Origin of the sequence: Phaeovulum veldkampii DSM 11550, assembly GCF_003034995.1 — a bacterium.
GTDB lineage: Bacteria > Pseudomonadota > Alphaproteobacteria > Rhodobacterales > Rhodobacteraceae > Phaeovulum > Phaeovulum veldkampii.
The window spans coordinates 1-55,811 of the sequence record NZ_PZKF01000014.1; the positions used below are offsets into that span (position 1 = coordinate 1).

Genomic DNA, 55,811 nt, shown 5'->3' on the forward strand with positions numbered 1-55,811 from the left:
TTTACCGTAGGTCGGCCGGCCGTTCGGTTCGGGCCGGTTCCCGTTTCCGGTCCGGTTTCCCTTTACCGTACCGGTCCGTCGTAAAGTAAACGTCCGGGGTCGGGGGTCGGGCCCGGGCCCGGTCGTCGGGTCCGGTACCCTACCCGTCCCGGGGGCCGGGGGGCCGGGGGGACGGGGCGACGGGAGGGGGGTGCCGGCCGGTGAAATGGGCGATTGCCTCGGCCAACGTGGCGGGGGCAAGCACCGGGGTTGCGCCGACCCAGGCCGCCTCGGCGCCCGAGGCGGCGGGGCAGATCAGCGCGCGATCCTCCTCGGCGGCGGCCAGCGCGGCGGGCAGGGCGCCCGCCACCGCGATCAGCCGCCCGTCCAGCGCCAGTTCCCCCAGCGCCACGCAGCCCTCGACCTCTTCGCGCGGTAAAATGTCGATGGCCGCCAGCAGGGCCAGAGCAATCGGCAGATCGAAATGCGAGCCCTCCTTGGGCATGTCGGCGGGCGAGAGGTTGACGGTGATCTTGCGCGCGGGCAGCGCGATCGACAGTGCCCCCAGCGCCGCGCGGACCCGTTCGCGCGCCTCTGATACTGCCTTGTCGGGCAGGCCCACGATGGCAAAGCCCGGCAGGCCCTGCGTTACGGCGCATTGCACCTCGACCAGACGGGCCTCGATCCCCTCGAAGGCCACGGTATAGGCTTTGGCCAGCATCGCCCCTCCTGCACCCCGGATCAGGGTTCTGGATCAGGGCTAGGCGATCATGGTTTACGAAAGGTTAATTCGCCCCCGGCCAAGGCCGTGTTGGCCAGTCGCGGCGGTAAAACGGCTGATCGGGGCCCTCTGCCAGCCCCTCGGCGCGCCAGCGGCAGAATGCGGGGCAGGCCAGATGCGTGGCGACATAGGCCGCCGCCGCAGCCCCCACCGGCAGATTGTAGCCCGCGATCCGGGCCGCGACCGGGGCGAAAAACGCATCTGCCGCCGACCAATCCCCGAACAGCCACGGGCCGCCCGCGCCGAAATCGCACCGGGCCAGCGCCCAGAGTTCCTCCAGCCGGGCCAGGTCGGCCAGAACGGTGTCGGGCGGGGCGCAATCGGCATAGCTGACGCGCAGGTTCATCGGACAATGGCTGCGCAGGGCGGAAAAGCCCGCGTGCATCTCGGCCGCCGACCAGCGCGCCACCGCCCGCGCCTCGGGGTTGGCGGGCCATAGTCTGGCGTCGGGGTGGCGCTCGGCCAGGGTTTCGGCGATGGCCAGCGTCTCGCCGATCACCCGGCCCGAGGGCAGCCGCAGCGCGGGCACCATCCGCGCCGGCGCAAAGCCCGCCATCAAGCGCGCGAAATCGTCGGAATAAAGCCGCCCGGTTTCCACCGTCACCGGCAGCCCCGGTTTGGCAAACAAAAGCCAACCGCGCAGCGACCAGCTGGAATAGCTGCGATCCCCGATTGCCAGAACATATGTCATCGCCGCGTTACCCTGATTGCCGACCCTTGGGTGCAGTGTCGGTGGCCCGGTGATCAGCCGCAAGCGGCGAATGGAGCAAGCCACACGAAACCGTGACGAACAAAAGAAAATTTGCGTGATCCGGCAGACAGGCGCCCTCGTATCCGCCATAGTGAACAGGCTGAGAGCCGCTACCAGTGGGTGGGAGACCCGGGAGACTGATCATGGCACTCGACGGAATGACCGACGACACCTTGCCGCGTCAGGCGATGCGCGCAGAATTGCTGGATGCCGAGACCGAACTGGCCTTGGCCCGCGCTTGGCGCGATCACCGCGACGAGGCTGCGCTGCACCGGCTGGTCACGGCCTATATGCGGCTGGCAATCTCGATGGCGTCGAAGTTTCGCCGCTACGGCGCGCCGATGAACGACTTGATTCAAGAGGCAAGCCTGGGCCTGATGAAGGCCGCCGAAAAGTTCGACCCCGAACGCGGTGTGCGGTTTTCAACCTATGCGGTCTGGTGGATCAAGGCCAGTATCCAGGATTTCGTGATGCGCAACTGGTCGATGGTGCGAACCGGCTCCACCTCGGCGCAGAAGTCGCTTTTTTTCAACATGCGCCGGGTTCAGGCCCAGATCGAGCGCGAGGCCGCGGCGGCGGGCGAGCATCTGGACGGGCATCAGTTGCGCCAGCGCATCGCCACCGAAATCGGTGTGCCGATGGCCGATGTCGAGATGATGGAGGGGCGCCTTTCCGGCTCGGATTTTTCGCTCAATACGCCACAATCGGCGGGCGAGGAGGGGCGTGAATGGATCGAGGCGTTGGAGGATGACGGGCCGGGGGCCGCGGAAACCGTGGCGCTGGCCCATGATTCGGCGCGGCTGCATGGCTGGATCGGCGCAGCCATGGGCGCGCTGACTGCGCGCGAGCGGTTCATCGTGACCGAGCGCAAACTGCGCGAAGAGCCGCGCACGCTGGAACAACTGGGGGCCGAACTGGGCCTGTCAAAAGAACGCATCCGCCAGCTGGAGGCGCAGGCTTTTGCCAAGATGCGCCGCAGCCTTGAGGCGCAAAGCGGGGAAGTGCATCTGTTTTTGCAATGAGGATGGTTGCAGCGATACTGGCCGCTCTGGCCCTTCCAGCCGGGGCGGCCCAGATCGCGCCCGATGCGCTGGGCAGCATTTCCGCCCCCATCGTGGTGTTGGGCGAGGTGCATGACAACCCGGTTCATCACCTCAATCAGGCCCGCGTGGTGTTGGCGCTGAAACCCCGCGCGCTGGTGTTCGAGATGCTGACGCCCGAACAGGCCGCCCGTGCCCTGCCCGGCGCCGATGCCGCGAGCCTGGGCAAGGCGTTGGGCTGGGAGGCCGGGGGCTGGCCCGATTTTGCGATCTATTATCCGATCTTTGCCGCCGCGCCCGGTGCCGCGATTTACGGGGCAGCGCTGCCACGCGCCGATGTGCGCCGCGCGATGACCGAGGGGCCGGCGGCGGTGTTTGGTGCCGATGCGGCGCGGTTTGGTCTTGGCGCCGATCTGCCGCCCGCCGATCAGGCCGCGATGGAGGCTGAACAGATGCGCGCCCATTGCGATGCCCTGCCGCCCGCAATGCTGCCCGGCATGGTTGCGGCGCAGCGGTTGCGCGATGCGGCCTTTGCGCGGGCCACGCTGGCCGCGCTGGAGGAAACCGGCGGGCCGGTCGCGCTGATCACCGGCTCGGGCCATGCCCGGACTGACCGTGGTGTGCCCGCCGTGCTGCGCGCCGCGGCGCCCGATGTGGCCGTTGTCGCGCTGGGTCAGGTGGAGGCACCCGCCGAGGCCGATCAACCCTTTGATCTGTGGATCGTGACCGACCCCAGCCCGCGCCCAGACCCCTGCGCCGCGTTTCGCTAGCTTGCCCTGCGCCGCGCCCGCGCCTAATGCTGGGTTAGGCAGGGGTGGGGGCGCAGATGCTGGCAGACAAGAAGATACTTCTGATCATCTCGGGCGGAATCGCGGCTTACAAGGTGCTTGACCTGATCCGACGTCTGCGCGACCGCGGCGCCGCCGTGGTGCCGGTGCTGACCCGCGCCGCCGAGGAATTCGTGACGCCCTTGTCGGTGTCGGCGCTGGCCGGGTCGAAATGCTACCGCGATCTGTTCGATCTGACGGACGAGGCCGAGATGGGCCATATCCAGCTCAGCCGCGCTGCCGATCTGGTTGTGGTGGCGCCCGCCACCGCGGATCTGATAGCCAAGATGGCCACCGGGCTGGCGGGGGATCTGGCTTCCACGCTGCTGCTGGCCACCGACAAGCCGGTGCTGATCGCGCCTGCCATGAATGTGCGGATGTGGCAGCACCCGGCAACGCAGCGCAATGTTGCGCAATTGCGCGCCGATGGGGTGCGTGTCGTCGGCCCCGAGGCGGGCCCGATGGCCTGCGGCGAACATGGGCCGGGCCGGATGGCCGAGCCTGCCGATATTCTGGCCGAAATCGGCGACATGCTGGCAGCGGGGCCGCTGGCGGGGCGGCATGTGATCGTGACCTCGGGCCCCACGCATGAGCCGATCGACCCGGTGCGTTACATCGCCAACCGCTCGTCGGGGGCGCAGGGGGCGGCATTGGCCGCCGCGCTGCGCGATCTGGGCGCGCGGGTTACCTTTGTCACCGGCCCCGCCACCGTGCCCCCGCCCGAGCGGGTGACGGTGGAGCGGGTGGAAACCGCCGCCGAGATGCTGGCCGCGGTCATGGCCGCATTGCCCGCCGATGCCGCCGTGCTGGCTGCGGCAGTGGCAGACTGGCGCGTGGCCAATGCCGCCGGGCAAAAGCTGAAGAAGGATGGCTCGGGCCGCCCGCCGGTGCTGGAATTTGCCGAAAACCCCGACATTCTGGCGACGCTGTCGGTGCTTGGCGCCGACCGGCCCGCGCTGGTCGTGGGCTTTGCCGCCGAAACTGCCGAAGTTCTGGCCCATGCGCAGGCCAAGCGCGCGCGCAAGGGCTGCGACTGGATCGTGGCCAATGATGTCAGTCCCGGATCGGGGGTCATGGGCGGGGCCGACAACACCGTGATCGTGATCGACGATCACGGGGCAGAGCACTGGCCGCGGCTGAACAAGGCCGAGGTTGCGCGCCGTCTGGCCCATCGCATCGCCGCAGCGCTGGCCGCGCGTCAGGGCTGATCGGGGACGGGGCACCGCCGATTCAGCGATACCGCCTGCCAGCGCCCGTCAGGCGCGCGTGACCAACGCAACGCTTCGGCATTGCCCAGCCGCGGCAGGGTGGTATCGGGTGCCAGCAGATCGGCCAGAACGCGGGCGGTGCCCGAATGTGCCACGATCAGCACTGGCAGTGGCGGGGTGATGCGCGCCAGCCCCGCACGGGTGCGGGCGGCAAAGACCTCGGGGTTTTCGCCGCCGGGCGGGGTGGCCTCGCGCCGCAGGATCGCGCGGGGCTGGCCCTGCCAGTCGCCCCAGCAGCGTTCGGCCAGGTCGGGCACGATCTGCACCTTGTGACCGGTTCGGGCCGCCACCGCAGCGGCAGTCTGACGCGCGCGCAGGAGCGGTGAACACCAGATCGCGGCGAAATCCTGCGCCGCCAGCACAACTGCCGCCGTCTCGGCCTCGGCCCGGCCGGTGGCATCCAGCCCCACGTCGAGCGAGCCTGCGATCCGGTCGCTGGCGTTCATTGGGGTGCGGCCATGCCGCAGGATCAGGAACGACGATGTCAGAAGCGGGATCACCGGCCCCTCCGTTCGCGGCTGGCTGCGCTGCGCCGATCGCGCCACAGTCGCGCGCCGATGGCAAGACCCCGTGGGACCAGACCGCGATCAAGGATTGATCAGGCCGGCGCAATCGGCCACCTTCGCGCAAGGCTCGGCCTTGGCGCCGGGGCGGGGATCATCAGGCAAAAGGGGCGGCGATGACACCGGTGGTGAAAATTCTGCGCGAGGATTGGGCCGATCCCGATGTGGCGCTGCCCGACTATGCCACCTCTGGCTCGGCCGGGGCCGATATCCGCGCCAACCTGCGCCCCGAAGACCGGCTGACCGGCTTTACGCTGGACCCGATGCACCGCGCGGTGGTGCCCACCGGGCTGCGGGTGGAAATTCCTGACGGGTTCGAAATCCAGATTCGCCCACGGTCTGGGCTGGCGTTGCAGCACGGGATCACGCTGCCCAACACGCCAGGCACGATCGACAGCGACTATCGCGGCCCGCTGGGGGTTGTGTTGGTGAACCTTGGCGGGGTGCCCTACACGCTGCATCACGGCGACCGGATCGCGCAACTGGTCGTGGCGCCGGTGGTGCAGGTGCGGTTTGAACTGGCGCCGGTTTTGGGTGAAACCGGGCGCGGCGCGGGGGGCTTTGGCTCCACCGGCAGGGGCTAGGCGCGATGCTGGTTCTGGCCATGGCGGGGGCGCTGGTGCTGTTGGGGCGGCTGTTGCGGCTGCCCTGGGGCGGCATCTGGGCGATGCTGGGTGTTTTGTGGGGGGCGGTGATGCTGGCGCATCTGGTGCTGCCCGCAGGCCATCCGCTGCCGCGCGCCACTGGGGGTGACTGGCGGGTCTGGGCCGTGGTCGGGGGGCTGGCCGCGCTGGCGCTGGCCTATCGCGCGGCGCTGGTGGCCCTGCGGCGCCGGGCACGGCCCGTGGCGCGGCGTGCGCCCGCCGCCGCCAACACGCTCAGCGAGACCGAACTGGACCGCTACGCCCGCCATATCATCCTGCGCGAGATCGGCGGGCCGGGGCAACGGCGGCTGCGCGCCGCGCGGGTGCTGGTGGTGGGGGCGGGCGGCCTTGGCTCGCCTGCGCTGTTGTATCTGGCGGCGGCGGGGGTGGGCACGATCGGGGTGATCGACGACGACACCGTGGCCAATTCCAACCTGCAACGTCAGGTGATCCATGCCGATGTCCGCATCGGGCTGCCAAAGGTGTTTTCCGCCGAGGCCAGCCTGCGCGCGCTGAACCCCTTTGTCGATATTCGCCCCTATAACCGCCGGCTGACCGCCGATCTCGCGCCCGGGCTGTTTGCCGACTATGACCTGATCCTTGACGGGTCAGACAATTTCGACACCCGCGCGCTGGTAAATGCCGCGGCTGTGGCCGCGGGCAAGCCGCTGATCGCGGGCGCCGTGTCGCAATGGGAGGGGCAGTTGACCCTGTATGACCCGGCCCGCGGCGCACCCTGCATGGCTTGCCTGTTCCCCGAACCGCCCGCACCGGGCCTTGCCCCTGCCTGCGCCGAGGCAGGGGTGATGGCGGCGCTGCCCGGCATCGTGGGCGCGATGATGGCGGCCGAGGCGATCAAGGAGATCACCGGCGCGGGGCAATCGCTGCGCGGGCGGCTGATCCTGCATGATGCGCTGTGGGGCGAAAGCCGCCAGATCGCGGTGAAACCGCGCCCCGGCTGCCCGGTCTGCGGAGGGGGCGCGCCGTCAGTCACAGTCTGATCGGCTCCATCACTTCGGGTTCGATCACCCGCACGCCGGGCGGCAGGCCGATCCTCAGCGCCTCGGCGCTTTGTTCCAGCAGCGGAAAGGTGCGGTAGTGACACGGGATCACGGTGCGGAAGTTGAAATACTTTCGCGCAGCCCAGGCGGCGCGCTTCATGTCCATGGTGAAATGCCCGCCGCAGGACAGGATGCCAATGTCGGGCGCGTGATATTCGCCCATCCAGCCCATGTCGGCCATGATGTCGGTATCGCCCGACACATAGATCGTATGGCCCTCGCCCGCGATCATGTAACCCGATTCGTGGCCCGCATAGACCGGCCCGTCCGTGCCCTGAAGCGACGAGGAATGGCAGGCGTTCACCATCGTCACCTTTGCCCCGCCCAGATCGACGGTGCCGCCCTTGTTGAAGCCCAGCCCCTGAATGTTGTGATGTTCGCTCCACCAGCTGACCAGATCATAGATGCCTACCACGGGAATGTTTTGCGCGTGTGCGATAGCCAGCGCATCGCCGGTGTGATCGCCGTGGCCATGGGTGATCAGAATGTGGGTTGCGCCGCGGGTCGCCTCGGCGCGGCGATCTTCGGGGAACATCGGGTTGCCGGAAAGCCATGGGTCGATCAGGATCACCGCCTGTTCGATTTCCAGCCGAAAGCCGGAATGGCCAAGCCATGTCAGGTTCATTGCATCCTCCTGCCGTGGTTTCTGCGCCAAGCCTAACGCAAACGCTGCTACGGGGAAACGCCCGGTGTTCGGGCCGGTGCTTGCGGGGGGCGGCCTCGGGCGCTAAACCCGAACCCGAAACAGGACGGAGTGAACCCCATGTCCATTGACATCGACACCGCCCGCAAGGTGGCGCATCTGGCGCGCATTGCGGTGCCCGAGGAAAACCTGCCCGCGCTGGCCGACCAGCTTTCGGGCATCCTGACCTTTATGGAACAGTTGAACGAGGTCGATGTGACAGGGGTGGAGCCGATGACCTCGGTCACGCCGATGCGGCTGAAGCGGCGCGCCGATGTGGTCACGGACGGTGGCTATCCCGAAAAGATCCTGTCCAACGCCCCCGATGCCCGCGAGGGCTTCTTTGCCGTGCCGAAGGTGGTGGAATGAGCCTGAACGAACTGACGATTTCTGCCGCCCGCGACGCGCTGCGCAAGGGTGACACGACGGCGGTCGAGCTGACCGAAGCCTGCCTTGGCGCGATCGAGGGGGCGGGCGCGCTGAACGCCTTTGTGCATCACACGCCCGAGATTGCGCTGGAACAGGCTCGCGGGGCAGATGCCCGGATCAAGGCGGGCGATGCGCCTGCGATGTGTGGCATCCCGGTGGGCATCAAGGATCTGTTCTGCACGCGGGGCGTGGCCAGCCAGGCCGCAAGCCGGATTCTGGAAGGGTTCAGGCCGGAATACGAATCTACCGTCACGCAAAACCTGTGGGATGCGGGCGCGGTGATGCTGGGCAAGCTGAACATGGACGAATTCGCCATGGGCAGTTCCAACGAAACCGCCTGCTACGGGCCGGTGGTCAACCCCTGGAAGGTCGATGACCGGCGGCTGACGCCGGGCGGGTCGTCGGGCGGGTCGGCTGCGGCGGTGGCCGCCGACCTGTGCCTTGCGGCCACAGGGACCGATACCGGCGGTTCGATCCGGCAACCCGCGGCCTTTGCCGGCATCGTGGGCATCAAGCCGACCTACGGGCGCGTGTCGCGCTGGGGCGTGGTGGCCTTTGCCTCCAGCCTCGATCAGGCCGGGCCGATGACGAAATCGGTGCGCGATGCGGCGATCATGCTGGGCGCCATGGCCAGCCACGACCCCAAGGATTCGACCAGCGCCGATCTGCCCGTGCCCGATTTCGAGGCGGCGCTGACCGGCGACATCCGCGGCAAGAAGATTGGCATTCCGCGTGAATACCGGATGGAGGGCATGCCCGCCGAGATCGAGGCATTGTGGCACAAGGGCGCCGAGATGCTGAAGGATGCGGGCGCCGAGATTGTCGAGATCAGCCTGCCGCATACCAAATACGCGTTGCCCGCCTATTATGTCATCGCGCCGGCCGAGGCCTCCAGCAACCTCGCGCGCTATGACGGGGTGCGCTATGGCCACCGTGCCCGTCTGGGCCAGGGCGACGGCATCACCGAGATGTATGAGAAAACCCGCGCCGAAGGCTTTGGCCCCGAGGTGCAGCGGCGCATCATGATCGGCACCTATGTGCTGTCGGCGGGCTTTTATGACGCCTATTACAACCGCGCCCGCAAGGTGCGCGCGCTGATCAAGCGCGATTTCGACACGGTGTTTGCCGCGGGCATCGACGCGATCCTGACGCCCGCCACGCCGTCCTCGGCCTTTGGTCTGGGCGAGATGGCCAATGCCGACCCGGTCGAGATGTATCTGAACGACGTGTTCACCGTGACGGTCAACCTGGCCGGGTTGCCGGGGGTTTCGGTTCCGGTGGGGCTGGATGCCAGGGGGCTGCCCTTGGGGCTGCAACTGATCGGGCGCCCTTGGGCCGAGGGCGATCTGCTGAATCACGCTCATGTGCTGGAACAGGCGGCGGGCTTCGTGGCAAAACCGGCGCGGTGGTGGTAATCGGGCCTTGATCGGCAACGGAGGCGGGGCAATGCGGGCAGGTTTGGGGATCGCGGCGGCGCTGATGCTGGCGGGCTGTATGGGGTCGGACGGCACGCAGCAGGGCGTGGGGTTCAACGACTACCAAGGCTATCTGGCCGAGCGTGAGGCCGCGCTGCGCGGGGCGCCCGCCGCAGCCCGGCCCATTGCCCCTGCGACAGCGCAGGCCATTGCGCCGCCGCCTGTCGCCTCGGCCCCGCTCAGCGCGCTTGCCCCGGCGGCGTCCGTGCCGGCTGCGACGCCCATGGTAAACCCTATGACGGCGCCCACGTCTATTGCCCCGTCGTCCATCGCGCCCTTCCCCGATGTGCCGATGCCCGCCCCCGAAGCCACAGTGTCGGATGACCCCGCGGCAATCGGGGCAGCCGCGCTGGCCGCGATCGGCGCCAGCCCCGTGGCCGTACCGCCCCCGGCTCTCGCTGCGGCGCCCGCGCCCATGGCCGTGCCGGTGCCTGCCGCCCCCACATCGGCAAGCCGCGCCGGTCTTGGGCCGAACCTTGCCGCCTATGCGCTGGCCGCGCAGAACCGGCTGGGGCAGCCAGTCTGGACGCGCGGCGGCCTGACGCTGGCCAACCATGAACGCGCCTGCGCCAAATTTACCACGACCGACCAGGCGCAGACCGAGTTTTTACGCCGCGGAGGCCCCGAACGCGACCCCGGCAACCTTGACCCTGATGGCGACGGCTTTGCCTGTTCCTGGGACCCGACGCCATTTCAGGCGGTGCGGGACCAGTAGGTGCCCTTTCCCTCGCCCAATTTCGGCGAAAGGCGGGGCGGCGCGCGGCCTGATCTGATCGTGATTCACTATACCGCAATGGCCAGTTGCGCCGCCGCGCGCGACCGGCTGTGCGACCCCGCCGCCGAGGTTTCGGCGCATTGGCTGATTTCCGAACAGGGCATGGTCGAGCAACTGGTGGACGAGGCAGCGCGGGCCTGGCACGCCGGGGCAGGGGCCTGGGGCGCGGTGGGCGATGTGAACTCACGCTCGATCGGGATCGAACTGGCCAATACCGGGGATGCGCCTTTCCCCGAGCCGCAGATGCGCGCGCTGGAACGCCTTTTGCCGCAGATCATGGCGCGCTGGGCGATCCCGCCGCAGCGGGTGATCGGCCATTCCGACATGGCGCCGGGGCGCAAGGGTGACCCCGGCCCGCGGTTCGACTGGCGCAGGCTGGCGGTGCAGGGGCTTGCGGTCTGGCCCAGACCAGGCGGCGACGGGGCGCGCCCGCTGGCCGATAGCCTGACCCGGATCGGCTATCCCGAGGCCGCGCCCGAGGTGCGGCTGGCGGCCTTTCGGATGCGCTTTCGCCCTTGGGCCGGAGGCCCGGAGGAAGAGGCCGACCGCGCGCTGGCCGCCGATCTGGCCGACCGGTTCGGGCATGGTCAGGGTTTCGGGCAGGGTCAGGGTGGGCGGTGACGCCCACCCTGAGGAGTATCAGAACTTGATGATGTAGGACACGCCCGCCACGATCGGGTCGATCTCGGCGGTGCCGACGCTGGCACCGTCCACCGTCACATCGGCGTCGATATCCATCCAGCGCACCTCGCTGCGCAGGGCGGTGCGGTCGCTCAGCGCATAGTCAAGGCCCAGCGTCGCGGCCAGGCCCCAGGAATCGTCGATCTTGACACTCGTGCCCGCCAACGCGCCGACGCCCTTTTCCTCGAAGAAGGCGGTGTAATTCACACCAAGGCCGACAAAGGGTTTCCACGCGCTGCCGGTGTCAAAGTGATAGTTCAGCGAGATGGTGGGCGGCAGGTGCTTGGTCGTGGCGACCTCGCCCAGGTCAGCCGTGCTGACGCTGTGCTTGAAGGGCGTGGCGGCCAGCACCTCAATGCCCAGATTGTCGCGGATGAAATATTCAAAGGTCAGCGTCGGCTGCACGTTGTTGTCAACGTCGGCTTCGCTGCCGGCCAGAACACCGTTGCCGGATGTCGGCGCCACCACGCCAAGGCCAAGGCCGATGGTGTAATCACCCGCCGATTGCGCCGCGACAGGCGCGGCAAGGCAGCACAGCAGGGCGGGAAGGGTCAGGGCAGTCAGGGTTTTCATGGGATCATCCACTTCATTATAATGCGGCCAATTTAGCGCAGCGACATCGTGACGCGACGTGACTTAGATCAATTACAGGGAAAATCGATATTTGCGCGATCAAGTCCGCGTCAGGATGGCCGGCGTTGACGCCGGCTGACCTTGGGCCTATGTCTGCGGCGCGCGGATGGCTGGATGACCGCGTGGGGGCAACCCCGCGAGGAAAGTCCGGACTCCATGAAGGAACGGTGCCGGGTAACGCCCGGCGGGGGCAACCCCAGGGAAAGCGCCACAGAGAACAGACCGCCCCTGCTCGCAGGGGTAAGGGTGAAACGGTGGGGTAAGAGCCCACCGCGGGACTGGCAACAGGACCGGCACGGCAAGCCCCACCGGGAGCAACGCCGAATAGGGGCCTCGCGCGGGGCTGGTCGGGCAACCGATACCGCCGCAGGGTAACTTCGACCCGAGAGGTCCGGGTTGGCAGCTAGAGCGCGCAGGCAACCGCGCGCCCAGATGAATGGTCATCAAAGGGGGCAACCCCGGAACAAAATCCGGCTTACAGGCCATCCGCGCGTCTGGCCCCGCCGAAACTGTCGCTCGCCGCCGATCCGGGGGCGATCGGGTGCTGCTATTGTCACAATTTTGCGCTATGATGCCATCGTTCTCAGGGGGTGCATCATGAGTTTTGTCAAGACGCTGGCCACGTTGGCCGTTGGCTTTGCCGCAGCGCGCGGTGTTGATCACTACAAGAAGATCGGCGGCATGGAGGGCGTCAAGGGCGCCCTGCGCGGCGTCGGCGAGCCCGGCGGCATGGTCGATCAGGTTGGCCAGATGGCCGAGAAGATGGGCGTTCCGGGCGGTAAGACCGCTGTGCGCGACCTGTTCGCCAAGTTCGGCACCTCGGCCGCCGGGGCGACCGAGGCGACCGAAGCGGGCCTGGGCAGCCTTGTGGCCGCGCTGACCGGCGCCGCCACCGCCGGGGCCAAGACCACCAGTGACATGCTGGGGGCGCTGACCGGGGGCACCCCGGCTGACGCGATGATGGAGGATAACGCCCGCCTGATGATTCGCGCGATGATTCAAGCGGTCAAATCCGATGGTGTCATCGACGAGGCCGAGCGGATGCAGGTGCTGGCGCAGTTGAAAGACGCCACGCCCGAAGAAATCGCCTTCGTCAAGGCCGAGATGGATGCCCCGATCGACATTGCCGCCCTGGCCGCCGCGACCGGGGTGCAGGCTCGAGCGCAGGTCTATTCTGCCGCACTGATGGCGATCCGTGTCGATACGGATGCCGAACGCGCCTATCTGCACAGCCTTGCCACCGCGCTGGGGCTGGATGCGGCCACCGTGGCGGGGTTGCACAGCACGATGGGCCGCCCCGACGCCTGAACTGTGCCCGCTGCGGCGCCAAATCTTGGTCGCGCGGAGCTTTGTCTGTTGACTCGCCCGCGCGCCTGAGTAAAAGGCGGGCTTCAAGGATTTCACGGGCGGCCAACCGCCCGGCTGCAGGAGACTTAAAATGGCGAAGCCGACGACGATCAAGATCCGTCTGAACTCGACGGCGGGCACCGGGCACTTCTATGTGACCAAGAAGAATGCCCGCACCATGACCGAAAAGATGACCGCGAACAAATACGATCCGGTCGTCCGCAAGCATGTCGAATACAAGGAAGGCAAGATCAAGTAAGATCGCGCCAGCTTGTTGTACATGGGCCGCCCCTTGGGCGGCCTTTTGCATGCCGGGGCGGTGTTAGCCGAGTCCAACCAAACAAAAGTAAATTTATCGGGTTTACAAGTCCGACGCTTTCAGTCAGCTTTTCGTCGTGCCCAGCGGGCCCGACGAACAGGACTGACACATGAAACCCACGCTTTTCGCCCTTCTTGCCACAACCGCGCTGATCGCGGCGCCTGCCTTTGCCGATGACCGGCTGGCGGTGCTGGAAACCTACGCCGATATCGCCGAGGCGGGCTATGCGGACAGTCTTGCCACCGCGCAGGCGCTGCAAGCGGCGGTTGCTGCCCTTGTCGCCGCGCCTTCGGTCGAAGCCCTGGCGGCGGCCAAAACCGCCTGGCTGGCCGCGCGCGTGCCTTATCAGCAGACCGAGGCGTTCCGCTTTGGCAACCCGATCGTGGATGAATGGGAGGGTCGGGTGAACGCCTGGCCGCTGGACGAGGGGCTGATCGACTATGTCGATATGACATCGGCGGCGGTGAACGAAGAAAACGATTTTGCCTTGCTGAATGTCATCGCCAACCCGCGTTTCACGCTGGGCGGCGCCGAGATTGACGCGGTCGAGATCACGCCCGCGCTGATTGGCGAGGTGCTGCACGAGGCCGAGGGGATCGAGGCCAACGTCGCCTCGGGCTATCACGCGGTAGAGTTCTTGTTGTGGGGGCAGGATCTGAACGGCACCGAACCGGGCGCCGGGGCGCGGCCGCACACCGATTTCATGCAGGGCGCGGGCTGCACCGGCGGCAATTGCGACCGGCGCGCGGCCTTCTTGGTGGCGGCGACCGACCTGCTGGTGGCAGACCTTGAGGAAATGGCCGCCAACTGGGCCGAGGGCGGTGCCGCGCGCGCGGCTGTTCTGCAAGACCCGGCCAAGGGCATTTCCGCGATTCTGACCGGGATGGGCAGCCTGTCTTACGGCGAGTTGGCGGGCGAGCGGATCAAATTGGGCCTGATGCTGCACGACCCCGAAGAAGAGCATGACTGCTTTTCCGACAACACCCATAACAGTCATTTCTATGACGGGGTCGGCATCCGCAACGTCTATCTTGGCAGCTACACGCGGCCCGATGGCAGCACGGTCAGCGGGCCCTCGCTGTCGGCGCTGGTGGCGGCGGCCGATCCGGCGGTTGACGCGCAACTGCGCGCCGAGCTGGATGCCAGCGTCGCCGCCCTTGGCTCGATCAAGGCCGCAGCAGAGGGCGGTATGGCCTATGATCAGATGCTGGGGCTGGGCAATGACGCGGGCAAAGAACTGATCGAGGGCGCGGTTTCGGCGCTGGTGGCACAGACCCGCTCGATCGAGCGGGCGGTGGCGGCGCTGGGGCTGGAGACGGTCGCGGTCGAGGGATCAGACAGCCTTGATAACCCGACAGCGGTTTTTCAGTAAGGCCGCAGGGCGTGAAGCTGGTGGGCGGGGTCTGATGCGTATGATCCTGGCGGGCGCCCGCCCTGTTGTTCTGGTGGCTTTGATCGCCACTCCCGCGCTGGCCCAGCGCACCACAGACGAGGCCGCGCGGGTTGCTGCCGTGACGGCCACGCCCGCCTATTTTGCCGCGCCCGAGCCGTTCGAGGCGTTGCCCGCTGGTGCCGCCACCCGCCGCGGGGCAGCCGATGGCCGTGCGTTTTCCATGCCTTCGGCCCATATGGGGGCCGAGCGGCTGCTTGAGTTTCATCTGGGCGATGCGGTGTTTGGCAAGCTGTGGGTCACCGCGCCGTCGGCCACGCGCGCGTCAGACGGGCTGGGGCCTTTGTTCAACGCGCGATCCTGCCAGACCTGCCACCCCGGCGACGGGCGTGGCCATCCGCCTGCCGATCTGTCGCCCGCGGGGTCGCGGCTGGGCATGGTGCTGCGGCTGTCGGTGCCCGCAAGTCCCGATCAGATCGCGGCGCATCTGGCGACGATCCCCGGCCATCGGCCCACCTTGCCCGAACCGACCTACGGCAGCCAGTTGCAGGACCGCGCCATCGCGGGCCTTGCACCCGAGGGGCGGCTGGACATCACCTATCAGGTGTTTCCGGTGCCGCTGGCCGGGGGCGAGGTGGCGCATCTGCGCCGCCCGACCTATCGGGTGGGCGATCCGGGGCAGGGGCCGCTTGCGCCGGATGCCATGTTTTCGCCCCGCGTGGCGCCGCAGATGATCGGGCTGGGACTGCTGGAGGCGGTGCCCGACGCCGATATCATCGCCCGCGCCGACCCCGAGGATGCCGATGGCGATGGCATTTCGGGGCGCGCGGCGATGGTCTGGTCGGTCGAGGTGCAGGCGCCCGCCCTGGGCCGCTTTGGTCACAAGGCGGGCGTGGCCAGCCTGCGCGAGATGGTGGCTGCGGCTTTTGCCACCGATCTGGGCCTGTCAAACCCGCTGTTCCCTGACCCCGCGGGCGATTGCACCGCGGCACAGATCGCCTGCCGCACCGCGCCCTCGGGCGAGGATCCGGGGCTGCGCGACGGGCGCGAGGTGGATGGCGCAACGCTTGATCTGGTCACGTTTTACACGCGCAACCTGGCGGTGCCGGAACGCCGCGCCCCGGCCGACCCACAGATTTTGCGCGGCAAGGCGGTGTTCAACAGCACCGGCTGCACCGCCTGCCACAATCCGAAATTCGTAACCGCGCGGCTGCCTGACCGGCCCGAACAATCGTTTCAACTGATCTGGCCATACACTGATCTGTTGCTGCACGACATGGGGCCGGGGCTTGCCGATCATCGCCCCGAAGGCACCGCCTCGGGGCGGGAATGGCGCACCGCGCCGCTGTGGGGGATCGGCCTGACCGAGGTCGTGACCGGCCGCGCCAGCTATCTGCACGACGGCCGCGCCCGCAGCCTGCTGGAGGCGGTGCTGTGGCATGGTGGCGAAGCGCAGCCTGCCCGTGATAGGGTTGTTGCCATGCCGCCCGAAGACCGGGCCGCGCTGATCCGCTTTCTGGAGTCGCTCTGATGCGCCGTGACCTCGCCCTTGCCTTTTGTCTGTGTCTTGCCACACCCGCCGTGGCGGATGTGGCCGAGACGGTCACGGATCACATCCTGCCCGGCTATGCCCGGTTTTCCGACAGCGCCGCTGCGCTGGGGGCAGCGGCGCAGGCCGATTGCCGCCCCGCGGCGCTGCGCGGCCCCTGGAACGCGGCTTTTGACGGCTGGATGGGGGTGTCGCATCTGCGGCTTGGCCCCGTCGAGGAGCAGGGCCGCGCACTGGCGATTGCCTATTGGCCCGACCCCAAGGCCACCGGCGCGCGGCAACTGGTGGGGGTGCTGGCGGCGGCCGATCCGGCGCTGCTGGAGCCGGGTGCGATGGCCGAGGCCTCGGTCGCGTTGCGTGGGTTGTTCGGGCTGGAGCGGGTGCTCTATGGCCCGGACTATGCCGAGGGCAGCTATGCCTGCGGTCTGGCGCGCGCGCTGGCGGGCGATCTGGCCAATACGGCGGGGGCGGTGGCGGCGGGCTGGGGCACTCCGGGCGGCGGCGGCTATGCCGATGCGTTGCTGGCCGCGGGGGCGGCGGGCAATGCCAGCTTTCTGGACGCGCGCGAGGCGCGGCAGGCGCTGTTTACCCAACTGATCACCGGGCTTGATTTTATCGCTGACCAGCGGCTGGGCCGACCTTTGGGCAGCTTTGACCGGCCCCAGCCCGCCCGCGCCGAGACGCTTTTGTCGGGGCGGCCGCTGCGCAATGTCGCGTTGTCGCTGGCGGCGCTGCGCGAGATGGCCCAAACGCTCGCCCCCGAGGCCGCGGCAACGCAGGCCGCCCTTGGTCGTGCGATCACGCTTGCCGAAAAGCTGCCCGACCCGACGCTGGCCGGGGTCGCAGACCCTTCGGGATGGCTGAAGGTCGAAATCTTGCAACAGGCGGTCCATGCCGCCCGCGATACCGCCGTGGCCGAGATCGGCGCGGCGCTGGGCGTGGGGCTGGGCTTCAACGCCGCCGATGGAGACTGAGATGCGCCCGGACCGCCGCTATTTCCTGGCCTCGTTAGCCGCCACCGCGGCCCTGCCGCGGCTTGGCTGGGCCGATGCGGGCGGCCCCGCCTTTCTGGCCGCCGCGCAGGATGCCGATGGCGCCCGCGCGCTCTATGGCCTGTCGGACAGGGGGGAGGCGCTGTTTCGCATTCCGCTGCCCGCCCGCGGCCATGCCGCCACCGCCCACCCGACGCGCCCCGAGGCGGTGGCCTTTGCCCGCCGTCCCGGCACTTTCGCGCTGGTGATCGATTGTATCTCGGGTGTGGTGCTCGCCCGCCTGACCCCGCCCGAGGGGCGGCAGTTCAACGGGCATGGCACCTATTCGCTGGATGGTGCGGTGCTCTATACCTCCGAGCTGGTCGCCGAAGGGTCAGCGGGGCGGATCGGGCTGTGGGATGCGCGCCGCGGCTATGCCCGGTTGGGCGAGTTCGCTTCAAACGGGATCGGCCCGCATGATGTGAAGCGGCTGCCCGGATCGGACCTGCTGGTGGTCGCCAATGGCGGCATCGAAACCGACCCTGCCGACCGCACGCCGCTGAACCTTGACACCATGCGCCCGAACCTCAGCTATCTTTCGCCCGAGGGCCAGGTGCAGGAGGTGGTCGAACTGGCCCCCGATCTTGCGCAGAACTCGATCCGCCATCTGGCGCTGCGGTCTGACGGGCTGGTGGCCTTTGCGATGCAGTGGCAGGGCGATGCGGCGCTGGCGGTGCCGCTGTTGGGGCTGCATCGGCGTGGCGCGGCGGTGCGGCTTTGCCCGCCGCCCGAGGCCGAGGCGCTGGCGATGCGCGGTTATGCCGGGTCGATCGCCTTTGACGGCGCCGGGCAGCAGGTGGCGATCACCTCGCCCCGCGGCGGGCGCATCGAGGTGTATGAGGCCACGGGCGGCTTTGTGCGGGCGCTGGCGCGCGCCGATGTCTGTGGCGTGGGGCCTGCGCCGGGGGCTGCCGGGTTTATCGTGACCGACGGGCAGGGGCTGATCGCCCGCGTGGGGGCCGAGGGGCTGCGGCCCTTGACGCGGGCCGCCTGCGCCTGGGACAACCATCTGATCCCGGTTGGCTGACCCGCGCGGGGCGAGGCTGTGGGCTTGTGCAAGCCTTGATCTGAATCATGGCGTAAATCCCGCCGTCCCCCGATCTTTTCGCTGCATGCAAACCGGGAGGTGTGATGCCGGGGGCCAGAATACTCAATCACCATGCGGGGCTGGTAAACCGCATGGCGGAAACGGTTGGTGTCGATCTGTCGCACAGTCTGGCCGTCGGCCATCTGAGCGGCGAGGACTGGCGCGGTATGGTCATGCGCTGCACGCAATGCGCCGATCCGGTGGCCTGCCAGGGCTGGCTTGCGACGCATCAGGGTGAAACGGTGGTGGCGGCGCCCGCATGGTGCCGCAACGAGGCGCAGATGCGGCGGCTTCAGGTCACTGCGCGGGACGATGCTGACAAGGATGAGGTTGCGTGATGGGAATACAGGGGAATATCGATCTTCACTTCTGGATGACGCGGGGAATGGCACGACGTCTGGGGGTGAACCTGACGGCGGCGATGCAGGACGGGCTGTTGACCCAGGGCGATCTGGCCGAAATGGTGCTGCGCTGCCACAATTGCAGCGGTGCCAAGGGTTGCCTTGCCTTTCTGGCCGAATACCCTGACCGCGCCGAGGCTGCGCCCGACTGGTGTTCAAACGCGCAGGTGCTGCGCGAACTCAGCGCGCTGAACTGACCCAGGGCAGGCGCCGCGCAGGTTTGCCGACATTCGCGTGACCGCAGCGGCGGGGTCTTTTGTCCACGCAGGCGTCGCGCTAAAGTTCGGGGCGGTTTCCCAAGGTAACGTCCGATGCCCCTGACCCTGATCCGTTTTCGCCCCCTTGCACTGGTGCTGGCGGTTTTGCCGCTGGCGGCCTGTATGGCGCCTGTGGCAGCGCCCGTCGTGCCCCAGCCCGCGATGGTTCGCCCCACCGCCTCGGCCCCGCTGCCACCCGAGACTGCGGCCGAAAATTTTGTTCGCGTCGTCGCCCGGATGGAGCCGCAGGTAGAGGCCGAGTGCCGCGCTCGCGCGCAGGGCCGCAACTGCGACTACCAGATCGTGATCGATGACCGCCCCGGCCAGTCGCCCAATGCCTTTCAGACGCTGGGGCCGGGCGGGCAGCCGATCATCGGTTTCAACCTTGCGCTGATCGCCGAGGCGCGCAACCCCGATGAACTGGCCTTTGTGATGGCGCATGAGGCGGCCCACCACATCGCCGCGCATATCCCGCGCAAGCAGCAATCGGCGCTGGCGGGGGCGCTGATTCTGGGCACGCTGGCGGCAGCAGGCGGGGCCGATGCGGCCACCGTGCGCAATGCCCAAGACATCGGTGCCACGGTGGGCGCGGGCGCGCGATCCAAGGATTATGAGCTGGAGGCCGACAGGCTGGGCACGATTCTGACCTGGAACGCGGGCTATGACCCGCTCTTGGGGGCGGGCTTTTTTACCCGGTTGCCCGATCCGGGGCGCAGCATGCTGGGGTCGCACCCGGCAAACGCGCTGCGCATGGATGTGGTGCGCCAGACCGTCGCCGATCTGCGCGCCGGGCGGGTCTGAGGCGATCAGACCTCCAGCATCCGGTCGGCGCTGGCCTCGAACAGCGTGCGGGCATAGTCGGTTGTCATCTGCGCACCGGCCAGCGCCGCGCGTGACAGTTCCTCTACCGCGCGGCCGTGCTGCATGACCAGAACCCGGTCGCACATGTGGTCGATCACGGCGAGGTCATGGCTGACCATCAGAAAGGTCAGCCCGTGTTCGGCGCGCAGCCGGTTCAGCAGGTTCAGCGTTTCGGCCTGAACGCTGGCATCCAGCGCCGAGGTGGGTTCATCCAGCAGCAGGATTTCCGGCTCCAGCATCAGCGCGCGGGCAATCGCCACGCGCTGGCGCTGCCCGCCCGACAACTGGTGCGGATAGCGAAAGCGGAAGGCGGGCGGCAAGCCCACATCGTCTAGCGCGCGCACCACGCGGGCGTCGGTATCGCCGATGCCGTGTATCGCCAGCGGCTCTGCCAGGGTGCGGTCGATCGTATGGCGCGGATGAAGCGAGCCGTAGGGGTCTTGAAACACCATCTGCACATGGCGGCTGAACGCCTTGCCGCGCGGGGTTTTCACCGGCGCGCCGGCAATGCGGATACGGCCGCCAGACACCGGCGCCAGCCCGCAGATCGCGCGCAGGATCGTGGATTTGCCAGACCCGCTTTCGCCCACCAGCCCATAGCTTTCACGCGCGGCAACCGACAGGCTGACATCCTCGACGGCGCGGATGCTGCGCCCGCCGACGTGATAGGTGACCGACAGGTTTTCGATCTCGATCAATGCCATCTTATCCTCTTGCCCAGTCTGCGGACCGATCCAGCCCCGGCAGCGGCGCGCGCGGCCCGCCGATGCGTGGCAGGCAGTTCAGCAGACCCTGCGTATAGGGATGGCGGGCCTGCATCAGGTGCCGCGCCTCCAGCTCCTCGACCACGCGGCCCTTGAACATCACCAGAACCCGGTCGCAGAAACGCGCCACCAGCCGCAGGTCGTGGCTGATGAAGATCAGCCCCATGCCGCGGCTGCGCACCAGATTGTCAAGAATGCTCAAGACCTCGGCCTGCACGGTCACATCCAGCGCGCTGGTCGGCTCATCTGCGATCAACAGGTCGGGGTTGGGGATCAGCATCATCGCGATCATCACCCGCTGGCCCATGCCGCCCGACAATTCATGCGGATAGGCCTCCATCACGCGTTCCGGGTCGCGGATATGCACCGCCTCCAGCGCCGCGATGGCCTTGGCGCGGGCCTCGGCGGCGCCGACACGGTCGCGCAGGCGCAGACCCTCGGTCAGTTGCGCCCCGATCTTCATCACCGGGTTCAGCGAATATTTCGGGTCTTGCATCACCATGGCGATGCGTTGCCCCCGCAGGGCGCGCATCTGTTTCTCGCTCGCGCCCATCAGGTCGATGCCGTCAAAGGTCATCTCGGCCGCCGAAATCCGCCCCGGCGGGCGGATAAGGCGCAGCACCGACCGGCCGGTGATGGTTTTTCCCGATCCGCTTTCGCCCACGATGCCCAGCCGTTCGCGCCCAAGGCTGAACGACACGCCGCGCACAGCCTCGACCAGCCCCGCCTCGGTGCGGAAGCTGACATGCAGGTCTTTTACCGACAACAGGGTCATTTGCCCGAACTCCGCGGGTCAAGCACGTCGCGCAACCCGTCGCCCAGAAGGTTGAAGCCAAGGCTGACGATGAAGATGGCAAGGCCCGGAATGGTGGCGACCCACCATTGTTCGAACAGGAACTTGCGCCCCGAGGAAATCATCAGCCCCCATTCCGGCAACGGCGGCTGCACGCCAAGGCCCAGAAAGCCCAGGCCCGCCGCGGTCAGGATCACCCCCGCCATATCCAGCGTGACGCGGATGATGACCGAGGGCAGGCACATCGGCATCACATAGCCCCAGATGATGCGCAAGGCGCCCGCGCCTTGCAGACGCACGGCGGCGATATAGTCGGCGTTGCGCACCGTCAGCGTTTCGGCCCGCGCCACCCGCGCATAGGGCGGCCACGAAGTCAGCGCGATGGCCAGCACCGCGTTTTCCACCCCCGGCCCCAGAACCGCGACCAGCGCCAGCGCCAGGATCAGCTTGGGGAAGGCCAGGAAAATGTCGGTGATGCGCATCAGCACCTGATCAAGCCAGCCGCCGAAATAGCCCGCCACCGTGCCCACGATCAGCCCGAACAGCGGCGCCGTCAGCGCCACCAGCGCCACGATGTAAAGCGTGATCCGCGCGCCATAGACGATACGTGTCCACAGGTCGCGGCCGAAATCGTCGGTGCCCAGCCAATGCCCCGGCGTGCCGGGCGGCAGCAGGCGCTGGCCCAGATCCTGCGCGATCGGGTCATGCGTGGCAAACAGCGGCGCGAACGCCGCCATCACCAGCAGTGACAGCACGATGGTAAGCCCGATCATCGCCAGCGGGTTGCGGGAAAGCCGCAGCCAGCCCAGATAATACTGGCCGATCCGGGCCTGAAGCCGCGATGCGGGGTTTGGGTCGCGCAGCCAGGAGGTGATCTGTCCCATCAGCGCGCCCTCGGATCGACAAGCCGATAGAGCAGGTCGGAAAACATGTTCAGCCCCACGAAGACCGCGCCCACAACAATGGTGCCGCCCAGAACGGCCGGCATGTCGGCGGCAAAGAGCGCGTTGGTGATGTAAAGCCCCAAGCCCGGCCAGGCAAAGACGGTTTCTGTCAGCACCGAGCCTTCCAGCAGGTTGGCGTAAGACAGCGCGATCACCGTGATCAGCGGCACCATCACGTTCTTCAGTGCGTGAATCCAGATCACGCGCCATTCGGGCATGCCTTTGACGCGGGCGGTGGTGATGTATTCCTGGCTCAGTTCGTTCATCATGAAGCTGCGGGTCATCCGACTGATATAGGCCATCGAGTAATAGCCCAGCACGCCCGCGGGCAGCACGATATGCGACAGCGCATTGGCGAACATGTCCCAGCGTCCGGCCAGCGCCGTGTCGATCAGGATCATGCCGGTCGCGCGGGTCACGTCGAATTCGAACATCATCTCGAACCCCGCATCGAGCCGCCCCGGCCCGCCGACCCAGCCCAGAATGCCGTAAAACAGCAAAAGCCCCATCAGCCCCAGCCAGAACACCGGCATCGAATAGCCGGCAAGGCCCACCAGGCGCACCAACTGGTCAACCCAGGTGCCGGGCCGTGTGGCCGCCAGAATGCCCGCAGGCACGCCCACCAGAACGCCGAAGATCGTGGCGATACTGGCCAGTTCCAGTGTGGCGGGAAAATAGCGGGCGATTTCTTCGGCAATCGGTTCGCGCGTGCGCAACGAGGTGCCCAGATCGCCGGTCACCGCATCGCCCACATAGATCAGGAACTGCCGCCACAGCGGCTGATCCAGCCCCAGCGCCTCGCGCACGGCGTTGTATTGTTCGGTCGTGGCACGCTCGCCCACGATCGACAACACCGGGTCGATCGGCACGACGCGGGCGATGACAAAGGTCACCAGCAGCAGGCCCAGGAAGGTGGCGCCCAAGGTTAACGCCAGCCCCGCAAAACTGCGCAGGCCCGCGGTCAGGCGGCGGGATCGGGAAGGGGAGGAGGTATGTGCCATAGTGAAAAACCCGGAGCCCAGATGAGGGCTCCGGGTCGTGTCTTACTTGGTCACAAGCCAGTAGCTGGCGCTGTCGGTCGAGCCGCCGGTGTAGAAGCCCGAGACATTGGCCTGCATTACCGTTTGGTTGATCGACTGGAACATCGTGACAAAGGCCGAATTGGCCTGATGGCGGCGCTGGATGTCTTCATAGAGCGCACGGCGCTTGTCGGTGTCGCGTTCCTCGACCGCAGCCATGGTCATCGCGTTCAACTCGGCCGGATCCCAGGCGTTGCGCCAGGCGAGCGAGCCGGTCAGCTTGGCTTCGTCCGAGTTGTCGGTGTTCAGCGCGAAGGTGGAGGCGTTGGTGTGCGGGTCGGGATAATCCGGCCCCCAGTTCTGGATCGTGATCCCGTGCTGACGGGCGCGATACAGTTCCAGCACCTCTTTGCCGGTGGCCACCTGCAACTCGACCGTGATGCCCGCCTGACCGAACGTGTTCTGGATCGACTGCGCCATGTCCATGATGTCTTGCCTGTTGCGCACGTTCAACGTGACGGTGAACGGCGCCACGCCCGCATCTGCCATGATCTGCTTGGCCTTTTCGACATCCAGCTTGTAGGGGGTGTCGTCGATCGCGCCCAGATAGCCTTGCGGCAGGAACGACTGGTGAACCATGAACTGGCCCTTGAGGAAGGAATTGGTCATCCCCTCATAATCCACCAGCCAGCGCATCGCCTCTTGCACGGCGGGGTTGTTCAGTGGCTCGACCTTCTGGTTCAGCGACAGGTAGAACACATAACCCGCCACATCCTCTTGCAGCTTGAGCGCCGGGTTGGCGGCCAGCGCGGGTGAATCGATGGTGGAAACCTCGCGCCCGATGTCGATGTCACCCTTTTCCAGCAGCAGGCGCTGGGTCGCGGTTTCGGGCACATGGCGCATGAACACGCGCTTCAGCGTGGCATCGCCGCGCCAGTGGCCCTCGCGCGCCTCCAGCACATAGCCTTCCAGCGCCTTGAAGGATTTGAGCACATAGGCGCCGGTCCCGGCCGAGTTCGATTTCAGCCATTCGTTGCCCATGTCGCCGTTCACGTCGTGCTGCGACACTGTCAGTTCATCAACGATGCCGCCGACCTGCGCGGTCAGGCAGTTGTAAAAGAACGACGGCGCATAGGGCTTGTCGGTGACGATGATCAACTTGCCATCCTCGACACGGACATTCTGTTCCACGTTTTCTGGCGTCAGGCCGAACTGGGTCAGGATAAAGGCGGGGTTCTTGTTCAGCATCACCACGCGGCGGATCGAATAGGCCGCATCCTCGGCCCGCACCGGATTGCCCGATGAAAAGCTGACGCCGGGGCGCATGGTGAAGGTGTAAGTCACGCCGTCTTCGGCGACCGACCAGCTTTCGGCAAGGCCGGGCACCAGTTCGCCGGGCTTTGTCGGGTCAAGTTCGACCAGCGAGTCATAAAGGTTGTTGGTGGTGTCGGTGCCCGAGAACTCGAACGCCTCGGCCGGGTCAAAGCTGATGATGTCGTCGATTGCATCGGCGATCACCAGCGTATCGGCGGGCGTCGCCGCCATCAGCGCGGACGGTGCCGCGCCCAGCATCAGGGCGGCGGCCAGCGCAAGCCCGAGCTTGGTGATATTGGGGGTGTGAAGCATCTGAAACTCCCTGCTTTTTGTGTTTTTCTGGTCGGTCGGATTCTGATCCTGACCGCCACACTGTGCCAATAGGGCGGCGGGGCGCGGGCGATGTCAAGCTGTCAAACAGATGGGTCTGGCGCCCGCATCAAATGCGGTTGGCATCCTTGCCAAGGGCGTCGTCGGGCCGATCCTTGGGGTTCGGCATCATCCAGCGCCACAGTTTCTGGTCGGGCAGGGGCAGCACCATGAACCAATGCTCCAGCAGCGCCAGCAGCGTCAGCGCCGACAGCAGGGCAAACCCAACCGCGGCGCCCGGCGTTTGCGCATACCAGATGCGTTCCAGCCAGCACGAGCCGGCAAATGTCAGCGCCGTGACCGAAACCGGAAACAGCGGATTCATCGCCGCATGGCGGAAATGGCTGGGCAGATGTTCCAGCGGGCGGGGCAGAAACTCGGTGTTGATCTTGGGCACGCCGAAAAACAGGTTCAGCTTGGCCGAGATGCGGGCAAAAAACAGCACCGCATAGGTCCAGAAGCCAAAGATGTTGTCAGCCCCGCGGGTGAAGAAAAACAGCCCCACCAAGCCGATCAGCAGCGCAATCTCGTGCCAGGCGATGGTGCCGATAGCGCGCAGGAACCGCTGGAACAGCGGCGTCCAGGCCGGGCAGGGGCGACGATTCGGGCCGGTGATGATGCCCGACAGAAACGCCAGTTCGATCCAGCCCCAGATCGCCAGCGCCGACAGAAATGCGATGTAGGCGCCGTTGACGGTCATGTCGTCATGGCTCAGGTGGATGCCAAACAGACCCACCCCCAGCAGCGGCAGGAAATAGACGACCGACAGCAGATGCTGATGCGGCCCGCCATTGTCGGCATGGCGCACGCGCCACAACAGGATGCCGGTGGAAAACCACCAGAAGAAAAGCGCGATCAGGCCCGCAACCCAGGGGTTAGCCAAACTCATGGCGCCTCCGTCGGTGCAGGGCGCAGGCGATCAGGGGGCGCCGGTTCGGCGCCCCTTTGCCGGTCTTTCGGCTCTGGCTCAATAGCTTGGCTCCAGCCGGACGCTGGCGGGCGGCGTGTTGCGCTTGGACGGAATGGTATACAGCGCGGCAAAGGCAAGGCCCGCCATCGTTCCAGCGATGCCGCGCGCGATCATCCCGCCAAGGCCGCCGGTCTGGCGAGCCTTGTCCATCGCGATGAAGGCGCGGTTCATCCGCTCCAGATTGGGGCGCCAGCGCGGATGGTCGATATCCAGCTCGATCGGAAATATCTGCCGCGCAATGGTGGATGTCTTGCGATAGACCTCCTGATCATACCAGTCGATATCCACCCCCAGCGCCTTGTGAAAGGCGGGGCGGGCATGGTCGCGCACCCACATCGTGGAATAGACTGCGGTCAGGAAGAACTTGATCCAGTAGACATTGACGCCCGTGGTCAGTTTCGGATCGGTGCGCATCAGCAGGGCAAAGGCCTCGCCATGGCTGAACTCATCGTTGCACCATTCCTTGAACCATTTGAAGATCGGGTGGAACCGATGTTCGGGATGCGCCTCAAGGTGGCGGAAGATCGTGATGTAGCGCGCGTAGCCGATCTTTTCCGACAGGTAGGTGGCGTAGTAGATGAACTTCGGCTTGAAATAGGTGTATTTCTTGGCCTTGGTCAGAAACCCGAGGTTCACCGCAATGCCCGCCTCGCGCAGCGCATCATTGATGAAACCCGCGTGGCGCGCCTCATCCCGGCTCATGTAGCTGAAAAGTTCGCAGATGTCGGGGTTGGTGCCGCGGCGCTTCATTTCCTTGTAAAGCACGCAGCCCGAAAACTCGGCGGTGCAGGACGACACCAGAAAGTCGATGAATTCCACCCGCAGTTCGGGGTCCATCGCCGCCCAGTCGATCTGGTCCCAGTCGGCGGTCTTTTTGAAATGGCCGCGGTTCGGGTCGCTTTTCATCTGGGCGATCAGCGCATCCCAGTCCTCGCGCACCGAGGTCACGTCGATCCGGTCCAGTTCGTCAAAGTCGGTGGTGTAAAAGCGTGGGTTCAACAGCGTGGTTTCGGTCGCCATCGCCGTGGTGTCGGCGAATGCCGGCGCCCCCACCTGCGGGGTATCGGTCAGCGCGTTCATGGCCGCACCGCCTCGGAGAACGAGAATTCGCACAGCTCCATTACTTCGAACTGGCCGGTGGCTTTGGTCCAGAGCCGCTCCAGCAGGCTGGCGCGGGTGATCGTGGCGACGCGGTCTTCGGTCACGACCTCGCCGAAGGCGGCGGTCACCGGCGCGCCATGCACCTGCACCTCGTCGCCGGGGTTGACCACGGCGCCGTTGTTGAAGCGCACATGCGCATGCAGGCTTTCGAAACGGTGAGAGACCTCTACGGTGCAGGGCACCGTCTCGGTCGTCCTGGTGAACACTCCCATCCCATATCTCCCTGATAGGTGGTCATTCTGGCAGCAACCGCGCAAAGGCTGCCTTGTTCTCTCCGAACGCGGTCAGCTCGATGCTCCATCCGGTTTCGGGGTCATGCACCACAAGCCTGCCGTTGGCATAGCGCTGCAACCGGACAGGTTTGTCCATCGCTATGCGGTGTACTCGGCGGGTGTGGGACAGCCCATCGCGGATAACGGCGAAGAACCCGCCGTTTTCCAGATCCACAAGCACCTCTCCCGTGGCGCCGCGGACAGTGACGGCGTTTTTATCGCCGCTAATCGAAATGACACGCTCGGCCACGATCTGTGAAGGCTCGGGCCGTCCGACCGTTTCCCGTCCGGTCAGGCGTGCATAGCTTACAAGCGCCAGTGACACCAGCACCAGCGCGCCCATCGCCAGCAACAGCGGGCGCGGGATAAGATCCTTGTCAGGATCGTGACGAAACTTCGGTTCTGCAGGCATCCCGGCTCTCCTCATTCCGCCAGCTGCGGTGCGGCGCCTGCGCCCTGTTCGGGCATCTTGAGCGTCACAACGGGTTTGCTGATGCGGCTTTCGGCGGCCGAGGTCAGAATTTGGGCCACGTTGGCGGCATCGGGGATGCAGCGCAGCGCAGGTTCGGGTTGCCGCATGTGCCATGGGCGGACATGTGGCCAGATCGCCATATAGGCCAACCGGGTGTTGCCCTTGAGCTTGAGGGCGATGGTCCCGGTTCCGCCGCTGCGGAGGTCAAGACCAGCGCTTTCAAGCTGGGCATAGGGCAGGTTGAGCGTGACACTCAGCGCGGCCCCGATCCGCATGACAACGCGGGCAGAGGTGATTGTGTAGACGGTGGCCCTGGCCTGCGCCCAGGCAAGGCCGACGATGATGGCCGAGCCCAGAAGCCCCAGGATGAGGTACAAAAGCCCGGTAGACATGACCGCCGAAACGGCCTTGTCAGGCTCGGCTGCGGACCATGCCGCCCAGCCGCGCCAAAGCACGACCAAAGCGAAATAGCCCGCCAGCCAGTTCAGCAAAAACGCCTCACGCGCGAGCGCCCAGGTTGACGGGCGCCCCTGCCACAGCAGGGTTTCGCCCGCGGGGGGCCGCGCCGGAAGACCCGGCATCGGCTCGAAGGCGAAATCGTCGTGATCAGACATTGGCGTTTCCTCGGGGGCAGGTCAGAAGAGTTTCGGCTTCGCGTCGGCGCAATACATCGTGCCACCGGCGAAATACGCGCAGATTTTTTCTTCTTCAAGCATCGAGATTTCGGTCATCGACTTGGTCTGCGGGACCGAGGCGAAGGCCGCCGAGCTGATCGACTGCACCACAACGGCGTGTTTCTTGATGATCGCCATGGTCATCGGCACCAGGCATTTGCCGCCCGAGGCCAGATCAACCTCAAGATAGCGTACCATGTGCTCGGCCACGTCCACCCACATTTCGGTGACGGTGCCGACGGTTTTCATGTCATTGGCGATGACCGGCAGACCGCGCGGGTCACGACCGGCCGACACAAAGAACGCACTGGCGACCGACATCGGCACGACCTTGGCGTGGCCGTGGCCATCCAGTTCGGGAATGTCGCGGCGCGGCGCCCAGGAGGCCGGGCCGACGCCGTCGAGCATCGGGTTGCCCGTCGGCGCGTGGGGGAAGCCGTCGTTCACGGCGGTCCGCGCCAGCGCGACGTCGCGGGCTTCTTTCTTGTAGTCGGGAACGGTCACTTCACCGCGGCCGTGCGGCAGCTTGAAGGTCTTTTGCGAGGGCAGCGGGAACGGACCCTGGTTGACCGCCGGGCCACCGTCTTCGTTCTCCAGCGGATAGCCTTCGCGCATGTTTTCAGTCTGCAGATAGTACACGAGCAGAGCGAAGAAGAGCCAGAAGCTCCAGATCGCGAGGCTCGCGAGATCGAAGTCTCCGAAGAAGTTAACGCCAACCATTTAAGTGTCCTCCGTGGTTAGGCAGGGTCAGGTGGGAAAGTCGGCAATGCCGACCTTGCGAGTGCCACCCTGGGGTTCAGAAGGAAGGATCACGGTCCGCACCAGCGGGCCGAGAACGATGAGTGTTGCAAACAGCAACGCGATTTCGACTTGGTAGACAAAGGTGTAGCCGATTGCTGGCGTGTCAAAGACATCGCCCGCCTTGCCCGAATGGGCGAAGCTGCCAACAAGATCGCGCAGGCCGCCGCCCAGAGCGATCGAAAGCCCGGCCGCCGTGGCCTGCGCCGCGCCCCAGGCGCCCAGCACAAGCCCGCGGCCCGCAACGCCGGACCCCGGCATCGCCATTGCCGCCGTCAGCGTGGCGACAGAGAACAGTCCGCCGCCCAGACCGATGCCAAAGGCCCCAGCGTAGAACAACGTCGGCGAGTCGGTCGGGGCCGAGAGAACAACCGCGCTGAAGGCCGCAATCCCGATCAGGATGCCACGGCCCGCCATGCGGTAAGGGTCCATCCCGCGCACCAGCCAGCGCGCCGAGGCGGTAAAGCCCAAAAGCGCCCCGGTAGCCCACATTGCCGTCAACAACGTGGTGGCCGAGACCGACATCCCCAGAATCTCGCCGCCGTAGGGTTCCAGCAGCACATCCTGCATGTTGAAGGCAAACGTGCCCAGAACCACCACAACCAACAGCCGCGCCACCGAGCCGGATGCCATCAGATCTGCCCATGCCGCCGCAAAGGTGGGCCTGGCCGCCGCGCGTTCCGCATCGGAGATGACAGAGATTTTTTCCTGCTTCCACAACGCAACAAGGTTCAGCGCAACGGTTGCCGCGGCACAGCCCTGCACCACACGGACCAACCGGATGTCCGAAAAGTCACGCAGCAGCCAGCCGACGATCACCGCGGTCAGCCCCATCCCCACCAGGAACGCTACATACAGCAGCGCGACCACGCGGGGGCGGGTTTCATCGGTCGCGCGGTCAGAGGCCAGCGCCAGCCCCGCGGTCTGCGTCATATGCATGCCAAGGCCGGTCATCAGAAAGGCCAACGCCGCCAGCGCTTCGCCTGCCCAAGTCGGCCCCAGAACCTGATCGCCCGACAGAACGATCAGCGCAAACGGCATGATCGCCAGCCCGCCCATCTGCCACAGCGAGCCGAACCAAAGGTAAGGCACCCGCTTCCAGCCCAGAGAGCTGCGATAAGTGTCTGATTTGAAGCCAAGAAGCGCCCGGAATGGCGCCACCAGGACCGGCAGCGCGATCATGATCGCCACCACGATCGTGGGAACCGACAGCTCCACGATCATCACCCGGTTCAGCGTGCCCACCAGCAGCGCGGTGGCCATGCCGACCGACACCTGAAACAGCGACAGACGCAGCAGTTGGCCCATCGGCAGGCCCTCGGAGGCTGCATCCGCGAAGGGCAGCATACCGGGACTGAACCGAGGGGCCTTGCGTGGTTTCATGGCCGCAACTCCAGCGCGAGGCTGATGTAAAAGCCCTTCCGGATCTCGGCCACCTCGGTCAGGTTGGTCGAGGCGCCGACAGACGAAAGCGCCGCCGCGATATCGGCCCGCGAATGCGGGATGATCTCGGGGCTGCGGTCGGATCGCGGAAAGAGTTTACCGGTCAGATGCATGAGCGACAGCATGGGCGTTTTCGGCGCCAGCGTGAAGATGACAGCCTGACGCGTCCGTGATAAAAGTTTACCCAGTGCCGCGGCGATGTCAGGGGCGGTGTAATGGATCAGGCTGTCCATCGCCATGACATAGTCAAAGTTGCCAAAAGCGGGGTCAAGCATGTCGCCCGCGTGCCAGGTGATCTGCGGCATCAGTTCGGCCGGCATCCGCTTTTGCGCCACCTCCAGCAGCGAGGGCGAGATATCGACCGCCACCACATCGGCGCCGCGGGCCGCCAATTCCTGCGTCATCGGGCCGGCGCCGCAGCCGGCATCCAGCACCCGCAGGCCGCGCATGTCGTCGGGCAGGCGTGCCATCATCGCGGCACGCATCTTGTCGCGACCCTCGCGCACGGTCTGGCGGATGCCCGAAACCGGGGCGTCAGACGTCAGACGTTCCCAAGTCCGCGCCGCGGTGCGGTCGAAATAGTGTTCAAGCCGGGCACGAGTCCGGTCGTAGCTTTCCATCAATCGAACCCCAGAAGTTCAAAAATTTCACGATCGGGCAGCGAGTGCGGGGATACCGGGTCCATCCCGGTCCACAGACTCTGCGCCAGCCGCAGGTATTCGCCGCGGGCGTGCAGCACGTCGGCCTCCTCCGGCATCTCGAACAACGTCTTTTTCTTCAGGCGCGAGCGGCGGATTGCATCCAGATCGGGCATGTGCGCCAGACGACGAAAGCCCGAGCGTTCGCAATAACGGTCCACCTCGTTCGTCTCGCGCGAGCGGTTGGCCACGCAACCCGCCAGCCGCACCTTGTAGTTCTTCGACTTGGCCTCGACCGCCGCGATGATGCGGTTCATGGCATAGATCGAATCGAAATCGTTGGCGGTCACGACGATGGCCTGATCGGCGTGTTGCAGGGGGGCTGCAAAGCCGCCGCAGACCACGTCGCCCAGAACGTCAAAGATGACCACGTCGGTATCATCCAGCAGGTGGTGCTGCTTCAGCAGTTTCACCGTCTGGCCCACCACATAGCCGCCGCAGCCGGTGCCTGCCGGAGGGCCGCCCGCTTCGACGCATTTCACGCCATTGAAGCCCTCGAACACGAAATCCTCGGGGCGCAGCTCTTCGGCGTGGAAATCGACATCCTTCAGAATGTCGATCACCGTCGGCACCAGGCTGCCCGTGAGGGTAAAGGTCGAATCGTGTTTCGGGTCGCAGCCGATCTGCAGCACCCGCTTGCCCAGCATCGAAAACGCCGCCGACAGGTTCGACGAGGTGGTCGATTTGCCAATCCCGCCCTTGCCATAGACAGCAAAGACCTTGGCGCCTTCGATCTTGTCGTTTTCATCCAGTTGAACCTGAACAGAGCCTTCGCCATCAAGGCCCCGCAGGTCGGGAATATCGTCTCTGGGGCTCATGGGCGGGCTCTTTCCTTGTTGCAGTTCGTATGCGCAATGGCCCGTGCAGGGGAAACCTGCCGGGCCGTCACACGATCATCATAAACCATCAGCGCCCGGATTGCGCCGGTCAATTGCGCGCAGAGGGGGAGGGGGGCGGTCATTCGGCTGCGATCCCTTCCAGACGGTCTTCCAGCTCGTCGGCGGCACCTTGCAGCGCGGCCAGCGTTTCGGCGTCGGGCTGCCAGTAGTTGCGATCGCTCGCTTCCAGCAAGCGGCCCGCCATCCGGGCCGAGGCTTCGGGGTTCAGTTCCGACAGGCGCTTGCGCATCTCGGGGTCGAGCACGAAGGTTTCCGACAGGCGCTGATAGACCCAAGGGTCCACCTGCTGCGTCGTGGCCGACCAGCCCAGCGTGTTGGTGATGCTGGCTTCCAGTTGCCGCACGCCTTCGGCACCATGTTTCAGAAGCCCCTCGAAATACTTGGGGTTCAGGTTGCGCGACCGGGTTTCCAGCGCGATCTGGTCTTTCAGCGTGCGCACCTTGCCCGCGCCGCGGGTCTGGTCGCCGATGTAGACCGGCGTTTCCGCCCCGCCGCGGGCGCGTTTCACCGCGCGCGCGATGCCGCCCAGCGTGTCGAAATAGTGGTCAACTGTGGTCACCCCCAATTCGACCGATTCCAGGTTCTGATAGGCCAGATCGACGTTTTTCAGCGTCTTTTGCAGCAGGGCCGCGTTTTTCACCGGCTTGCCGTTGCGGCCGTAGGCAAAAGACTTGCGCGCCTCATAGGCGTCGGCCAGTTCGTCTTCCTCGCCGAAGGACGAGCTGTCCACCAACTGGTTGACGTTCGAGCCATAGGCCCCTTCGGCATTGGAAAATACCCGCAGCGATGCGGTGTCCATATCGACGCCCATCTGCTCGGCATAGGCCAGCGCATTGGCGCGGATGAAGTTTTGCGCCAGCGGCTCATCCTCGGCATTGGCGGCCTTCCAGGCAGCTTCGGCCAACATCCGGGTTTGTAGCGGCAACAGGTCGCGGAAAATGCCCGAAAGCGTCATCACCACGTCGATGCGCGGCCGACCGAGTTCCGCCAGCGGGATCAGATCGGCCCCCGACAGGCGACCGTAGCTGTCAAACCGCGGCCGCGCGCCCATCAGCGCCAGCGCCTGCGCAATCGGCCCGCCGTCGGATTTGATGTTGTCCGACCCCCACAGCACCAGCGCGACAGACCGCGGCAGGGTGGGGTGGCTGTCCAGCAGCCGCTGCGCCTGCGCCGCGCCATCACGCAGCGCAAATTCGGTGGGCATGCGGAACGGGTCAAAGGCGTGGATATTGCGCCCGGTGGGCAAAATTTCCGGCGCGCGGATCAGGTCGCCCCCCGGCACCGGCGGGATGTAATGCCCCCCCAGCGCGCGCAGCAGCGCCGCGATTTCGCCATTCTGACCCAGCAGTTTGCGCACACGCTCGCGTGCGGCGTCGTCGGGCAGGTCCATCAGGGCCATGTTGGCCTCGATTTCGTCGGCCGTCATCGGGCGGCCCAGAACATGCAGCCCGTCAGGGATCAGCGCGTCTTCGGTTTCCAGCAGCTTCAGCCACAACTGATCGGGGCTGTTGCCGCCCAGATCGACGGCCTCGGCCTGCTGCGCGATCAGATCTTCCAGTTCGGCGCGCTCGGGTGCGTCGGGCGGGCTGTTGCGCCAGCGGGTCAGGCTGTCTTTCAGTTCCTGCAAGCCCTTGTAAAGGCCCGATTGCGCCAGCGGCGGCGTCAGGTGTGTGACGGTGATCGCATTGGCGCGCCGCTTGGCCAGCGTCGCCTCGGACGGGTTGTTGGCGGCGTAAAGGTAGACGTTGGGCAGGTTGCCGATCAGCCGGTCGGGCCAGCAGGCCCCCGACACGCCCGCCTGTTTGCCGGGCATGAATTCCAGCGCGCCGTGCATGCCGAAATGCAGCAGCACATCGGCGCCGAAATCCTCGCGCAGCCAGCGATAGAAGGTGGTAAAGGCATGGGTCGGCGCAAAGCCCTTTTCGAACAGCAACCGCATCGGGTCGCCCTCATAGCCGAACACCGGCTGGATCCCGACGAACACCTTGCCGAATTGCCGGCCCAGAACGAACACGCCGCGCCCGTCCGACTGCTGGCGGCCCGGTGCGGGGCCCCAGGCGGCCTCGACATCCTTCAGCCAGGGCGTTGCGGCGACGATCTTGTCGGCGGGCACATGTGCTGCGATATGGGCCGACTGGCCCATCGAACTGTCCAGCACCGCCTTGCGCAGGTCTTCGACGCTGGCAGGCGGCTCGATATCATAGCCTTCGGCCTTCATTGCGTTCAGCGTATTGAACAGGCTCTCGAACACCGACAGATAGGCGGCCGTGCCTACCGCGCCCGCGTTCGGCGGGAAACCGTAAAGCACGATGGCCACCTTGCGTTCCGCCACCTGACTGCGGCGCAGCAGGGCCAGACGCACGGTCTTGTCAGCCAACACCGCCACCCGTTCCGAACAGGCCGACATCGACTTGCCCTCGCTTTTCGGTCGGCAGCCGCGGGCGCAGCCGTCGCAACCCTCCAGCGAGTGGCGACCGGCAAAGACGGTGGGGTTGGTCGCGCCGTCAATCTCCGGCAGCGCGATCAGCATCGTGGTTTCGACCGGGCCAAGCCCGCCGCCCGAGGCGGACCATTGCCCCAGCGTCTGAAATTCCAGCGGGTGGGCGGCAACATAGGGCACATCCAGCGCGCTGAGCGTTTCCACTGCGGCGTCGCTGTCGTTATAGGCCGGGCCGCCGACAAGGCTGAACCCGGTCAGCGACACCATCGTGTCGATCGTGGTCACGCCTGCGCTGCGGAAAAACGCCTCGATCGCGGGGCGGCCATCCAGGCCCCCGGCAAAGGCGGGCACCACGGCCACGCCGCGCGCCTCCAGCGCCTCGATCACCGCATCATAATGCGCAGTATCCGAGGCCAGGATGTAGGACCGCAGCAGCAACAGGCCGACCGTGACCTTGGCGCCGTCGGGGCGGGGCAGGTCAGCGGGGGTGGTGGTGATGTGATGGCCCGGCAGGCGGGGGTGATACAGGCCCACCTCGGGGTAGTCGATCGGCGCCTTGGCCTCGGTGCCGCGCCAGTCCTTGTGGCTGGAATAACGCGAAACGAGGTAGCGGATCATCTGTTCGATGTTGTCATCCGACCCGCCCAGCCAATACTGCATGCACAGGAACCACGACCGCAGATCCTGTGCCTTGCCGGGAATGAACTTCAGGATCTTGGGCAGGCGGCGCAGCATCGACATCTGCTTTTCGCCCGAATTGGCCTGCGCGCCCGATTTGTTGCCGCGCAGCTTCTTCATCAGCGCCATCATGCCCGACGCGGGCTTGGACATGTCCAGATCGCCCATTTTCGTCAGATTGACGATCTGCGGATCGGCCACCATGCCGACAAAGGCATCGGCCCGGTCGCGCGCGGCCTGAAGCTGCGGCAGGATCGCGGTGATGTGCTCCTCGATGAAAAGAAGGTTGGCCACCACGATATCGGCGCTGTCCACCGCCTCGCGGGCGCGGGCCAGCGCCACCGGGTTTTCGGCCCATTCGGCGGCGGCATGGACCGAGACGTTCAGGCCCGGAAAATCGGCGGCGAGCCGGGGCGTGATCCGCGCAGCGGGGCCCGCCGCATGCGAATCAAGTGTGACAATCACAACATTGTAGGAGGCGCGGGGGGATTTTGGATCAACGCGCATAATGTGCCTTTGCCTCGTAGAGGGTCTCGATGCTGATCCGGGTCAGGCCCTTTTCAGCGGCGAATTTCTCGGTGTTGCGCTTGGCCTTCCCGCGCACGAAGAACGGGATCTTGCGCAGTTCCTTTTCGGCATCTGACAGCCAGATGATCTCGCCCGAGGGCGCTGCGCCGGCTTCGGGGGCGGCGGTGTCGGCCGCGGTCCCTGCGGTTGCTTCAACCGGGGCTTCGGGCGTTTCCACCCGCGCCACATGCTGTCCGCCGTGATGCGAGGCGCCTGCCTCGTCGTGGAATTCGAAATCCTCGCGGAACATGTGCAGCAGGTGTTCCTCAAGGCCCATCACCAGCGGATGCACCCAGGTGTCGAACATCACGTTCGCGCCTTCAAAGCCCATCTGCGGGCTGTAGCGGGCGGGGAAGTCCTGCACATGGACCGGGGCCGAGATCACCGCGCAGGGAATGCCCAGACGCTTGCCGATGTGACGCTCCATCTGCGTGCCGAGGATCAGCTCGGGGTGCAGCTCGGCAATCGCCGCCTCTACCTCAAGGTAATCCTCTGTAATCAGCGCCTCCAGACCGAATTCCTTGGCCAGCGCGCGCAGCGGGCGGGCAAATTCGCGGTTGTAGCAGCCCATGCCGACAACCTCGAAGCCGACCTCGTCGCGCGCCATCCGGGCTGCGGCCATGACGTGGGTGGCATCGCCGAACAGATAGACGCGCTTGCCGGTCAGATAGGTGCTGTCAACCGAGGCCGACCACCACGGCAGCCGCAGCCGACTTTCATCGACCTTGGCAGAAACGCCCGCCAGCCGCGCCACCTCGGCGATGTAGGCGCGGGTGGCGCCCACGCCGATCGGCACGGTCTTGGTAAAGGGCTGGCCCAGAACCCGCTCGCAATGGCGCGCGGCGGCTTCGGCGGTTTCGGGGTAAAGCAGCACGTTGAAATGCGCGGCCCCCATGCGGGCGATGTCAGACGGGCGCGCACCCATCGGCGCCACCACGTTCACCGCCACGCCCATCTGTGTCAGCAGCCCGGTGATTTCGGTCACGTCGTCGCGGTGGCGGAAGCCAAGGCCGGTCGGGCCAAGGATGTTGCACGATACCTGCGCGCTGCGTTCCATCGGCTTGGCCAGCGCCTTGACGATCTGAAAGAACGTCTCGTCGGCGCCGAAATTTTCCTTGCGCTGATAGCTGGGCAGGTCCAGCGCGATCACCGGCACCGGCAGCCCCATCGAGGCTGCCAGTCCGCCGGGATCGTCCTGTATCAGCTCGGCGGTGCAGGAGGCGCCAACAATAATCGCCTCGGGTTTGAACCGCTCATAGGCGTCGCGGCAGGTCTGCTTGAACAGCGAGGCGGTATCCGAGCCCAGATCGCGCGCCTGAAAGGTGGTGTAGCTGACCGGCGGGCGCGCGTTGCGTCGTTCGATCATGGTGAACAGCAGGTCGGCATAGGTGTCGCCCTGCGGCGCATGCAGCACATAGTGCAGCCCCTTCATGCCGGTGGCGACGCGCATCGCGCCCACATGAGGCGGGCCTTCATATGTCCAGAGGGTCAATTTCATGCCAGCGCCTCCTGTCCGATGCGGGGCAGAAGGGGGCCTTGGCGGTGGCTGCGCGCAATCATTCCGCGGCCTCCAGTTTGAGAATTCGGCGGCGCGTCAGGGGCCGTGCGAAAAGCGCAGCCAGATCGCCCGCCTGTTCGTAGAAATGCACCGGGCTGAACACCAATTCGATTGCCCATTTGGTCGCAAGCCCTTCGGCCTCCAGCGGGTTCGCCAGACCAAGGCCGCAGACGGTCAGATCGGGGCGCGCGGCGCGCACGCGGTCCAGTTGCAGGTCAACGTCCTGCCCTTCTGAAATCACCGGCCCCTCGGCCAGAAGATCAAGGTCGGGGCCAAGGATGTCGCGGTGCAGATAGGGTGTGCCGACCTCGACGGCGGTCATACCGCATTCGCGCGTCAGAAAACGCGCAAGCGGCAGTTCCAGTTGGCTGTCAGGCAAAAAGAAGATCGACTTGCCGCGCAGTTCCTCGGCATGGGCGGCCACGGCCTTGCGGGCGCGGGCGCGGGGGGCGGCGGTCGCCGCCTCGAATGTCTCGGGGCTGACGCCGAATTCGTCGGCAATCGCCCGCAGCCAGCGCGTCGTGCCCTCTTCGCCAAAGGGGAAGGGGGCTGCGACATGGCGCGCCCCGCGCTTGACCAGCGCGCCGTGGGTTTCGCCCAGAAACGGCTGGACCAGCGCAAAAACGGTGTCGGGGCCAACGCCCGGCATCTCGCCCGCCCGCCGCGCGGGCAGGCAGCGCACCGGGCCGATGCCCAGGGCTGCCAGCAATGCCAGCGCCTGATCCTCGACCACATCGGGCAGCGACCCCACCAGCAGCAGTTCGCGCGCCGTGGTTTCGGGCAGCGTCGGCACCATCGCGGCAAGGCAACTGTCTTCGCCTTGGGTGAATGTGGTGTCGGTGCCCGCGCCGGTATAGCTGAGCACCCGCACATGCGGCGCATGGACCACGTTCAGCCGTTCCGCCGCGCGGTCAAGGTCCAGCTTGATCACCTCGGACGGGCAGGAGCCGACCAGGAACAACTGCCGGATATCGGGCCGGCGTTCCAGCAGGCGGGCCACCTCGCGGTCAAGTTCGGCATTGGCATCGGCCAGACCGGCGAGGTCTTTCTCTTCCAGAATGGCGGTGCCGAAACGCGGCTCGGCAAAGATCATCACCCCTGCGGCAGATTGCAGCAGGTGCGCACAGGTGCGCGATCCGACCACCAGAAAAAACGCATCCTGCATCTTGCGGTGCAGCCAGATGATTCCGGTCAGCCCGCAGAACACCTCGCGCTGGCCACGCTCCTTCAGCACGGGCGCCTCGCGGCAGCCGCGTGCGGGCGGGGGGGGCAGATCGGTCATGCGGGCACCTCATTGTCAAGCTGGCCATCAAGCCGCGCCTTGCGTAGCTTCCACAGGAATTGGCCGGCATTGACCACATAGACGGTATAAGCGGCAAGTGTGATGATCATCAGTGTCACGGGGGGGATCGACCCTGTCAGAAGCCCCCAGAGGTAAAGCGTGTGCAGTGCGATCACGAGGAAGGAAACCACATCCTCCCAGAAGAATGCGGGCGCGAAAAGGTATTGGCCGAAAACGACTTTCTCCCAGATCGCGCCGGTGATCATGATCGTGTAGAGCAGGGCGGTCTTGAGCAGGATCGAGGCTGTCGCCCAGCTATAGCCCTCGCCCGTCCACAAGTAACGCAGCACCAGAACCAGCGAGATGGCAAAGACCAGAAATTGCACCGGCGCCAGAATCGCCTGAACAGTTGTCCAGGCTGTGGCATCTCTGCGGGCGCGTTCTTCATCGGAATACAGCCGCTTGCGGGGGCGGCTGGAGCTTGTGGAGTGCGGCATTCGTCGGATTCCAAGCAGCGCTGAACTAGAGGTAGCGTAGCCTTCAACCGGCGAAAGTGTCAATTGAAACTTACAGAGTTGCGCCGCGATGGACCGCAGCATCTACCCTTGCCAGGGCTCCGGAATTTTCAGCATATTCCTATATTTCACGCGATCTTTGCCATATTGACCGCGGCGTTTTTGCAGCTCGTGCGCCAGGGTGTCAATTTGCTTTGACATTTATTTTTGGCTGGGTGACACTCTGACCGCGGCCACCCCGAGCCTTTATGTCGCGCCGGGCGCGCGCTGTTCGGGCGGCCTGCCAGAGGATCAGAGGATGAAGCCGGACCAACCCAGACAAGGCGCGCAGCGGATCTCTGGCGAGATGTCCGAGGTCGATCAGGTTGCTTCGCAGGTTGTGGCGCTGCTTGCCTCGCGTAGCGCCCGGTCCGAGGGCAAGCCGCGCGAGGAGTTGGTCACGCGTCTGATCGAGGCGGTCCTGTCGCCCGATCTGTCGGCGCTGGGCGAGTATCTGGCAGAGTTGCGGCGAATGCGCGTCTCGGCGGCGGCGCTCGCTGATATCTACATTCCCGAAGCGTCGCGTCGGATGGGGCATTCCTGGGATGACGACTCCATGGGGTTTGTCGATGTCACCATTGGCACAGCCCGCCTGCAGTCCCTGCTGCGCGAGATCGGCGCAGGCTGGATCGCCGACCATTCCGGCGAGACCGGGCGTGGCACGATCCTGATGGTGGTGCCGCAGCACGAACAGCATACGCTTGGCGCCATGGTGGCCGTTACGCAGATGCGGCGGATGGGTGTTTCCGTTTGCCTGCAACTGGCCCCGGAAATGCCCGAGTTGCGGCGACTGCTGGCCACACGCCGCTTTGATGCGGTGATGCTGTCGGTTGCCTGCGAAGAACGCATCCCCTTTGCGCGCGATTACATCGCCAGCCTGCGCGCCAACATGGCCCGGCCCACGCCGGTCATCGTGGGCGGCGCGGTGATTGGCTGTGCGGCCGATGTCAGGGCGCTGACCGGCGCCGACGTGGCCACCAACGACCTGAACGAAGCCTTGAAGTCCTGCGGTCTGTTCCCAGATCCAACCAATATCAGGAAATCTGCCTAAGCCGCGCAACCGCGCATCCTGCCTGCTTGCGACGTGAGTAATGAAAAGAGTGAAAACCGACAGTTGCGACATTCTGAACGGGGGGGCTGTGCCTCTTATCGCGCCTGATCTTCTCGCAGAGATTCTGGTGACGGCGTCGGATTTCGCGCTGATCCTGTCGGCGCTTGATCAGATCGTGTCGGTTTTTGTCAATCCGCAGCATCGCAGCTTTGGTCAGCTTCGGCACTGGGAAGGGTTGCATGTCAATGACGTGCTGGCGGTGGACAGCGTGCCCAAGCTGACCAAGCGGCTGGAGGCGCTGCGCGAAACCGGTGTGTCGCAATCGGTCGAACTCAGCCACGCCGAACAGTCGATCTGGGGCTTTCCTGTGCGCTATTCGCTGCACCGTCTGGGGCCGGACAATACCGTTCTGTTGCTGGGCCGCGATCTGCGCCCGATTGCCGAGATGCAGCAGAAACTGGTTGCGGCACAACTCGCGCTGGAACGCGATTACGAGGCGCAGCGCGAGATCGACACCCGCTACCGCGTGCTGATGGAGGCCACGCGCGACGCCATTGTGCTGGTGTCGATGGCCACCGGTCGGATCGTCGATCTGAACGGGGCTGCGGCGCTGGTGCTGGGGGCGGCGCGGGGCGAGTTGATGGGGGCTGCCATCGCGCAGGAATTCGAGGGCCGCAGGCGCGGCGAGTTTCTGGAGAGTATGGCCAATCTGGCGGTAATCGACAGCGCGCCGCCGGTAGAGTTGACGGCGCGGCGGTCGGGCAGCCGCGTGGTGGTGGTGCCGACCGTGTTCCGCGCCGCGGGCGAGCAGTTGTTGCTGTGCCGCCTTGAAACGCCCGCCACCCGCGCCCCGTTCCAGGACGAGTTGGGCGATGCGCTGGGCCGGCTGTTCCATGACGGGGTGGATGCGATCGTTTTCACCGATCCTGACGGGCTGATCCGCTGCGCCAACGATTCCTTCCTGAACCTGACCAGCGAGGCCAGCGCGGCCGTGGTCCGCGGCAAATCGCTGGCCGATTATCTGGCCCGTGGCGAGGTTGACCTGCGGGTGCTGCTGGACAATGCACGCCGCACCGGCCAGATGCGGCTTTACGCAACCAAGTTGAACACAGCCTATGACGGGCAAGTAGCAGTCGATATTTCGGCCACATGGCTCAAGGAGCGGCCCAATCCCTGCATGGCGCTGGTGATCCGCGATGCGGGCCGCGCCGACAGCCTGCGCCGCCCTGGCATGGCCGGGGTGGATGAGGGCGCAGGCAGCGTGATGGAGCTGGTCGGATCATCGACATTGAAAGACATCGTTGCCGAAACCACCGAGGTGGTCGAAAAGATGTGTATCGAGACGGCGGTGGAGCTGACGCGCAACAACCGTGTTGCCGCCGCCGAGATGTTGGGCCTTTCGCGGCAGTCGCTATATGTCAAGCTGCGCAAATACGGTCTGGTGAACAAGGAAGAGGAATAGCGCCGGGCCCCGGCCCGTGCGCCTCTTCCGCCCCACCCCCGGTTTCCAATCTCGTCTGCGCCGTGGTGCGCGTGCCTGCACGTGTGGGCCGGGCAGCTTTTGACACCGAAGCTGTCGGCTCAGGTTGACAGATGTCTGCGGCCGGTGGTGAATCTGGGTGGCGCTGCCTGCGCATTCTCACGCGGTTGTGATGTGTCCGTCGCCTGCGCCCGGACCGGGCAGCCTGCGCCTGCCTGCCGCGATTTTCGCCGCGCTGCCGCGCCAGATCGCAGAATCGCCTGCTTTTCATGGGGTTTGGGGTGGGTTTCCCCGTGACCATCTGGCGCTGCCCTGCGGCCAGAAATGCCGATGCAAAGGCTTTCGGGGCTTGATATGTGTCAAGGTAGCTTGACGAAACCTGTGTCAGGTAACGCTGACACGACAGGAGGCCCTTCATGCGTATCGTCTTTGTTCATCCCAACTACCACTCCGGCGGGGCCGAGATCGCGGGCAACTGGCCTCCGGCTTGGGTCGCTTATCTGACCGGCTCGCTGAGGGCCGCTGGGTTCAACGATATTCACTTCATCGATGCGATGACCCATCACATCGACCATGACAGCCTGCGCAAGAAATTCGCCGAGCTGAAGCCCGATGTGATCGCCACCACCGCGATCACCCCCGCGATCTATGAGGCGGAAGAAACGCTGAAGATCGCCCAAGAAGTTTGCCCCACCGCGCTGCGCGTTCTGGGCGGCATCCACGCCACCTTCATGTATCGCCAGGTGCTGTCCGAGGCGCCCTGGGTGGACGTGATCGTCCGCGGCGAGGGCGAAGAGATCATGGTGGCCCTGATGCAATGCGTTGAGGCGGGCAAGTGGCCGTCCGAGCGCGACAAGGTCAAGGGCATCGCCTATACCGAGGGCACCGAAATCGTTGCGACCCCCGCGGCCCCGACGATCAAGGATCTCGACGCGATCGACCCGGACTGGTCGATCCTTGAATGGGAAAAATACATCTACGAACCGCTGGGCTGCCGGGTTGCCATTCCGAACATGGCGCGGGGCTGCCCGTTCACCTGCTCGTTCTGCTCGCAGTGGAAATTCTGGCGCGATTACCGCGTCCGCGACCCCAAGAAGGTGGTGGACGAAATCGAAAAGCTGGTCAAAGAGCATAACGTCGGCTTCTTCATCCTTGCCGACGAGGAGCCCACGATCAACCGCCGCAAATTCATTGAATTCTGCGAAGAGATGATCGCCCGTGGCCTGAACGAAAAGGTCAAATGGGGCATCAATACCCGCGTGACCGACATCTACCGCGACAAGGAACTGCTGCCGTTCTACCGCAAGGCGGGGCTGGTGCACATCAGCCTTGGCACCGAGGCCGCGGCCCAGTTGAAGCTGGACCAGTTCAACAAGGAAACTACCGTCGCCCAGAACAAGGAAGCTATCAAGCTTCTGCGCGATGCCGACATCTTCACCGAAGCCCAGTTCATCGTCGGCCTCGACAACGAGACCAAGGAGACGCTGGAAGAAACCTATCGCATGGCCTGGGACTGGCAACCTGACCTGGCGAACTGGGCGATGTATACGCCCTGGCCGTTCACGCCGCTGTTCCAGGAGTTGCGCGACAAGGTCGAGGTGTTCGACTTCTCGAAATACAACTTCGTGACCCCGATCATGAAGCCCGCCGCGATGACCAGGGGCGAGTTGCTGGACGGCGTGATGAAGAACTACCGCCGGTTCTACATGCAAAAGGCGCTGTTCCACTATCCGTGGCGCGGCACCGGCTTCCGCCGTCGTTACCTGCTGGGCTGCCTCAAGGCGTTCCTCAAGGCCGGTGTGGGCCGCACCTTCTATGACCTTGGCAAGGCCGGTTACTGGGGGCCGCAGTCGAAGGACAAGGTCAACTTCCACTTTGACGAAACCCGCACCATTGCCGACGCGCAGATGCAAGACTGGGATGCCTCGGCAGACCGGGCCAAGCGCGCTGCGGAGCGTCGCGACGCGATCAAGGCCCAGACCAAGGCTCGCGCCGAAGAGCGCAAGGCCGAGGACGCGCAGGCGCCGAACCTGCCTGCCGACGATCCCTTTGGTCTGGCAAACACTGGCCCGACCGACGAGGAGGCCCGCGTGATGGCCTGCGGCGGCGGCACCCAGCAGATGCCGGGCGCGGCGGAATAAGGCCCATGTCCGGGCACAACCCTTCGGATGCGGGCGGCGATGTCGCCCGCATCGGTCCCAATGCGATCCTGCAACTGATCCCGGTTCTGGATCGTGCGGTGGGCCGCACCGCCCGCGATGCGCTGTTTGCGCAGGCGGGCGTGGCCGTGCCGCCCCCCGATGCCGGGATGCTGCCTGAGACCGATATCGCCCGGCTGCATCACACCCTGCGCCAGACCATGCCCGATCAGGCCGCGCAACTGGCGCGGGAGGCGGGGTTGGCCACGGGTGACTATATTCTGGCAAATCGCATCCCGGCGCTGGCGCAAAAGGTGATCCGCCTGCTGCCCAAGGGGCTGGGGTCGCGCATCCTGTCGGGCGCCATCGCCAAGCATTCCTGGACCTTTGCCGGTTCGGGCGACTTCACCATCGTGTCGTTGACGCCTCTGACCTTTGAGATCGCGGCCAATCCCGTCGTGGCGCTTGACCGCGCCGAAGCGCCGATCTGCGACTGGCACGCCGCCGTGTTCGAGCGGCTGTTTACCACGCTGATCTGGCGGCAGGGGGTCACGGTCACAGAAACCGCCTGCTGCGCGCGCGGCGACCGTGCCTGCCGGTTTGAACTGCGGCCCCTTACCGCATGACGTTAAGGGGGCGTCCACCCTTGCCCGACTCTGCAATCTGGTGTCTAGTTTCGCAATGACTGTCAGCCAAAGTTTACACCCCGCCGGCCTGCCTCAGCCCCGCGCCATGCTGGAGCTGATCAAGCCCGTCACCTGGTTCCCGCCGATGTGGGCCTATCTCTGCGGTGTCGTTTCCGCGGGGGTGCCCCTGTCGGGCCATTACTTCGTGGTGGCGCTGGGCGTCATTCTGGCCGGCCCCATCGTCTGCGGCATGAGCCAGGCCGCCAACGACTGGTGCGACCGGCATGTGGATGCCATCAACGAGCCGAACCGCCCGATCCCCTCGGGGCGCATTCCGGGGCGCTGGGGCCTTTATATCGCCCTGATCATGAGTGTTCTGGCACTGGCTGTGGGCTGGTTTCTTGGCCCTTGGGGCTTTGGCGCCACGGTGGTCGGCGTGCTGGCGGCCTGGGCCTATTCGGCCGAGCCGGTGCGGCTGAAGAAATCGGGTTGGTGGGGGCCGGGCCTTGTGGGCCTGTCCTACGAGGGTCTGCCGTGGTTCACCGGCGCTGCCGTTCTGTCGGCGGGCGCACCGCGGCTGGAAATCGTGATTGTCGCCTTCCTCTACGCGATTGGCGCGCATGGCATCATGACGCTTAACGATTTCAAGGCGCTGGAGGGGGACCGCCAGACCGGCGTGCGGTCGCTTCCGGTGGTGCTGGGCCCCGATGTGGCGGCGCGGCTGGCCTGTATCGTGATGGCGGTGCCGCAGATGCTGGTGATCTCGATGCTGCTGGTCTGGGGCAAGCCTGTCCATGCGGGGATCGTGACACTGGTTCTGTTTGCGCAATTCTGGGCGATGAAGGTTCTGCTGTCCGATCCCAAGGGCCGCGCGCCCTGGTATAATGCCACCGGCGTCACGCTGTATGTTTCGGGTATGATGGTGTCGGCGGTCGCGCTGCGCAATCTGGGAACCTTCTGATGGGCCTGTCCTGGCTCTCCATCGTGCGGCTGGGTATGGTGCAGATGTGCCTTGGCTCGATCGTGGTGCTGACCACCTCGACGCTGAACCGGCTGATGGTGGTGGAGCTGGGGCTGGCCGCGGTGCTGCCCGGCGCGCTGGTGGCGCTGCATTACGCTATTCAGATCACTCGGCCGCAATGGGGCTACAAATCCGACACCGGCGGGCGTCGCACCCGCTGGATCATCGGTGGCATGGCGATTCTGGGTGCTGGGGCCTTTCTGGCGGCGCTTGGTGTGATCGTGATGGAGACGATGCACTGGCCGGGGCTGATCCTGTCAATTTTTGCTTACACCCTGATCGGGATCGGGGTGGGGGCCTCGGGCACCTCGTTGCTGGCGCTTCTGGCTACGTCAACCGCGCCTGCGCGGCGGCCGGCGGCGGCTACGATCACCTGGCTGATGATGATCGCGGGCATTGCCATCACCGCCGCCACCGCGGGCCAGTTTCTGGACCCCTACACCCATGATACGCTGCTGCGGGTGGTGGGGGCCGTGACCGGCGGCGCTGTGGTGCTGACCGCGCTGGCCGTTGCCGGGATCGAGCGTCGCACCAAGCCCGTCGAGCGCGAGGAAGAGGCGACGCCCTTCTGGGATGGTCTGCGCGAGGTTCTGGCCGAACGCAAGGCGCGCAATTTCACCATCTTCATCTTCCTGTCGATGTGCGCCTATTTCATGCAGGAACTGATCCTTGAACCCTATGCGGGGCTGGTGTTCGGCTTTACGCCGGGGCAGTCCACCTCGTTGTCGGGGGCGCAGAACGGCGGTGTTTTTCTGGGCATGGTCACTGTGGGTGTGGCGGCTACCGGCTTTGGTATCGGCAGCCTGCGGGCTTGGGTCGTGGCGGGTTGCATCGGTTCGGCGCTGGCGCTGGTAGGTGTCACTGTGCTGGGGCAGGTCGGGGCCGGCCTGACGCCGATGGTCGTGGCTATGGGCTATTTCAACGGCATGTTTGCCGTCGCCGCGATTGGCGCCATGATGGCGCTGGCGGGCGAGGGGCGCGAGTCGCGTGAGGGCACGCGGGTCGGCCTCTGGGGGGCCTCGCAGGCCATTGCGGCGGGGTTTGGCGGCCTGACCGGGGCCGCAGCGGTTGACATGATGCGCCTGTCGATGGCGGCGCCCGAAGCCTTCGGTGCGGTCTTCCTTGTGGAAGCCGTGCTTTTCATTGTCTCGGCGGTGATGGCCTTCATCATCCTTGACGGGGGCCGCCGCGTTCCCGCCGCCGGGTTCGTTGCGGGAGAATGAGCATGAGCTATGACGTTGTTGTGGTTGGCGGCGGTCCTGCGGGGGCCACGGCGGCGCTGGATCTGGCCAAGGCCGGGCGGCGCGTGGCGCTGATCGACCGGGCAGGGCGGATCAAGCCCTGCGGCGGCGCGATCCCGCCGCGGATGATCCGGGATTTCGACATCCCCGACAGCCAGATCGTGGCGCGCATCCGCACCGCGCGGATGATCTCGCCCACCGGGCGCAAGGTCGATATCCCGATCGAGAATGGCTATGTCGGAATGGTCGACCGCGAACAATTCGACGAATTCCTGCGCGACCGCGCCGCCAAGGGGGGCGCGCAACGCTTTACCGGCACCTTCCTGCGCATCGAACGCGACGAGACCGGCCCCGAGGTGATCTACCGCGACAAGGACTCGGGCGAGGAGCGCCGCCTGCGCACCCGCTTTGTGATCGGCGCTGATGGCGCGAAATCGGTGGTGGGCCGCGCCGAGATTCCGGGCGCGCATGATATTCCCTTCGTGATCGCCTATCACGAGATCGTCGAAGCCCCCGCCAAGACCGCAGATTATGACCCCGAGCGTTGCGACGTGATCTATGACGGCCGCATCTCGCCCGATTTCTACGGTTGGGTTTTCCCGCATGGCAAAACCGCCTCGATCGGCATGGGCACCGGGATCGACGGCGTCGATCTGAAGAAATGCACCGCCGACCTGCGCGCGCAGGCGGGGCTGGTCGATGCCCCGACGATCCGTCGCGAAGGCGCGCCGATCCCGCTGGAGCCGCTGAAGAAGTGGGACAACGGGCGCGATGTGGTGCTGGCCGGCGATGCTGCCGGCGTCGTGGCGCCGTCGTCGGGCGAGGGCATCTATTATGCGATGCTGGGCGGACGGCTGGCCGCGAAAGCCTGCGAATCTGCGCTTAAAACCGGCAAGGCCGGCGATCTGGCGCAGGCGCGTTACTGGTTCATGAAGGACAACAAGACGACCTTCCGCGCGCTGCGTTCGATGCAGGATGCCTATTACAAGAACGACGAGCGCCGCGAACGCTTTGTCAGCCTGTGCCACGACAAGGACGTGCAGCGCCTGACCTTCGAGGCTTATATGAACAAGAAGCTGGTAAACGCCCAGGTCATGGCGCATCTGAAGATCGGGGTGAAGAACGTGGCCCACCTGATGGGCATCGTGAAACCGACCTGGACATGACCGAGATGATCCCGGCCTGGGTGAACGGCACGCTGACCCCGGTAGAAAAGCTGGAGGTGCACCAGAAGGGCCTGCGTCACAAGGCAATTTCCGTGTTTGTCATGGCCGGGACCAAGGTTCTGATCCAGCAGCGCGCGCTGTCGAAATACCACACGCCGGGGCTGTGGGCCAACACCTGCTGCACCCATCCGCATTGGGGCGAAACCTCGGCCGATTGCGCTGCGCGTCGCCTGCGCGAAGAGCTTGGCATCACCGGGCTTGACCTGCGGTTGGCCGAACAGGTCGAATACCGCGCCGATGTGGGCGGCGGCCTGACCGAGCATGAGGTGGTCGATATCTTTCTGGCCGAGGCAGCCAAGGATCTGGCGCAGGCCCTGAATCCGGTCGAAGTGGCGGCGACGCGCTGGGTTGATCTGGCCCAACTGGCCCAGGAAACGCTGGCTGCGCCCGAACGGTTTACGCCCTGGTTGCGGATTTATCTCGCGGATCATTCCGAAAAGATCTTTGGCGCGGCGGTCTAGCGCGCCGCACCTGGGTCGCTTTAGCGCGCCAGCGTGCGCGCCAGAAACGCCTCGATCAGCGCGGCGACCTCGGCGGGGGCCTCTTCGTGCACGAGATGGCCATAGCGCTCCATCTCGGTGAATTCGGCTGCCGTCATGCCGCTTGCGGCACGGCGGGCCACATCGGGCGGCACCGCCTTGTCGCGCGCGCCAGTGATGAACAGCGTGGGCTGCGTGATGCCCGGCAAGCTGGCCAGCAACTCATCCAGCCGCCATTGCGCCATCATCGCCAGCGCCCCGTCCACATGCCCCGGATCGCGGATCAGCGTCAGATACTGGCTCAGCCCGTCATCATCCAGTGCCGATCCGGTCGAGGTCAGAAGTTCGCGCACCCGCGCCTCACGCCCGGCCATGCGGGAAAACAGCAAGGGCACGATCGGCGCCAGCGCCAACATCTTGGCCAGCGCGGGAAACAGCCAACCCGCCACGCCCTGAAAATTTTCCAGCGCAGGGTTGATGCAGACCAGCGCCTGCGGTGGCGTGGGCAGGGTCTGCGCCAGCCGCAACGCAATGGCGCCGCCCGCCGAATGCCCCACCAGCGCCGCGGGTTGCCAGCCCTGATCGGCACACAGCCGCGCGATATCTTCGGCCATCGGGTTCAGCCCGGTGCGCGAGCGTGACCGCAGCCGGGTAAAGCCGTGCCCCGGCAGGTCGGGCGCAATCACGCGATAGTGGCGGGCCAGCAGCGGCATCAGGCTGCGCCACGAATGGGTCGCAGCCCCCGCGCCGTGCAGCAACAGCAGCAGCGGGCCTTGGCCCATCTCTTGCACATGCCACAAATAGGGGCGGCACGAAATCTGCCGCGAGGCTGCCGCATTTGGCCAGTCCGGGGGCAGCAGGGGGCGGCGCGGCGGATGCACCGCCCTAATCCCCCAACGCGCCCGAGATCGCCGCCGACAGGCGGTGCGCATCGGCGCGCGGCAGCGGCACATAGGGCGCGCCCATCACCGCTGCCAGCGCTTTCAGCGCGGGCTGCGGGCGGTTGGCGGTGTCGATCACGATGGCAGGGGTGCCCGATCCGGCGATGACGCGGGCCATCCGCGTGGCCTCGGCCTCGGCGGTGGGGCGGTCGGCGGTGCCATCCAGTGCTATGTTCGCCCGTCCGTCGGTCAACAGCGCGACGGTGGGCGTCATGCCATGCGCACGCGCCATGCCTGCGACCTCCAGCGCCATTTTCAGACCTGCCGCCAGCGGCGTGCCGCCGCCGCCCGGCAGGCCCGCCAGCCGCCGCTTGGTCTGCACCAGCGACCGGGTGGGCGACAGCAACAACTCGGCTCCGGTGCCGCGAAAGGCCACCAGCGCCACGTTGTCGCGCCGGGCATAGGCCTCGGCCAGCAGGATCTCGACTGCGCCCTTGGCCTCGGCCAGACGCGCCATGGCCGACGAGCCAGAGGCATCGACGGTAAAGATCAGCACCCGGTCGGAATTTTCCTGATACCGCTTCAGCCGGATGTCAGAGGCGCGGATCTGCACCTTGAATTCCGGGCGCGGGCTGGTTTCGCGCCGCAGCCGTTGCCACGGGGCGGCGGTGCGCAGCGTGCCGACAAGGTCGATCCGGGCACCGCTGTCCAGCGCGCCGGGGCGCGAGGGCAGGGGGCTGCCACGGCGGTTGCCCTTGCGCGCGGCCCCGGTGCCAGAGGCACCTTTGGCGCTGCGCGCGGCGCGGCCTGCGGCCAGACGGCCCAGCAGGTCGGCGGGCAGGGCGGCGCGGACCGCCTCCAGCAGCAACTCCTCGGGGATGACCATCTCTTCTGGCTTGGCGGTCTCCTGATCCTCGGGCGGCTCGGGGGCCTCTTGCGGATCGGGCGGCGGCGGCGGTGGGGGCTGGTCATCTTCGGGGGCCGGTTCCGGGAAGATGGTGGCGCGGTGGGCATAGACCAGTTCCGCGGCCAGTTGCATGTCGGCCTCGCTGATCTCGTCGGTGCCGCGCAGGGCGGCGGCAGCGCGGGCGGCCGCCAGCGCCAGAAGCGGTGCGCGCAGGCTGGAAATGCCCAGCGCCGCAGCGGTGCGGGTCAGCATGGCCAGCGCGCCCTCGGGCAGGCGGACCTGCGCCAGGCGGTTGCGTGCGCAGGCCAGCGCCTCGGCGTCAAAGGTGATCGGGGCGCTTTCCGACCAGGACACCGCGTCCAGATCAAGAAACAGTCCCAGTCGGTCAGTCAGCGCCGAGGGCAGGGTTTCCTCGGGGGTGGCGCCTTCATCCAGCGCAATCAGCGACAGGCCCGGCGCATCGAGCGCCGTGCCCAACCGCGCCGCAAGCCCCGCGGGCGCACGTTCGGCCATGGTCAGCACCAGTGCCGCCGGGTCGGCCAGCAGGCCGCGCCCGCGCACCGGATGGCCCGCTGCAAGCGTCGCCGCCAGATCAAGCCCGCCATAAAGCGCATCATCGCCGATGAACGGGTGCATCTTGCGCACCGGCAGCGGCAGCGCCGCCAGCGCCGTCGTCACCCGGTCGCGCACCGCGCCTGCACGGGCGCGCAACCACAGGCCCTTCAGGCCCGCCGGGTCAACCGACAACAGCGCAATCGCCTTTTCGGCGCGCGCCCATGGGTCAAGCGGTTCGGTCAGGGCAACACCTCGGTGATCGTGCGCTCCACCCTGATGGTCGAGCCTGCCTCGTCCAGCGGGTCGCGGCGCAGCCGGTGGCGCAGCGCCGAGGGCGCCACACGCTTGAGGTGATCGCGGGTGACGGTGTCTGCGCCCTCAAAGGCCGCCAGCGCGCGGGCGGCACGCAACAACGTCAGTTCGCCGCGCAGACCGTCAGAGCCAAGCGCGATGCACAGCGCCGCGCAATCGTGCAGGACGGTATTCGGCGTCTTCAGCTTGGGCAACAGGTCGCGTGCGGCCAGGATCTTTTCGCGCAGCACGTCATCCTTGGGCAGCCATTCCGCCAGGAAATTGGCGCGGTCGTTTTCATAGGCGTCACGGCGCCCGATTACCTCGACGCGGGTTTCGATGTCGCGCGGGCTGGTCACCTCGACCGACAAGCCAAAGCGGTCAAGAAGCTGCGGACGCAGTTCGCCCTCTTCGGGGTTGCCCGAGCCGACCAGCACGAACCGCGCCGGGTGGCGGATCGACAGCCCCTCGCGTTCGACCACGTTTTCGCCTGATTGCGCCACGTCCAGCAGCAGGTCAACGATGTGATCCTCCAGCAGGTTGACCTCGTCGATATACAGATAGCCGCGGTTGGCGCGCGCCAGCAGCCCCGGTTCAAACGCCTTTTCGCCGCGGGTCAGGGCGCGTTCGATATCCAGCGCGCCTACCACGCGGTCTTCGGTCACGCCCAGCGGCAGGTCGATGACCGGCGTAGGGCGTTGCACCAGAGCCTTGGAATGAACCGCGGCCCAAGCCGGGCAATCCTCCGGCCGGGCCGAGTTGACCGGGCACCCCTCTACCGCCGTGATCTCTGGCAAGAGGGCCGCCAGCGCGCGGACAATGGTCGATTTGCCGGTGCCACGGTCGCCAAAGACCAGAACACCGCCAATACCAGGGTCGATGGCCGTCAGGACCATCGCCTGTTTCATTTCGTCCTGTCCGACGATGGCGGTAAAGGGGAACGGGTGCTTCATGCGGCTTCCTTCTTGTCCTTCCGCTCTTTCGGTGCCTTGGGCGCCGGCTGTTTCAGCCGTTCGAGCGGATCCTTGCCTTCCCAGGTGCCCTCCGACCCGATCAGCCGGAAACGGGCAAACATGTATTCGACCAACCAGTCAAGTTTGTAGGCGTCGCGCAGGGCGATCCCGTGGGGCGTATTCCCGCGGGCAAATGCGTTCATCGTCGTGCTGTCAGGCCAGATCGAGAAGGTGGCCTGATACAGCACCGGCCATTCGCCCAGCCCGATCTTGAAGATCACGTTGGGGTCGGCGGCGACCATTTCCTGAATCTTGGGCACGCGCTGCCAGAAATCCGGCGTCTTGCGGAACTTGATCTGCGCACGGGTGAGGGCGACCATCGGGCCGTCGATCACGGCGTTCGATTCGTACTTGCCGGTTTCGAACGGAACCTTGCGGCCCCATTTGCCCTTGGCGGCGGTGGGTTCCAGATAGCAGGTCCAGTTTTCCGAGGCATTGCTGCGCCAGTTGTTGAACACCCATTCCTTGGCCAGACGCTCGCGCGCGGTGGCCTCGTCATCCCAGACGGTCAGAATGCCCCAGACCGCGGTGTTCGGGCTGGGCGTAAAGCCCGCATCCGACCCGGTGCCCAGCAGTTTGTAGAATTTCAGCCCCGGTATCTGCCGCAGCGAAAGCCGCGCAAGCGCCATCTGCCCCAGCACCCAAAGGCGCCCGGTGACAGTGGGAAAACGGAAAAGGCTGAGACAGACGGTTGTCATGGCGTACTCCCGATTGCGTGTGTAAACCCAATCTGACAGGTTTGCACAAGGGAAGAAAGCACATCCGGGTCGTTGCGGCTGCGGCATGATGGTTTATTGTAAAGGCAACTGGACAGGTTATCGTAGGAATCATGCAAACAAACACGCCCCCCCGCGCCGCCGTTTCCAACGAAAAATCCGTATCGACCGCCATCGTCATCGGTGCTGGCATGGGTGGCCTGGCAGCCGCCATGCGGCTGGGCGCCAAGGGCTATCAGGTCACCGTGATCGACCGGCTGGACATGCCCGGCGGGCGCGGCAGCTCCATTTCCATGGGTGGCCACCGCTTTGATCTGGGGCCGACCATCGTGACCGTGCCGCAGGAATTGCGCGCGCTCTGGGCGCTGTGCGGGCGCGATTTCGACAAGGATGTGGATCTGCGCGCGATTGACCCGTTCTACGAGATCACCTTCCCCGACGGGTCGAAATTTACCGCCAGCCAATCCACCGAAAAGATGCGCGCCGAAGTGGCGCGGCTGTCGCCGGGCGATCTGGCGGGCTATGACAAATTCCTGAAAGACAGTGAAAAGCGTTATAGTTTCGGCTTCGAGAATCTCGGCCGCCGTTCGATGCACGAGCTGTGGGAACTGATCAAGGTGCTGCCCACCTTCGGCATGCTGCGCGCCGACCGCTCGGTGTTTGCTCATGCCAGATCGCGTGTGAAAGACCCGCGGTTGCAGATGGCGCTGTCGTTCCACCCGCTGTTCATCGGCGGCGACCCGCTGCATGTCACGTCGATGTATATTCTCGTCAGCTTCCTCGAAAAGGAATACGGCGTGCACTATGCGATGGGCGGCGTGGCGGCGATTGCCAAGGCGATGGCGGGCGTGATCGAATCGCAGGGTGGTCGGTTTGTGTTCGGTGCCGAGGCGGATGAAATTCTGGTCCGCGGTGGCCGTGCTGCGGGCGTCAAGCTGACTGACGGGCGCGAGATGATGGCCGATATCGTGGTGTCGAATGCCGATGCCGGCCATACCTATGACCGCCTGCTGCGCAACCATGCCAAGAAACGCTGGACCCCGGCCAAGCTGAAACGCACGCGCTGGTCGATGGGGCTGTTCGTCTGGTATTTCGGCACCAAAGGCACCCGCGACATGTGGCAGGACGCAGGCCAGCACACCATCGTTTCGGGGCCGCGCTACGAGGGTCTGCTGGACGACATCTTCATGAAGGGCAAGCTGGCCGAGGACATGAGCCTTTATGTCCACCGGCCCTCGGTGATCGACCCGTCTTGCGCGCCTGCGGGCGACGACACCTTCTACGCGCTGTCGCCGGTGCCGCATCTGGGGCATGACAACGGGGTGAACTGGTCGGAAATGGCCGAAACCTACAAGGCCAGCGTGCTGAAGGTGCTGGATGAACGGCTGTTGCCGGGGCTGGCCGACCGGCTGACCGACAATCAGGTGGTGTTCACGCCCGAAACCTTCCGTAGCCGCTATCTCAGCCCGGTGGGGGCCGGCTTCTCGATCGAGCCGCGGATCTTTCAGTCGGCGTGGTTCCGTCCGCACAACATTTCCGAAGAGGTGCCGGGGCTCTATCTTGTCGGTGCGGGCACCCATCCGGGGGCTGGCGTTCCGGGGGTGATTTCGACCGCGCAGGTCATGGATACGCTGGTGCCGCCCGCGCCGCGCCCGATGCCGCGCGCCGGGGCAGGGGCTGATCGTCTGGTGGCCGAATGATCGCTGCCGCCGATCTGGAGCATTGCCGCGAGGCGATCCGCACCGGGTCGCTGTCGTTTCATGCGGCCAGCCGGGTGCTGCCCGACCGGGTGCGCAACCCGGCGCTTGCGCTCTATGCCTTTTGCCGGGTGGCCGATGACGCGGTGGATGACGGCATCGACAAGACATCCGAGGTTCTGGGCCTGCGCGACCGGCTTGATCTGGTCTATTCGGGCCGCCCGCGCAACGCGCCCGCAGACCGGGCCTTTGCCGCCGTTGTCGAGGAATTTGACATGCCGCGCGCCTTGCCTGAGGCGCTGCTGGAAGGGTTTGCCTGGGATGCCGTCGGGCGGCGCTATGACACGCTGTCGGGCGTGTTCGACTATTCCGCCCGTGTCGCGGCCGCCGTGGGCGTGATGATGTGTGTGCTGATGCGTGTGCGCGACCCCGATGCACTGGCGCGGGCCTGCGATCTGGGCTTGGCGATGCAGTTGACCAACATCGCCCGCGATGTGGGCGAGGATGCGCGTGCCAACCGCATCTTTTTGCCGCTGGACTGGTTCGCCGAGGCCGGGGTGGACCCTGAGGCGTTTCTGGCCGACCCCCGCCCCAATCCTGTGATCCGCGACATGACGCGGCGCCTGCTGGGCGTGGCCGAGGGGCTTTATGCCCGGTCCGCCGCCGGTGTGCCCTCGCTGCCCCTGAGCTGCCGCCCCGGCATCTTTGCCGCAGGCTCGATCTATGCCGGGATCGGCGCTGCGGTTGCGCGCAACAACCATGACAGTGTGACGCAGCGCGCCTGCACCGGTTCTTCGCGCAAGATGTGGTGGCTGGCTCAGTCCGTGCTGCGCGCGCTGGTTTCGACCGTGACGCCGCAGTCGGCCTTTGTTCATGCCCGGCCTGAACCCGAGGTGGCCTTTCTTGTCGATGCGGCCGCGCATCAAAAGACCACCTTCAGCCGGAGTGATGCTCTTCTGGCCGTTTTGGCCCAACTCGAGGCGCGCGAC

Annotated in this window: 54 protein-coding genes, 1 other RNA gene and 1 pseudogene (1 of these 56 running past the window's edge); 29 read left to right on the top strand and 27 right to left on the bottom strand. The window is 66.0% G+C overall.

All coding sequences use genetic code 11. The annotated features are described in order from the left end of the window. Nucleotides 1-172: 172 nt before the first annotated feature. Both C5F46_RS07575 and C5F46_RS07580 read right to left on the bottom strand, forming a co-directional pair. A pseudogene (locus tag C5F46_RS07575) lies at nt 173-700 on the bottom strand (magnesium chelatase domain-containing protein); the annotation flags it as partial. A 64-nt stretch (nt 701-764) separates the two neighbouring features. Beyond that, the gene (locus C5F46_RS07580; RefSeq protein WP_107324763.1) at nt 765-1,451 is read right to left on the bottom strand and encodes a glutathione S-transferase; all 687 of its coding nucleotides are present in this window, start codon (nt 1,449-1,451) and stop codon (nt 765-767) included. 203 nt (nt 1,452-1,654) lie between these two features. Between C5F46_RS07580 and C5F46_RS07585 the strand changes: the two genes are divergently transcribed. From C5F46_RS07585 to coaBC, 3 genes are read left to right on the top strand one after another with little or no spacing between them, the layout of a single operon-like run. Continuing rightward, nucleotides 1,655-2,533, top strand: a complete 879-nt coding sequence (locus C5F46_RS07585; protein ID WP_107324764.1) for an RNA polymerase factor sigma-32 — start codon at nt 1,655-1,657, stop codon at nt 2,531-2,533. Then, nucleotides 2,530-3,321 carry a ChaN family lipoprotein gene (locus C5F46_RS07590; RefSeq protein ID WP_107324765.1) on the top strand — a complete coding sequence of 264 codons (792 nt, stop codon included), beginning with the start codon at nt 2,530-2,532 and terminating at the stop codon, nt 3,319-3,321. Before C5F46_RS07585 ends, C5F46_RS07590 begins: the two co-directional genes overlap by 4 nt. Before the next feature lie 56 nt (nt 3,322-3,377). Then, complete coding sequence (gene coaBC / locus C5F46_RS07595) at nt 3,378-4,586, top strand: bifunctional phosphopantothenoylcysteine decarboxylase/phosphopantothenate--cysteine ligase CoaBC (protein WP_107324766.1); 1,209 nt, start codon at nt 3,378-3,380, stop codon at nt 4,584-4,586. Here the strand turns inward: coaBC and C5F46_RS07600 are convergent. Next, entirely contained in the window at nt 4,577-5,146 is a 570-nt protein-coding gene (locus C5F46_RS07600) for a histidine phosphatase family protein (RefSeq protein ID WP_133618402.1), read from the bottom strand. The two genes, coaBC and C5F46_RS07600, sit on opposite strands and share 10 nt — an antisense overlap. Before the next feature lie 179 nt (nt 5,147-5,325). On the opposite strand from C5F46_RS07600, the gene dut reads away from it, so the two are divergent. Both dut and C5F46_RS07610 read left to right on the top strand, forming a co-directional pair. Beyond that, on the top strand, nt 5,326-5,793 hold the full coding sequence (dut, locus tag C5F46_RS07605; RefSeq protein WP_107324768.1) for a dUTP diphosphatase: 468 nt from the start codon (nt 5,326-5,328) through the stop codon (nt 5,791-5,793). Between the two features lie 5 nt (nt 5,794-5,798). Beyond that, on the top strand, nt 5,799-6,854 hold the full coding sequence (locus C5F46_RS07610; protein ID WP_107324769.1) for a HesA/MoeB/ThiF family protein: 1,056 nt from the start codon (nt 5,799-5,801) through the stop codon (nt 6,852-6,854). On the opposite strand, the gene C5F46_RS07615 is transcribed toward C5F46_RS07610, so the two are convergent. Next, nucleotides 6,844-7,539 carry a metal-dependent hydrolase gene (locus C5F46_RS07615; protein WP_107324770.1) on the bottom strand — a complete coding sequence of 232 codons (696 nt, stop codon included), beginning with the start codon at nt 7,537-7,539 and terminating at the stop codon, nt 6,844-6,846. The two genes, C5F46_RS07610 and C5F46_RS07615, sit on opposite strands and share 11 nt — an antisense overlap. A gap of 138 nt (nt 7,540-7,677) precedes the next feature. Here C5F46_RS07615 and gatC point away from each other — a divergent pair, with 138 nt between their 5' ends. From gatC to C5F46_RS07635, 4 genes are read left to right on the top strand one after another with little or no spacing between them, the layout of a single operon-like run. After that, nucleotides 7,678-7,965 (top strand): Asp-tRNA(Asn)/Glu-tRNA(Gln) amidotransferase subunit GatC, encoded by a 288-nt coding sequence (gene gatC / locus C5F46_RS07620; protein WP_107324771.1) that lies wholly within the window; start codon nt 7,678-7,680, stop codon nt 7,963-7,965. Further along, on the top strand, nt 7,962-9,440 hold the full coding sequence (gene gatA / locus C5F46_RS07625) for an Asp-tRNA(Asn)/Glu-tRNA(Gln) amidotransferase subunit GatA (RefSeq protein WP_107324772.1): 1,479 nt from the start codon (nt 7,962-7,964) through the stop codon (nt 9,438-9,440). Before gatC ends, gatA begins: the two co-directional genes overlap by 4 nt. A gap of 31 nt (nt 9,441-9,471) precedes the next feature. Then, nucleotides 9,472-10,215: a hypothetical protein gene (locus tag C5F46_RS07630; protein ID WP_107324773.1), complete on the top strand. Its 744-nt coding sequence runs from the start codon at nt 9,472-9,474 to the stop codon at nt 10,213-10,215. Then, on the top strand, nt 10,216-10,896 hold the full coding sequence (locus tag C5F46_RS07635) for an N-acetylmuramoyl-L-alanine amidase (RefSeq protein WP_107324774.1): 681 nt from the start codon (nt 10,216-10,218) through the stop codon (nt 10,894-10,896). An 18-nt stretch (nt 10,897-10,914) separates the two neighbouring features. On the opposite strand, the gene C5F46_RS07640 is transcribed toward C5F46_RS07635, so the two are convergent. Further along, a complete protein-coding gene (locus C5F46_RS07640; RefSeq protein WP_107324775.1) occupies nt 10,915-11,529 on the bottom strand; it encodes an OmpW/AlkL family protein in 615 nt (204 codons plus the stop codon). Nucleotides 11,530-11,691: 162 nt separating this feature from the next. Here C5F46_RS07640 and rnpB point away from each other — a divergent pair. From rnpB to C5F46_RS07690, 10 genes are all read left to right on the top strand, one after another. Beyond that, nucleotides 11,692-12,083: RNase P RNA component class A (rnpB, locus tag C5F46_RS07645), an RNA gene on the top strand. 103 nt (nt 12,084-12,186) lie between these two features. Next, complete coding sequence (locus C5F46_RS07650) at nt 12,187-12,897, top strand: DUF533 domain-containing protein (protein WP_107324776.1); 711 nt, start codon at nt 12,187-12,189, stop codon at nt 12,895-12,897. A 130-nt stretch (nt 12,898-13,027) separates the two neighbouring features. Beyond that, nucleotides 13,028-13,195 carry a 50S ribosomal protein L33 gene (gene rpmG / locus C5F46_RS07655; protein WP_107324777.1) on the top strand — a complete coding sequence of 56 codons (168 nt, stop codon included), beginning with the start codon at nt 13,028-13,030 and terminating at the stop codon, nt 13,193-13,195. A 169-nt stretch (nt 13,196-13,364) separates the two neighbouring features. Next, nucleotides 13,365-14,627 carry an imelysin family protein gene (locus C5F46_RS07660; RefSeq protein WP_107324778.1) on the top strand — a complete coding sequence of 421 codons (1,263 nt, stop codon included), beginning with the start codon at nt 13,365-13,367 and terminating at the stop codon, nt 14,625-14,627. A 34-nt stretch (nt 14,628-14,661) separates the two neighbouring features. Further along, nucleotides 14,662-16,176, top strand: coding sequence for a di-heme oxidoreductase family protein (locus C5F46_RS07665; protein ID WP_235820114.1), 1,515 nt, complete (start codon nt 14,662-14,664; stop codon nt 16,174-16,176). Beyond that, nucleotides 16,176-17,168 carry an imelysin family protein gene (locus tag C5F46_RS07670; RefSeq protein WP_107324780.1) on the top strand — a complete coding sequence of 331 codons (993 nt, stop codon included), beginning with the start codon at nt 16,176-16,178 and terminating at the stop codon, nt 17,166-17,168. The genes C5F46_RS07665 and C5F46_RS07670 overlap by 1 nt, the downstream gene beginning before the upstream one ends. 1 nt (nt 17,169) lies before the next feature. Further along, complete coding sequence (locus tag C5F46_RS07675) at nt 17,170-18,252, top strand: DUF1513 domain-containing protein (RefSeq protein WP_107324781.1); 1,083 nt, start codon at nt 17,170-17,172, stop codon at nt 18,250-18,252. 104 nt (nt 18,253-18,356) lie between these two features. After that, complete coding sequence (locus C5F46_RS07680) at nt 18,357-18,650, top strand: DUF6455 family protein (protein ID WP_133618400.1); 294 nt, start codon at nt 18,357-18,359, stop codon at nt 18,648-18,650. Next, a complete protein-coding gene (locus tag C5F46_RS07685; RefSeq protein WP_268935653.1) occupies nt 18,650-18,910 on the top strand; it encodes a DUF6455 family protein in 261 nt (86 codons plus the stop codon). The genes C5F46_RS07680 and C5F46_RS07685 overlap by 1 nt, the downstream gene beginning before the upstream one ends. Nucleotides 18,911-19,024: 114 nt before the next feature. Continuing rightward, nucleotides 19,025-19,771, top strand: a complete 747-nt coding sequence (locus tag C5F46_RS07690; RefSeq protein WP_107324784.1) for a M48 family metalloprotease — start codon at nt 19,025-19,027, stop codon at nt 19,769-19,771. A gap of 5 nt (nt 19,772-19,776) precedes the next feature. Here C5F46_RS07690 and C5F46_RS07695 read toward each other — a convergent pair whose 3' ends face one another. From C5F46_RS07695 to bchF, 18 genes are all read right to left on the bottom strand, one after another. Next, nucleotides 19,777-20,535 carry an ABC transporter ATP-binding protein gene (locus tag C5F46_RS07695; protein ID WP_107324785.1) on the bottom strand — a complete coding sequence of 253 codons (759 nt, stop codon included), beginning with the start codon at nt 20,533-20,535 and terminating at the stop codon, nt 19,777-19,779. A 1-nt stretch (nt 20,536) separates the two neighbouring features. Further along, the gene (locus tag C5F46_RS07700) at nt 20,537-21,370 is read right to left on the bottom strand and encodes an ABC transporter ATP-binding protein (RefSeq protein ID WP_107324786.1); all 834 of its coding nucleotides are present in this window, start codon (nt 21,368-21,370) and stop codon (nt 20,537-20,539) included. Next, nucleotides 21,367-22,272, bottom strand: a complete 906-nt coding sequence (locus C5F46_RS07705; RefSeq protein WP_107324787.1) for an ABC transporter permease — start codon at nt 22,270-22,272, stop codon at nt 21,367-21,369. The genes C5F46_RS07700 and C5F46_RS07705 overlap by 4 nt, the downstream gene beginning before the upstream one ends. Next, nucleotides 22,272-23,333 (bottom strand): ABC transporter permease, encoded by a 1,062-nt coding sequence (locus tag C5F46_RS07710; protein WP_107324788.1) that lies wholly within the window; start codon nt 23,331-23,333, stop codon nt 22,272-22,274. The genes C5F46_RS07705 and C5F46_RS07710 overlap by 1 nt, the downstream gene beginning before the upstream one ends. 42 nt (nt 23,334-23,375) lie before the next feature. Further along, nucleotides 23,376-24,977, bottom strand: coding sequence for an ABC transporter substrate-binding protein (locus C5F46_RS07715; protein ID WP_107324789.1), 1,602 nt, complete (start codon nt 24,975-24,977; stop codon nt 23,376-23,378). A 127-nt stretch (nt 24,978-25,104) separates the two neighbouring features. After that, entirely contained in the window at nt 25,105-25,923 is an 819-nt protein-coding gene (puhE, locus tag C5F46_RS07720; RefSeq protein WP_107324790.1) for a putative photosynthetic complex assembly protein PuhE, read from the bottom strand. Nucleotides 25,924-26,001: 78 nt separating this feature from the next. Beyond that, on the bottom strand, nt 26,002-27,084 hold the full coding sequence (gene acsF, locus C5F46_RS07725) for a magnesium-protoporphyrin IX monomethyl ester (oxidative) cyclase (RefSeq protein WP_107324791.1): 1,083 nt from the start codon (nt 27,082-27,084) through the stop codon (nt 26,002-26,004). Continuing rightward, nucleotides 27,081-27,377, bottom strand: coding sequence for a hypothetical protein (locus C5F46_RS07730; protein ID WP_107324792.1), 297 nt, complete (start codon nt 27,375-27,377; stop codon nt 27,081-27,083). Before C5F46_RS07730 ends, acsF begins: the two co-directional genes overlap by 4 nt. A 22-nt stretch (nt 27,378-27,399) precedes the next feature. Beyond that, nucleotides 27,400-27,849 (bottom strand): photosynthetic complex assembly protein PuhC, encoded by a 450-nt coding sequence (puhC, locus tag C5F46_RS07735; protein ID WP_107324793.1) that lies wholly within the window; start codon nt 27,847-27,849, stop codon nt 27,400-27,402. Nucleotides 27,850-27,860: 11 nt separating this feature from the next. Beyond that, nucleotides 27,861-28,523: a photosynthetic complex putative assembly protein PuhB gene (gene puhB, locus C5F46_RS07740; protein ID WP_107324794.1), complete on the bottom strand. Its 663-nt coding sequence runs from the start codon at nt 28,521-28,523 to the stop codon at nt 27,861-27,863. Between the two features lie 21 nt (nt 28,524-28,544). Further along, nucleotides 28,545-29,303, bottom strand: coding sequence for a photosynthetic reaction center subunit H (puhA, locus tag C5F46_RS07745; protein ID WP_107324795.1), 759 nt, complete (start codon nt 29,301-29,303; stop codon nt 28,545-28,547). Nucleotides 29,304-29,330: 27 nt separating this feature from the next. After that, nucleotides 29,331-30,764: a PucC family protein gene (locus tag C5F46_RS07750; RefSeq protein ID WP_107324796.1), complete on the bottom strand. Its 1,434-nt coding sequence runs from the start codon at nt 30,762-30,764 to the stop codon at nt 29,331-29,333. Next, entirely contained in the window at nt 30,761-31,444 is a 684-nt protein-coding gene (gene bchM, locus C5F46_RS07755) for a magnesium protoporphyrin IX methyltransferase (protein WP_107324797.1), read from the bottom strand. Before bchM ends, C5F46_RS07750 begins: the two co-directional genes overlap by 4 nt. Then, the gene (bchL, locus tag C5F46_RS07760) at nt 31,444-32,340 is read right to left on the bottom strand and encodes a ferredoxin:protochlorophyllide reductase (ATP-dependent) iron-sulfur ATP-binding protein (RefSeq protein ID WP_107324798.1); all 897 of its coding nucleotides are present in this window, start codon (nt 32,338-32,340) and stop codon (nt 31,444-31,446) included. Before bchL ends, bchM begins: the two co-directional genes overlap by 1 nt. A gap of 139 nt (nt 32,341-32,479) precedes the next feature. Then, a complete protein-coding gene (locus C5F46_RS07765) occupies nt 32,480-36,046 on the bottom strand; it encodes a magnesium chelatase subunit H (protein ID WP_107324799.1) in 3,567 nt (1,188 codons plus the stop codon). Further along, entirely contained in the window at nt 36,036-37,604 is a 1,569-nt protein-coding gene (bchB, locus tag C5F46_RS07770; RefSeq protein WP_107324800.1) for a ferredoxin:protochlorophyllide reductase (ATP-dependent) subunit B, read from the bottom strand. The genes C5F46_RS07765 and bchB overlap by 11 nt, the downstream gene beginning before the upstream one ends. A gap of 58 nt (nt 37,605-37,662) precedes the next feature. Beyond that, nucleotides 37,663-38,946 (bottom strand): ferredoxin:protochlorophyllide reductase (ATP-dependent) subunit N, encoded by a 1,284-nt coding sequence (locus C5F46_RS07775; RefSeq protein ID WP_107324801.1) that lies wholly within the window; start codon nt 38,944-38,946, stop codon nt 37,663-37,665. Then, nucleotides 38,943-39,443: a 2-vinyl bacteriochlorophyllide hydratase gene (gene bchF / locus C5F46_RS07780; RefSeq protein ID WP_107324802.1), complete on the bottom strand. Its 501-nt coding sequence runs from the start codon at nt 39,441-39,443 to the stop codon at nt 38,943-38,945. Before bchF ends, C5F46_RS07775 begins: the two co-directional genes overlap by 4 nt. Nucleotides 39,444-39,759: 316 nt before the next feature. On the opposite strand from bchF, the gene C5F46_RS07785 reads away from it, so the two are divergent. The 8 genes from C5F46_RS07785 to idi all read left to right on the top strand — a co-directional run bounded on the left by C5F46_RS07785 (nt 39,760) and on the right by idi (nt 48,744). Further along, the gene (locus C5F46_RS07785) at nt 39,760-40,551 is read left to right on the top strand and encodes a cobalamin B12-binding domain-containing protein (RefSeq protein ID WP_133618397.1); all 792 of its coding nucleotides are present in this window, start codon (nt 39,760-39,762) and stop codon (nt 40,549-40,551) included. A gap of 40 nt (nt 40,552-40,591) precedes the next feature. Beyond that, a complete protein-coding gene (gene ppsR / locus C5F46_RS07790) occupies nt 40,592-42,013 on the top strand; it encodes a transcriptional regulator PpsR (protein ID WP_207186797.1) in 1,422 nt (473 codons plus the stop codon). A gap of 434 nt (nt 42,014-42,447) precedes the next feature. After that, on the top strand, nt 42,448-44,172 hold the full coding sequence (gene bchE, locus C5F46_RS07795) for a magnesium-protoporphyrin IX monomethyl ester anaerobic oxidative cyclase (protein ID WP_107324804.1): 1,725 nt from the start codon (nt 42,448-42,450) through the stop codon (nt 44,170-44,172). Between the two features lie 5 nt (nt 44,173-44,177). After that, entirely contained in the window at nt 44,178-44,795 is a 618-nt protein-coding gene (bchJ, locus tag C5F46_RS07800) for a bacteriochlorophyll 4-vinyl reductase (RefSeq protein ID WP_107324805.1), read from the top strand. A gap of 55 nt (nt 44,796-44,850) precedes the next feature. Continuing rightward, the gene (gene chlG, locus C5F46_RS07805; protein ID WP_168796831.1) at nt 44,851-45,756 is read left to right on the top strand and encodes a chlorophyll synthase ChlG; all 906 of its coding nucleotides are present in this window, start codon (nt 44,851-44,853) and stop codon (nt 45,754-45,756) included. Beyond that, entirely contained in the window at nt 45,756-47,039 is a 1,284-nt protein-coding gene (locus C5F46_RS07810) for a BCD family MFS transporter (protein WP_107324806.1), read from the top strand. Before chlG ends, C5F46_RS07810 begins: the two co-directional genes overlap by 1 nt. A 2-nt stretch (nt 47,040-47,041) precedes the next feature. After that, nucleotides 47,042-48,223 (top strand): geranylgeranyl diphosphate reductase, encoded by a 1,182-nt coding sequence (locus tag C5F46_RS07815; RefSeq protein WP_107324807.1) that lies wholly within the window; start codon nt 47,042-47,044, stop codon nt 48,221-48,223. Beyond that, nucleotides 48,220-48,744: an isopentenyl-diphosphate Delta-isomerase gene (idi, locus tag C5F46_RS07820; protein ID WP_107324808.1), complete on the top strand. Its 525-nt coding sequence runs from the start codon at nt 48,220-48,222 to the stop codon at nt 48,742-48,744. The genes C5F46_RS07815 and idi overlap by 4 nt, the downstream gene beginning before the upstream one ends. Before the next feature lie 20 nt (nt 48,745-48,764). On the opposite strand, the gene bchO is transcribed toward idi, so the two are convergent. The 4 genes from bchO to crtA are packed head-to-tail and all read right to left on the bottom strand — an operon-like array spanning nt 48,765 to nt 53,107. Continuing rightward, complete coding sequence (bchO, locus tag C5F46_RS07825) at nt 48,765-49,643, bottom strand: alpha/beta fold hydrolase BchO (protein WP_235820115.1); 879 nt, start codon at nt 49,641-49,643, stop codon at nt 48,765-48,767. A gap of 4 nt (nt 49,644-49,647) precedes the next feature. Further along, nucleotides 49,648-51,348, bottom strand: coding sequence for a magnesium chelatase subunit D (locus tag C5F46_RS07830; protein ID WP_107324810.1), 1,701 nt, complete (start codon nt 51,346-51,348; stop codon nt 49,648-49,650). Beyond that, entirely contained in the window at nt 51,345-52,349 is a 1,005-nt protein-coding gene (bchI, locus tag C5F46_RS07835; RefSeq protein WP_107324811.1) for a magnesium chelatase ATPase subunit I, read from the bottom strand. Before bchI ends, C5F46_RS07830 begins: the two co-directional genes overlap by 4 nt. Continuing rightward, the gene (crtA, locus tag C5F46_RS07840; RefSeq protein ID WP_235820116.1) at nt 52,346-53,107 is read right to left on the bottom strand and encodes a spheroidene monooxygenase; all 762 of its coding nucleotides are present in this window, start codon (nt 53,105-53,107) and stop codon (nt 52,346-52,348) included. Before crtA ends, bchI begins: the two co-directional genes overlap by 4 nt. A 131-nt stretch (nt 53,108-53,238) precedes the next feature. On the opposite strand from crtA, the gene C5F46_RS07845 reads away from it, so the two are divergent. Beyond that, a complete protein-coding gene (locus C5F46_RS07845; RefSeq protein WP_107324812.1) occupies nt 53,239-54,825 on the top strand; it encodes a phytoene desaturase in 1,587 nt (528 codons plus the stop codon). Next, nucleotides 54,822-55,811: the 5' portion of a 15-cis-phytoene synthase gene (gene crtB, locus C5F46_RS07850; protein WP_107324813.1), read on the top strand. The gene runs 42 nt beyond the window's last position; only the first 990 of its 1,032 coding nucleotides appear in the window; its start codon is at nt 54,822-54,824; its stop codon lies beyond the right edge, outside the window. Before C5F46_RS07845 ends, crtB begins: the two co-directional genes overlap by 4 nt.

Coding starts and splice junctions, on each gene's coding strand:
- bchB (WP_107324800.1), bottom strand. CDS start 37,604: ATGAAATTGACCCTCTGGACATATGAAGGCCCGCCTCATGTGGGCGCG.
- C5F46_RS07585 (WP_107324764.1), top strand. CDS start 1,655: ATGGCACTCGACGGAATGACCGACGACACCTTGCCGCGTCAGGCGATG.
- C5F46_RS07670 (WP_107324780.1), top strand. CDS start 16,176: ATGCGCCGTGACCTCGCCCTTGCCTTTTGTCTGTGTCTTGCCACACCC.
- coaBC (WP_107324766.1), top strand. CDS start 3,378: ATGCTGGCAGACAAGAAGATACTTCTGATCATCTCGGGCGGAATCGCG.
- C5F46_RS07815 (WP_107324807.1), top strand. CDS start 47,042: ATGAGCTATGACGTTGTTGTGGTTGGCGGCGGTCCTGCGGGGGCCACG.
- bchF (WP_107324802.1), bottom strand. CDS start 39,443: ATGCCGCACTCCACAAGCTCCAGCCGCCCCCGCAAGCGGCTGTATTCC.
- C5F46_RS07730 (WP_107324792.1), bottom strand. CDS start 27,377: ATGGGAGTGTTCACCAGGACGACCGAGACGGTGCCCTGCACCGTAGAG.
- idi (WP_107324808.1), top strand. CDS start 48,220: ATGACCGAGATGATCCCGGCCTGGGTGAACGGCACGCTGACCCCGGTA.
- chlG (WP_168796831.1), top strand. CDS start 44,851: ATGACTGTCAGCCAAAGTTTACACCCCGCCGGCCTGCCTCAGCCCCGC.
- C5F46_RS07810 (WP_107324806.1), top strand. CDS start 45,756: ATGGGCCTGTCCTGGCTCTCCATCGTGCGGCTGGGTATGGTGCAGATG.
- C5F46_RS07610 (WP_107324769.1), top strand. CDS start 5,799: ATGCTGGTTCTGGCCATGGCGGGGGCGCTGGTGCTGTTGGGGCGGCTG.
- C5F46_RS07845 (WP_107324812.1), top strand. CDS start 53,239: ATGCAAACAAACACGCCCCCCCGCGCCGCCGTTTCCAACGAAAAATCC.
- bchJ (WP_107324805.1), top strand. CDS start 44,178: ATGTCCGGGCACAACCCTTCGGATGCGGGCGGCGATGTCGCCCGCATC.
- C5F46_RS07705 (WP_107324787.1), bottom strand. CDS start 22,272: ATGGGACAGATCACCTCCTGGCTGCGCGACCCAAACCCCGCATCGCGG.
- bchM (WP_107324797.1), bottom strand. CDS start 31,444: ATGGAAAGCTACGACCGGACTCGTGCCCGGCTTGAACACTATTTCGAC.
- C5F46_RS07650 (WP_107324776.1), top strand. CDS start 12,187: ATGAGTTTTGTCAAGACGCTGGCCACGTTGGCCGTTGGCTTTGCCGCA.
- C5F46_RS07695 (WP_107324785.1), bottom strand. CDS start 20,535: ATGGCATTGATCGAGATCGAAAACCTGTCGGTCACCTATCACGTCGGC.
- puhA (WP_107324795.1), bottom strand. CDS start 29,303: ATGGTTGGCGTTAACTTCTTCGGAGACTTCGATCTCGCGAGCCTCGCG.
- C5F46_RS07690 (WP_107324784.1), top strand. CDS start 19,025: ATGCCCCTGACCCTGATCCGTTTTCGCCCCCTTGCACTGGTGCTGGCG.
- puhC (WP_107324793.1), bottom strand. CDS start 27,849: ATGCCTGCAGAACCGAAGTTTCGTCACGATCCTGACAAGGATCTTATC.
- C5F46_RS07590 (WP_107324765.1), top strand. CDS start 2,530: ATGAGGATGGTTGCAGCGATACTGGCCGCTCTGGCCCTTCCAGCCGGG.
- C5F46_RS07660 (WP_107324778.1), top strand. CDS start 13,365: ATGAAACCCACGCTTTTCGCCCTTCTTGCCACAACCGCGCTGATCGCG.
- C5F46_RS07615 (WP_107324770.1), bottom strand. CDS start 7,539: ATGAACCTGACATGGCTTGGCCATTCCGGCTTTCGGCTGGAAATCGAA.
- puhB (WP_107324794.1), bottom strand. CDS start 28,523: ATGTCTGATCACGACGATTTCGCCTTCGAGCCGATGCCGGGTCTTCCG.
- C5F46_RS07750 (WP_107324796.1), bottom strand. CDS start 30,764: ATGAAACCACGCAAGGCCCCTCGGTTCAGTCCCGGTATGCTGCCCTTC.
- ppsR (WP_207186797.1), top strand. CDS start 40,592: ATGAAAAGAGTGAAAACCGACAGTTGCGACATTCTGAACGGGGGGGCT.
- C5F46_RS07580 (WP_107324763.1), bottom strand. CDS start 1,451: ATGACATATGTTCTGGCAATCGGGGATCGCAGCTATTCCAGCTGGTCG.
- crtA (WP_235820116.1), bottom strand. CDS start 53,107: ATGACAACCGTCTGTCTCAGCCTTTTCCGTTTTCCCACTGTCACCGGG.
- dut (WP_107324768.1), top strand. CDS start 5,326: ATGACACCGGTGGTGAAAATTCTGCGCGAGGATTGGGCCGATCCCGAT.
- acsF (WP_107324791.1), bottom strand. CDS start 27,084: ATGAACGCGCTGACCGATACCCCGCAGGTGGGGGCGCCGGCATTCGCC.
- C5F46_RS07640 (WP_107324775.1), bottom strand. CDS start 11,529: ATGAAAACCCTGACTGCCCTGACCCTTCCCGCCCTGCTGTGCTGCCTT.
- C5F46_RS07775 (WP_107324801.1), bottom strand. CDS start 38,946: ATGACCGATCTGCCCCCCCCGCCCGCACGCGGCTGCCGCGAGGCGCCC.
- C5F46_RS07665 (WP_235820114.1), top strand. CDS start 14,662: ATGCGTATGATCCTGGCGGGCGCCCGCCCTGTTGTTCTGGTGGCTTTG.
- C5F46_RS07685 (WP_268935653.1), top strand. CDS start 18,650: ATGGGAATACAGGGGAATATCGATCTTCACTTCTGGATGACGCGGGGA.
- bchL (WP_107324798.1), bottom strand. CDS start 32,340: ATGAGCCCCAGAGACGATATTCCCGACCTGCGGGGCCTTGATGGCGAA.
- rpmG (WP_107324777.1), top strand. CDS start 13,028: ATGGCGAAGCCGACGACGATCAAGATCCGTCTGAACTCGACGGCGGGC.
- gatA (WP_107324772.1), top strand. CDS start 7,962: ATGAGCCTGAACGAACTGACGATTTCTGCCGCCCGCGACGCGCTGCGC.
- C5F46_RS07675 (WP_107324781.1), top strand. CDS start 17,170: ATGCGCCCGGACCGCCGCTATTTCCTGGCCTCGTTAGCCGCCACCGCG.
- C5F46_RS07700 (WP_107324786.1), bottom strand. CDS start 21,370: ATGACCCTGTTGTCGGTAAAAGACCTGCATGTCAGCTTCCGCACCGAG.
- bchE (WP_107324804.1), top strand. CDS start 42,448: ATGCGTATCGTCTTTGTTCATCCCAACTACCACTCCGGCGGGGCCGAG.
- C5F46_RS07765 (WP_107324799.1), bottom strand. CDS start 36,046: ATGCGCGTTGATCCAAAATCCCCCCGCGCCTCCTACAATGTTGTGATT.
- gatC (WP_107324771.1), top strand. CDS start 7,678: ATGTCCATTGACATCGACACCGCCCGCAAGGTGGCGCATCTGGCGCGC.
- C5F46_RS07715 (WP_107324789.1), bottom strand. CDS start 24,977: ATGCTTCACACCCCCAATATCACCAAGCTCGGGCTTGCGCTGGCCGCC.
- puhE (WP_107324790.1), bottom strand. CDS start 25,923: ATGAGTTTGGCTAACCCCTGGGTTGCGGGCCTGATCGCGCTTTTCTTC.
- C5F46_RS07785 (WP_133618397.1), top strand. CDS start 39,760: ATGAAGCCGGACCAACCCAGACAAGGCGCGCAGCGGATCTCTGGCGAG.
- C5F46_RS07680 (WP_133618400.1), top strand. CDS start 18,357: ATGCCGGGGGCCAGAATACTCAATCACCATGCGGGGCTGGTAAACCGC.
- C5F46_RS07630 (WP_107324773.1), top strand. CDS start 9,472: ATGCGGGCAGGTTTGGGGATCGCGGCGGCGCTGATGCTGGCGGGCTGT.
- C5F46_RS07710 (WP_107324788.1), bottom strand. CDS start 23,333: ATGGCACATACCTCCTCCCCTTCCCGATCCCGCCGCCTGACCGCGGGC.
- bchI (WP_107324811.1), bottom strand. CDS start 52,349: ATGAAGCACCCGTTCCCCTTTACCGCCATCGTCGGACAGGACGAAATG.